At 37.5% G+C, this 52426-nt stretch carries 59 protein-coding genes, 2 tRNA genes and 1 other RNA gene; 44 read left to right on the forward strand and 18 right to left on the reverse strand.

Annotation, left to right across the window (positions count from 1 at the left end):
- Window positions 1-122 precede the first annotated feature (122 nt).
- Complete coding sequence (gene clpP / locus FFM51_RS06205; protein ID WP_137597776.1) at window positions 123-719, reverse strand: ATP-dependent Clp endopeptidase proteolytic subunit ClpP; 597 nt, start codon at window positions 717-719, stop codon at window positions 123-125.
- Window positions 720-929: 210 nt separating this feature from the next.
- The gene (locus FFM51_RS08810; protein ID WP_170999582.1) at window positions 930-1076 is read right to left on the reverse strand and encodes a hypothetical protein; all 147 of its coding nucleotides are present in this window, start codon (window positions 1074-1076) and stop codon (window positions 930-932) included.
- A gap of 297 nt (window positions 1077-1373) precedes the next feature.
- Here FFM51_RS08810 and FFM51_RS08920 point away from each other — a divergent pair, with 297 nt between their 5' ends.
- The gene (locus FFM51_RS08920; RefSeq protein ID WP_263386062.1) at window positions 1374-1499 is read left to right on the forward strand and encodes a hypothetical protein; all 126 of its coding nucleotides are present in this window, start codon (window positions 1374-1376) and stop codon (window positions 1497-1499) included.
- A 132-nt stretch (window positions 1500-1631) separates the two neighbouring features.
- Entirely contained in the window at window positions 1632-2558 is a 927-nt protein-coding gene (locus FFM51_RS06210) for an L-lactate dehydrogenase (RefSeq protein ID WP_137597777.1), read from the forward strand.
- A 127-nt stretch (window positions 2559-2685) separates the two neighbouring features.
- Here the strand turns inward: FFM51_RS06210 and FFM51_RS06215 are convergent.
- Window positions 2686-2757 (reverse strand) — tRNA-Arg (locus FFM51_RS06215).
- Window positions 2758-3148: 391 nt separating this feature from the next.
- Between FFM51_RS06215 and gap the strand changes: the two genes are divergently transcribed.
- Both gap and FFM51_RS06225 read left to right on the forward strand, forming a co-directional pair.
- A complete protein-coding gene (gene gap / locus FFM51_RS06220; protein ID WP_137597778.1) occupies window positions 3149-4165 on the forward strand; it encodes a type I glyceraldehyde-3-phosphate dehydrogenase in 1017 nt (338 codons plus the stop codon).
- 87 nt (window positions 4166-4252) lie between these two features.
- Window positions 4253-5455, forward strand: coding sequence for a phosphoglycerate kinase (locus FFM51_RS06225; protein WP_137597779.1), 1203 nt, complete (start codon window positions 4253-4255; stop codon window positions 5453-5455).
- Between the two features lie 187 nt (window positions 5456-5642).
- Here FFM51_RS06225 and FFM51_RS06230 read toward each other — a convergent pair whose 3' ends face one another.
- Window positions 5643-5912: a helix-turn-helix domain-containing protein gene (locus FFM51_RS06230; RefSeq protein ID WP_137597780.1), complete on the reverse strand. Its 270-nt coding sequence runs from the start codon at window positions 5910-5912 to the stop codon at window positions 5643-5645.
- A gap of 143 nt (window positions 5913-6055) precedes the next feature.
- Here FFM51_RS06230 and FFM51_RS06235 point away from each other — a divergent pair, with 143 nt between their 5' ends.
- The 14 genes from FFM51_RS06235 to smpB all read left to right on the forward strand — a co-directional run bounded on the left by FFM51_RS06235 (window position 6056) and on the right by smpB (window position 19135).
- On the forward strand, window positions 6056-6265 hold the full coding sequence (locus FFM51_RS06235; RefSeq protein WP_137597781.1) for a helix-turn-helix transcriptional regulator: 210 nt from the start codon (window positions 6056-6058) through the stop codon (window positions 6263-6265).
- 54 nt (window positions 6266-6319) lie between these two features.
- Window positions 6320-6679, forward strand: coding sequence for a KxYKxGKxW signal peptide domain-containing protein (locus tag FFM51_RS06240; RefSeq protein WP_137597782.1), 360 nt, complete (start codon window positions 6320-6322; stop codon window positions 6677-6679).
- A 36-nt stretch (window positions 6680-6715) separates the two neighbouring features.
- Window positions 6716-8455 (forward strand): SEC10/PgrA surface exclusion domain-containing protein, encoded by a 1740-nt coding sequence (locus FFM51_RS06245; protein WP_137597783.1) that lies wholly within the window; start codon window positions 6716-6718, stop codon window positions 8453-8455.
- 82 nt (window positions 8456-8537) lie between these two features.
- Entirely contained in the window at window positions 8538-8918 is a 381-nt protein-coding gene (locus FFM51_RS06250; protein ID WP_137597784.1) for a DUF6232 family protein, read from the forward strand.
- A gap of 34 nt (window positions 8919-8952) precedes the next feature.
- Complete coding sequence (locus FFM51_RS06255) at window positions 8953-9465, forward strand: zinc ribbon domain-containing protein (RefSeq protein WP_137597785.1); 513 nt, start codon at window positions 8953-8955, stop codon at window positions 9463-9465.
- A 45-nt stretch (window positions 9466-9510) separates the two neighbouring features.
- Window positions 9511-10350: a zinc ribbon domain-containing protein gene (locus FFM51_RS06260; protein ID WP_137597786.1), complete on the forward strand. Its 840-nt coding sequence runs from the start codon at window positions 9511-9513 to the stop codon at window positions 10348-10350.
- 114 nt (window positions 10351-10464) lie between these two features.
- Window positions 10465-10980 (forward strand): hypothetical protein, encoded by a 516-nt coding sequence (locus FFM51_RS06265; protein WP_137597787.1) that lies wholly within the window; start codon window positions 10465-10467, stop codon window positions 10978-10980.
- A 135-nt stretch (window positions 10981-11115) separates the two neighbouring features.
- Window positions 11116-11874 carry a triose-phosphate isomerase gene (tpiA, locus tag FFM51_RS06270; protein WP_137597788.1) on the forward strand — a complete coding sequence of 253 codons (759 nt, stop codon included), beginning with the start codon at window positions 11116-11118 and terminating at the stop codon, window positions 11872-11874.
- Between the two features lie 99 nt (window positions 11875-11973).
- Window positions 11974-13299 carry a phosphopyruvate hydratase gene (gene eno / locus FFM51_RS06275; RefSeq protein ID WP_137597789.1) on the forward strand — a complete coding sequence of 442 codons (1326 nt, stop codon included), beginning with the start codon at window positions 11974-11976 and terminating at the stop codon, window positions 13297-13299.
- Between the two features lie 238 nt (window positions 13300-13537).
- The gene (locus tag FFM51_RS06280) at window positions 13538-15046 is read left to right on the forward strand and encodes a ClC family H(+)/Cl(-) exchange transporter (protein ID WP_137597829.1); all 1509 of its coding nucleotides are present in this window, start codon (window positions 13538-13540) and stop codon (window positions 15044-15046) included.
- 72 nt (window positions 15047-15118) lie between these two features.
- Window positions 15119-15358 carry a preprotein translocase subunit SecG gene (gene secG / locus FFM51_RS06285; protein WP_137597790.1) on the forward strand — a complete coding sequence of 80 codons (240 nt, stop codon included), beginning with the start codon at window positions 15119-15121 and terminating at the stop codon, window positions 15356-15358.
- Window positions 15359-15559: 201 nt separating this feature from the next.
- Window positions 15560-16306 (forward strand): alpha/beta hydrolase, encoded by a 747-nt coding sequence (locus FFM51_RS06290; protein WP_137597791.1) that lies wholly within the window; start codon window positions 15560-15562, stop codon window positions 16304-16306.
- An 8-nt stretch (window positions 16307-16314) separates the two neighbouring features.
- A complete protein-coding gene (gene rnr / locus FFM51_RS06295) occupies window positions 16315-18657 on the forward strand; it encodes a ribonuclease R (protein WP_137597792.1) in 2343 nt (780 codons plus the stop codon).
- A gap of 10 nt (window positions 18658-18667) precedes the next feature.
- Complete coding sequence (gene smpB / locus FFM51_RS06300; protein WP_414691955.1) at window positions 18668-19135, forward strand: SsrA-binding protein SmpB; 468 nt, start codon at window positions 18668-18670, stop codon at window positions 19133-19135.
- A gap of 430 nt (window positions 19136-19565) precedes the next feature.
- Here the strand turns inward: smpB and FFM51_RS06305 are convergent, their stop codons facing one another.
- Window positions 19566-20132, reverse strand: coding sequence for an LURP-one-related/scramblase family protein (locus FFM51_RS06305; RefSeq protein ID WP_179950448.1), 567 nt, complete (start codon window positions 20130-20132; stop codon window positions 19566-19568).
- Window positions 20133-20376: 244 nt separating this feature from the next.
- Between FFM51_RS06305 and FFM51_RS06310 the strand changes: the two genes are divergently transcribed.
- The 4 genes from FFM51_RS06310 to FFM51_RS06325 are packed head-to-tail and all read left to right on the forward strand — an operon-like array spanning window position 20377 to window position 23109.
- The gene (locus FFM51_RS06310) at window positions 20377-21084 is read left to right on the forward strand and encodes a uracil-DNA glycosylase (protein WP_137597793.1); all 708 of its coding nucleotides are present in this window, start codon (window positions 20377-20379) and stop codon (window positions 21082-21084) included.
- A 19-nt stretch (window positions 21085-21103) separates the two neighbouring features.
- Window positions 21104-22081 carry a phosphate acetyltransferase gene (pta, locus tag FFM51_RS06315; protein WP_137597794.1) on the forward strand — a complete coding sequence of 326 codons (978 nt, stop codon included), beginning with the start codon at window positions 21104-21106 and terminating at the stop codon, window positions 22079-22081.
- Between the two features lie 58 nt (window positions 22082-22139).
- Entirely contained in the window at window positions 22140-22616 is a 477-nt protein-coding gene (gene tsaE, locus FFM51_RS06320; RefSeq protein WP_414691956.1) for a tRNA (adenosine(37)-N6)-threonylcarbamoyltransferase complex ATPase subunit type 1 TsaE, read from the forward strand.
- On the forward strand, window positions 22606-23109 hold the full coding sequence (locus tag FFM51_RS06325; RefSeq protein ID WP_137597796.1) for a GNAT family N-acetyltransferase: 504 nt from the start codon (window positions 22606-22608) through the stop codon (window positions 23107-23109). The genes tsaE and FFM51_RS06325 overlap by 11 nt, the downstream gene beginning before the upstream one ends.
- Window positions 23110-23184: 75 nt before the next feature.
- Here the strand turns inward: FFM51_RS06325 and FFM51_RS06330 are convergent, their stop codons facing one another.
- On the reverse strand, window positions 23185-23721 hold the full coding sequence (locus FFM51_RS06330) for a 3'-5' exonuclease (RefSeq protein WP_137597797.1): 537 nt from the start codon (window positions 23719-23721) through the stop codon (window positions 23185-23187).
- A 77-nt stretch (window positions 23722-23798) separates the two neighbouring features.
- Window positions 23799-24554, reverse strand: coding sequence for an exodeoxyribonuclease III (locus tag FFM51_RS06335; RefSeq protein WP_137597798.1), 756 nt, complete (start codon window positions 24552-24554; stop codon window positions 23799-23801).
- Window positions 24555-24700: 146 nt separating this feature from the next.
- On the opposite strand from FFM51_RS06335, the gene murB reads away from it, so the two are divergent.
- Both murB and FFM51_RS06345 read left to right on the forward strand, forming a co-directional pair.
- Entirely contained in the window at window positions 24701-25615 is a 915-nt protein-coding gene (gene murB, locus FFM51_RS06340) for a UDP-N-acetylmuramate dehydrogenase (protein ID WP_137597799.1), read from the forward strand.
- Between the two features lie 96 nt (window positions 25616-25711).
- Window positions 25712-27814 (forward strand): Na+/H+ antiporter, encoded by a 2103-nt coding sequence (locus tag FFM51_RS06345; protein ID WP_137597800.1) that lies wholly within the window; start codon window positions 25712-25714, stop codon window positions 27812-27814.
- 1 nt (window position 27815) lies between these two features.
- On the opposite strand, the gene FFM51_RS06350 is transcribed toward FFM51_RS06345, so the two are convergent.
- Window positions 27816-28475, reverse strand: coding sequence for a DUF1361 domain-containing protein (locus FFM51_RS06350; RefSeq protein WP_137597801.1), 660 nt, complete (start codon window positions 28473-28475; stop codon window positions 27816-27818).
- A 184-nt stretch (window positions 28476-28659) separates the two neighbouring features.
- Between FFM51_RS06350 and cdaA the strand changes: the two genes are divergently transcribed.
- From cdaA to FFM51_RS06400, 10 genes are all read left to right on the forward strand, one after another.
- A complete protein-coding gene (gene cdaA, locus FFM51_RS06355) occupies window positions 28660-29508 on the forward strand; it encodes a diadenylate cyclase CdaA (protein WP_137597802.1) in 849 nt (282 codons plus the stop codon).
- Entirely contained in the window at window positions 29498-30259 is a 762-nt protein-coding gene (locus tag FFM51_RS06360; RefSeq protein ID WP_170999584.1) for a CdaR family protein, read from the forward strand. The genes cdaA and FFM51_RS06360 overlap by 11 nt, the downstream gene beginning before the upstream one ends.
- Before the next feature lie 52 nt (window positions 30260-30311).
- Window positions 30312-31658 (forward strand): phosphoglucosamine mutase, encoded by a 1347-nt coding sequence (glmM, locus tag FFM51_RS06365; protein WP_137597804.1) that lies wholly within the window; start codon window positions 30312-30314, stop codon window positions 31656-31658.
- A 189-nt stretch (window positions 31659-31847) separates the two neighbouring features.
- The gene (glmS, locus tag FFM51_RS06370) at window positions 31848-33668 is read left to right on the forward strand and encodes a glutamine--fructose-6-phosphate transaminase (isomerizing) (RefSeq protein ID WP_137597805.1); all 1821 of its coding nucleotides are present in this window, start codon (window positions 31848-31850) and stop codon (window positions 33666-33668) included.
- 27 nt (window positions 33669-33695) lie between these two features.
- Window positions 33696-34541: an alpha/beta hydrolase gene (locus tag FFM51_RS06375; protein ID WP_137597806.1), complete on the forward strand. Its 846-nt coding sequence runs from the start codon at window positions 33696-33698 to the stop codon at window positions 34539-34541.
- Between the two features lie 169 nt (window positions 34542-34710).
- A complete protein-coding gene (locus FFM51_RS06380; RefSeq protein ID WP_137597807.1) occupies window positions 34711-36066 on the forward strand; it encodes a gluconate:H+ symporter in 1356 nt (451 codons plus the stop codon).
- Window positions 36067-36198: 132 nt separating this feature from the next.
- Window positions 36199-36912: a glucosamine-6-phosphate deaminase gene (gene nagB / locus FFM51_RS06385; RefSeq protein WP_137597808.1), complete on the forward strand. Its 714-nt coding sequence runs from the start codon at window positions 36199-36201 to the stop codon at window positions 36910-36912.
- 284 nt (window positions 36913-37196) lie between these two features.
- Entirely contained in the window at window positions 37197-37553 is a 357-nt protein-coding gene (locus tag FFM51_RS06390; RefSeq protein ID WP_137597809.1) for a hypothetical protein, read from the forward strand.
- 64 nt (window positions 37554-37617) lie between these two features.
- Window positions 37618-37926, forward strand: coding sequence for a hypothetical protein (locus FFM51_RS06395; RefSeq protein WP_137597810.1), 309 nt, complete (start codon window positions 37618-37620; stop codon window positions 37924-37926).
- A 466-nt stretch (window positions 37927-38392) separates the two neighbouring features.
- Window positions 38393-38464, forward strand: a tRNA-Asn gene (locus FFM51_RS06400).
- 36 nt (window positions 38465-38500) lie between these two features.
- On the opposite strand, the gene FFM51_RS06405 is transcribed toward FFM51_RS06400, so the two are convergent.
- Window positions 38501-39100 carry a TMEM175 family protein gene (locus FFM51_RS06405; RefSeq protein WP_137597811.1) on the reverse strand — a complete coding sequence of 200 codons (600 nt, stop codon included), beginning with the start codon at window positions 39098-39100 and terminating at the stop codon, window positions 38501-38503.
- 175 nt (window positions 39101-39275) lie between these two features.
- Between FFM51_RS06405 and FFM51_RS06410 the strand changes: the two genes are divergently transcribed.
- A complete protein-coding gene (locus tag FFM51_RS06410) occupies window positions 39276-41156 on the forward strand; it encodes an acyltransferase family protein (RefSeq protein ID WP_137597812.1) in 1881 nt (626 codons plus the stop codon).
- 79 nt (window positions 41157-41235) lie between these two features.
- A complete protein-coding gene (locus FFM51_RS06415) occupies window positions 41236-41703 on the forward strand; it encodes a universal stress protein (RefSeq protein WP_137597813.1) in 468 nt (155 codons plus the stop codon).
- A 69-nt stretch (window positions 41704-41772) separates the two neighbouring features.
- Here the strand turns inward: FFM51_RS06415 and FFM51_RS06420 are convergent, their stop codons facing one another.
- The gene (locus tag FFM51_RS06420) at window positions 41773-42582 is read right to left on the reverse strand and encodes a LicD family protein (protein WP_137597814.1); all 810 of its coding nucleotides are present in this window, start codon (window positions 42580-42582) and stop codon (window positions 41773-41775) included.
- A 132-nt stretch (window positions 42583-42714) separates the two neighbouring features.
- Here FFM51_RS06420 and FFM51_RS06425 point away from each other — a divergent pair, with 132 nt between their 5' ends.
- The 3 genes from FFM51_RS06425 (at window position 42715) to FFM51_RS06435 (ending at window position 44829) form a co-directional block, all read left to right on the forward strand.
- Window positions 42715-43158, forward strand: coding sequence for a MarR family winged helix-turn-helix transcriptional regulator (locus tag FFM51_RS06425; protein WP_137597815.1), 444 nt, complete (start codon window positions 42715-42717; stop codon window positions 43156-43158).
- 99 nt (window positions 43159-43257) lie between these two features.
- Window positions 43258-44058, forward strand: a complete 801-nt coding sequence (locus tag FFM51_RS06430; RefSeq protein ID WP_137597816.1) for a Cof-type HAD-IIB family hydrolase — start codon at window positions 43258-43260, stop codon at window positions 44056-44058.
- A 30-nt stretch (window positions 44059-44088) separates the two neighbouring features.
- The gene (locus FFM51_RS06435) at window positions 44089-44829 is read left to right on the forward strand and encodes an SDR family oxidoreductase (protein WP_137597817.1); all 741 of its coding nucleotides are present in this window, start codon (window positions 44089-44091) and stop codon (window positions 44827-44829) included.
- Window positions 44830-45004: 175 nt separating this feature from the next.
- On the opposite strand, the gene FFM51_RS06440 is transcribed toward FFM51_RS06435, so the two are convergent.
- A complete protein-coding gene (locus FFM51_RS06440) occupies window positions 45005-45433 on the reverse strand; it encodes a hypothetical protein (RefSeq protein ID WP_137597818.1) in 429 nt (142 codons plus the stop codon).
- A gap of 223 nt (window positions 45434-45656) precedes the next feature.
- On the opposite strand from FFM51_RS06440, the gene apf reads away from it, so the two are divergent.
- Window positions 45657-46247, forward strand: a complete 591-nt coding sequence (gene apf / locus FFM51_RS06445; protein WP_137597819.1) for an aggregation-promoting factor — start codon at window positions 45657-45659, stop codon at window positions 46245-46247.
- A 123-nt stretch (window positions 46248-46370) separates the two neighbouring features.
- Window positions 46371-46741, forward strand: a transfer-messenger RNA (tmRNA) gene (gene ssrA / locus FFM51_RS06450).
- Window positions 46742-46910: 169 nt separating this feature from the next.
- Here the strand turns inward: ssrA and FFM51_RS06455 are convergent.
- The 6 genes from FFM51_RS06455 to FFM51_RS06480 form a co-directional block, all read right to left on the reverse strand.
- Window positions 46911-48062, reverse strand: a complete 1152-nt coding sequence (locus tag FFM51_RS06455) for a tyrosine-type recombinase/integrase (protein ID WP_137597820.1) — start codon at window positions 48060-48062, stop codon at window positions 46911-46913.
- Window positions 48063-48201: 139 nt separating this feature from the next.
- Window positions 48202-48567 (reverse strand): hypothetical protein, encoded by a 366-nt coding sequence (locus FFM51_RS06460; RefSeq protein WP_137597821.1) that lies wholly within the window; start codon window positions 48565-48567, stop codon window positions 48202-48204.
- Complete coding sequence (locus tag FFM51_RS06465; protein WP_137597822.1) at window positions 48560-48982, reverse strand: hypothetical protein; 423 nt, start codon at window positions 48980-48982, stop codon at window positions 48560-48562. Before FFM51_RS06465 ends, FFM51_RS06460 begins: the two co-directional genes overlap by 8 nt.
- Window positions 48983-49048: 66 nt before the next feature.
- Window positions 49049-49816, reverse strand: a complete 768-nt coding sequence (locus FFM51_RS06470) for a PH domain-containing protein (protein ID WP_223875905.1) — start codon at window positions 49814-49816, stop codon at window positions 49049-49051.
- A 59-nt stretch (window positions 49817-49875) separates the two neighbouring features.
- On the reverse strand, window positions 49876-50376 hold the full coding sequence (locus FFM51_RS06475) for a toxin (protein ID WP_137597823.1): 501 nt from the start codon (window positions 50374-50376) through the stop codon (window positions 49876-49878).
- Window positions 50377-50379: 3 nt separating this feature from the next.
- Window positions 50380-50724, reverse strand: a complete 345-nt coding sequence (locus tag FFM51_RS06480) for a helix-turn-helix domain-containing protein (protein ID WP_137597824.1) — start codon at window positions 50722-50724, stop codon at window positions 50380-50382.
- Window positions 50725-51010: 286 nt separating this feature from the next.
- On the opposite strand from FFM51_RS06480, the gene FFM51_RS06485 reads away from it, so the two are divergent.
- A complete protein-coding gene (locus tag FFM51_RS06485) occupies window positions 51011-51205 on the forward strand; it encodes an XRE family transcriptional regulator (RefSeq protein WP_137597825.1) in 195 nt (64 codons plus the stop codon).
- Between the two features lie 14 nt (window positions 51206-51219).
- Window positions 51220-51459 carry a hypothetical protein gene (locus FFM51_RS06490; RefSeq protein ID WP_137597826.1) on the forward strand — a complete coding sequence of 80 codons (240 nt, stop codon included), beginning with the start codon at window positions 51220-51222 and terminating at the stop codon, window positions 51457-51459.
- Between the two features lie 221 nt (window positions 51460-51680).
- Here the strand turns inward: FFM51_RS06490 and FFM51_RS06495 are convergent, their stop codons facing one another.
- The gene (locus FFM51_RS06495) at window positions 51681-51878 is read right to left on the reverse strand and encodes a hypothetical protein (protein ID WP_137597827.1); all 198 of its coding nucleotides are present in this window, start codon (window positions 51876-51878) and stop codon (window positions 51681-51683) included.
- A gap of 51 nt (window positions 51879-51929) precedes the next feature.
- Here FFM51_RS06495 and FFM51_RS06500 point away from each other — a divergent pair.
- Window positions 51930-52426, forward strand: a 497-nt coding sequence (locus FFM51_RS06500; protein WP_137597828.1) for a Rha family transcriptional regulator, incomplete at its 3' end; no start/stop codon positions are given.

Below are 52426 nucleotides of genomic sequence, written 5' to 3' on the forward strand. Positions count from 1 at the left end.
AATACTGGAATGAAGCCGCTTAGAAACAGATTCAATTTTTTATTATTTCATCTGTCAACTTGACAGGGCCTAGTGCATCTCGACGATTTTTTATTTAGAACTCAAATAATGAGCTTTTTAAATTACTTCTTTAAATCTTTACTGTTTTCCATAATACCGTCTAACAGACCGTAATCAACAGCTTCTTGGGCTGATAGGTAATGGTCACGCTCTGTATCAGTGTTAATTCGTTCGATTGGTTGACCAGAATTGTCAGCTAAAATCTCGTTGATCATCTTACGAGTCTTCAAAATTTCTGTAGCCGCAATTTCGATTTCAGTCTGTTGTCCCTGAGCACCACCAGATGGTTGGTGAATTAAGACTTGAGAATGTGGTAGACCAAATCGTTTACCTTTGGTTCCTGATGAAACCAAAACACTGGCCATTGATGCAGCCATTCCAGTAACGATCGTTTGGACATCTGATTTGATAAAATTCATCGTGTCGTAAATTGACATTCCAGATGTGACCACGCCACCAGGAGAGTTGATGTAAAGGTAAATGTCCTTAGTGGAATCTTGCGCATCTAAGAATAGCAATTGAGCGACGATTGAATTAGCCATGTCGTCTTCAATTGGGCCAGAAAGCATGATGATCCGGTCTTTTAAAAGTCGTGAGTAAATATCATAAGCACGTTCACCACGAGATGATTGTTCAATGACTGTTGGAACTAAATTCATAGTTAGTTGCCTCCTTAATTAGCACTTAGCGTTTGTGTTTGCTAAACGTGTAAATGTAGTGTACCGCGTTGGTCAATAAAGGTCAAATATTTTATCCGCCAATAATGATCAACCATATTATAGCGGTTTTTTAACGCGGGCGCACGGTAAATAAATAAGGAACCACAACAATGCTATACGCTGTTGTGGTTCCTTATTTTGGGTATTCTTTTATTTGTCTAAAGATTCGCTTAACCATGCTAACTCTTTTTGGGCACATTCTTGATCCAGTTGAAAACGATCATCATTTCGTCCGCTATTCTTGAGTTCATCTAATTGAGCGAATACTTTGGCTTCACTAGCTGTGTTATCAAGCATAGTTACACCTCCTAAGTGATTAGTTAATCGTTTAATAATAAGTTTAAGTCGTCAGTTAATTTGACGATATGATTATCATAAATATTATTGGTCTATTTGTCAACTATTTTATAAAGCTTTATTTAAGAGATAAACTGAGGCTAATTAATGTTAATTGCTATAATTGGTATAGCTAATATATCTTGGCTTAGCTATCAAAAAAGATAATTTAACAAAGGTATTGCTTTATTGGAGTTTAACCGATATAATGAAAAGCGTTGTTTATTAACGAAGAAATAAAATAAGGAGGCAATTTTTATGCGTAAGGCACATCCACATGGCGTTCAAGGCCGCCGTCCAGTTGCTCCGAAATACAAGCGAGCATTAAAAGAAAAGAAAATTGAAGATCTACGTAAATGGGCTAAAGAAAAACCGGCCAAATAAGTAACTGAAATCCACCATTAACTTGGCGGATTTTTTATTTGCAGTTAACTCGAAATAAGCTTTATTAATTATTAGAAAAAGGTTAGAATATTAATTGAATTCAAATTTTTAGTAAACTTAGGGGATGGAAAAATGGCAAGAAAAATTGCTGTAATCGGAATGGGAAACGTCGGCTCAACTGTGGCACATTATATTGTTGCAAATGGCTTTGCTGATGATTTAGTACTAATTGATACAAACAAAGATAAGGTAGTCGCTGATGCAACTGATTTTCAGGATGCCATGCCTAATTTACCTTTCCATACAAATATTTTTGTTAATGATTATGCTGAATTAAAAGATGCTGATGTGATTATCTCAGCACTGGGAAACATTAAATTGCAGGATAATGCAAATGATGATCGCTTTGCTGAACTACCATTTACCCGTGTTGAGGTGCGTAAAGTGGCACAACAAATCAAAGATTCCGGCTTTAGTGGTAAGATTGTTGCGATCACTAATCCGGTTGATGTGATTACGTCAATCTACCAAGAGGTAACTGGCCTGCCTAAAAATCATGTATTGGGGACAGGAACACTACTTGATTCTGCCAGAATGAAGCGTGCTGTTTCAGAGCAATTAAATATTGACCCACGTTCGGTGGTTGGATATAACCTTGGTGAACACGGAAACTCTCAATTTACTGCCTGGTCAACTGTCCGCGTACTTGGAAAACCAATTACAGAAATTGCTAAGAAAGAGAATCTTGATTTAGATGCACTTGATAACGAAGCCAAAGTTGGTGGTCATCGAGTTTTCCATGGCAAAAAATATACAAATTACGGTGTTGCAACTGCAGCGGTTTTACTTGCTAATACGATTATCAATAATGCTTTAACTGAGTTACCTGTTTCGAACTATCGTGAAGAGTATGGCACTTATCTTTCTTATCCAGCGATTGTTGGTCGCGATGGAGTAGTGGAGCAATTACAATTAGAACTAACAAAAGAAGAGTTAAAGAAATTACAGATTTCAGCAGACTATATTAAAACTAAGTATGCTGAAAGTCGTGAGAACTAATCTAGGTGATAAAAAAGACAGATTCTAGAAAATACTCAGAATCTGTTTTTTAATGTTCTATAGATGACAGTAATCTAAAAAACTCCTAAGTCCTTGAATGTACAGGTGTTTAGGACGATAAAACAAATGCGCCCCCCGGGAGTCGAACCCGGATCTCAAGAACCGGAATCTCACGTGCGATCCATTACACTAAGGGCGCAATACAATAATTTATGATAGCGGATTTAGGGATAAATTACAAGAAAAATAGAGTAGGGGAACAAAAGTATTAGCAGTACGAATTTTCCACTTTATTTTGATTAGATTAATGTAATAAAAATAATATTGATAAAATAGCATTGATAACGTTTTCACAAAAAGTTCATAATTATTCTCTAATAAATTTAGGCAATTCATTAGACTAATGCATCATTTTTCGTTATCATATGTAGCGTAGTGAGATGTATTTGTTTTCTGAATGTTGACTAAATGGTGTCACTTTTAACTTAGAATTTTTTGGGTAGAATCTGTCATATTTTTCGTTAGCGTGATATACTTAACAAGTACGTTTTAAAAACTAAACTTATTTTCCTAAAGGAGGAAATTGCAGTATGACTGTAAAAATTGGTATTAATGGTTTCGGCCGTATCGGTCGTTTAGCTTTCCGTCGAATTCACGAACTTGGCGCAAGCTCAAATGATATTGAAGTGGTCGCTATCAATGACTTAACAACACCTTCAATGTTGGCTTACTTATTGAAGTATGATTCAACTCACGGTGCATTCCCTGGTGAAGTTAGCGCCACTGAAAGTGGAATCGTTGTTGACGGAAAAGAATACCCAGTTTATGCAGAACGTGACGCACGTGATATTCCTTGGGTTAAGAATGACGGCGTTGACTTTGTTCTTGAATGTACAGGATTCTATACATCAAAAGAAAAGTCACAAGCACATATTGATGCCGGTGCAAAACGTGTCTTGATCTCAGCTCCAGCTGGTGATATTAAGACAGTTGTTCCAGGTGTTAACTTGGACATCCTTAACGGCGACGACACGATCGTTTCTGCTGGTTCATGTACAACAAACTGTTTAGCACCAATGGCTTACTTCTTAAATGAAGACTTTGGTGTTAAGGCAGGAACAATGACAACTGTTCACGCATTTACTTCAACACAAATGATTCTTGATGGACCTCGTGGAAGCAAGATGCGTAGTAACCGTACTGCTAGTGTTAACACAATTCCTCATTCAACTGGTGCTGCTAAGGCTATTGGTTTAGTTGTCCCAGAATTGAAGGGTAAGATGCAAGGACACGCACAACGGGTTGCTGTTGTTGATGGTTCATTGACTGAATTAGTTACTGTTCTTGACAAGAAGGTTACAGTTGACGAAATCAATGCATCAATGAAGAAACATACTGAAGGTAACGAAGCATATGGTTACACTGAAGATGAAATCGTATCAAGCGATATCATTGGTAACACACATGGTTCAGTATTTGATCCTTCACAAACAGAAGTTACAACTGCTGGTGATACTCAGCTAGTTAAGACTGTTGCTTGGTATGATAACGAATATGGTTTCACAAGTAACATGATCCGTACACTATTGAAGTTTGCCACACTTTAATTTTGTAATTTTATGACAGGCTTCATGAAAGGTGGGAGGAGGATAACTCCTCTCACTTTTTGTTTGAATCAATAGGAGGAAAATCAAATGGCTAAATTAACTGTTGAAGATTTACAGCTTGAAGGCAAAAAAGTTTTGATGCGGGTTGATTTTAATGTTCCCATCAAAGATGGTATGATTGGTAATGATAACCGAATTGTGGCTGCTTTACCAACTATCAAATACGTCCTTGAACATGGTGGCCGTGCTATTTTACTATCACATCTTGGTCGTGTGAAGAAGGAAGAAGACAAGCCAGGACTATCGATGCGTCCCGTTGCTGAACGACTTTCTAATTTATTAAACAAACCAGTTACTTTTGTCCCAATAACAGAAGGAAAACAACTTGAAGATGCCATTGCTAAGTTACAAAATGGTGAAGTTCTTGTTATGGAAAATACTCGTTATGAAGATGTTAAAGATGGTGAATATGTTAAACGCGAATCCGGTAATGATCCTGAATTAGGCAAGTACTGGGCTTCATTAGGTGATGTATTCGTAAATGATGCGTTTGGTACTGCTCACCGTGCACATGCATCTAACGTTGGTATTTCTGCTAACATGAATCAAGCAGCTGCTGGGTTCTTGATGGAAAAGGAAATCAAATTTATCGGTGGTGCTGTTGATAATCCTGCTCACCCATTTGTTGCCATTTTAGGTGGTGCCAAGGTTTCAGATAAAATTGGTGTTATCGACAATTTGTTGAGCAAAGCTGACAAAGTTATCATCGGTGGCGGAATGACATATACATTTTATGCTGCTAAAGGAATCAAAATTGGTAATTCATTAGTTGAAGAAGACAAGATTGAGTTGGCTAAGGAAATTATCGAAAAAGCTGGCGACAAGCTTGTATTACCAATCGATTCAGTCGTAGCTGAAAAGTTCAGTAACGATGTTGAAAGCAAAGTAGTCGAAAATGATATTCCTGATGGCTACATGGCCCTTGATATTGGACCTAAGTCAGTGGAACTATTTGAAAGTGTCCTCAAGGATGCCAAGACAGTTGTTTGGAACGGACCAATGGGTGTCTTCGAAATGAGTAATTATGCGCAAGGAACACTTGAAATTGGTAAATTCTTGGGAACATTATCAGATGCAACTACAATTGTTGGTGGTGGTGATTCAACTGCTGCTGTGCAACAATTAGGTGTTGCTGATCGTTTGACTCATATTTCAACCGGTGGTGGTGCTTCCCTTGAATATCTTGAAGGAAAGACGTTACCTGGAATTGCAGCAATTTCTAACAAGTAAACTGTTAGATTAATGAATTTTGAAAAATCCTTAACTCGGCCTAAGGGGTGGGTTAAGGATTTTTTATAATAATTAATTATTTTCAATGCAGCTATTAAAAATGATGGTGTTGTAGATTTGATTTAAACATAATATTTTTAAAAGAGCAGTTCACAATGTTTTGTGAACTGCTCTTTTTTTATTTAATCTATTCTGTCTCTTCATCGGGAGCTGGTAGATAGTTAATAAAATCGTTCAAATTTATATCCAAAAATCGTGCTAAAGCAAATAATTTATCAGATGAAACTACACTTCCTCGTTCTACGCGAGAAATTGTCATTGCACTTACGGAAATATTGTACGTGTTTTGCAGTCTAGTAGATAATTCGTGTGTTGACAGATGATGTAGTTTTCGTTTGTTATGTAATTCCTGCCCAAATAATTGGTTGAGTTGTATTGCATCAAAGATTAGTTTCATCCCCAGTCAATAAAATATGTTGTGATACGACAATTTTATAACGATTAGCGACAAAAAAGGGCTATTTATTAGAAAAATATATTGCAGATAAAATTGTTGAGGATTAATATAACGTATATGATACAAAAATGAGGAATGAAATTATGAATGGAAATAAAATAAAAAATGCAAAGTATCCAGTTGCTGGATTTTTAAAAGAAAATGGAATCAAACAGCAAACAGTTGCTAATATAATAGGAAAAACACTATCTACAACTAATCGAAAAATTAGAGGTAAGACTGATTTTTCAGTAGCGGAAATAAAATTATTACATAATAAATTAGCAATACCGATTGAAATATTTTTTAAGTGATATATCATATAAGTTATAAAACTATTTTTTTTATTATTTGGAGGAGTTATAAAAATGAAAGCGAAAAGCGAATTAATTGAGCGAAAAAAATTATATAAGGATGGAAAAGTTTGGGTAAGTGCCTTAATTGCATCTGCTACTCTAGCTGGAGGAATGGTATTAACAAGTTCAGTTCCTGATGTGCATGCTTCAGTGGTAGCTCAAGCAGGTGTGCAATCATCTTCTGCAACTGATTATCAGCAACAATTGTCTGATTGGAATAACTCAGAGGCTGCATATGAGGCGGCGCAAAGTTCTGCAGCTCAAGAAGTTGCAAGTCAAAGTGCAGCAAATAGTGAAAGCGTAGCAAATTATCAAAATGAATTAGCTAATGAAGTAGCTGCACAAAAGGCAGCAAATAGTGCAGCATATTAAGCAGCACAACAAAGTGCAGCTGCAAGTAATGCGGCATTGAAAGCACAACAAAGTGCGGCATATGAAGCTGCGAGTCAATCAGCTGCTAATTCACTAGCTGCAATCCCACAACAAAGTGCAACTGCTGGTGAAGCTGGTGATGGTGGTACTCTAAGTTATGTGGAACAGACTGGAACTTACTCAAATATTGTTACTCATACAGATGCTAATACTAAAGCATGGAATGGTAATTATTTAATTCCTAGTTTACCAACATTAAATGATAATCAATTATATGATACAAATATTGATATTTCGATGAGAACTATTAAAGATGATGGAACTGTTAAGAATAGTCAAATTCCAGAATATGCTGCTAGTGATATTATTGTTAATGGTAAATTGACTAGTGCACAACAAACTGAATTGAACACATATTTAATGAAATTGTTGAATCAATATCGTGAAGCACTTGGAATTAAGGATTTAAATTCAACATCTGCAATGTTAGCAGCTGCGATTGAACGTGGTACGACACTCACAACTGGTCAAATGAATCATGATCAAACAGCAATGAATCAAGCTGCTAATGATAATAACGTTGGACCATTAGCAGAATGTTTAGGTGGAATCAATGTAGCTCAGATGCAAGGAACAAAGGGTTACTTATCAATGTTAGATTTGATGAATTCAGCAGCTGTATCTCTTGAAAACATGTTAAATGCTGATGGTGGATCTGATTGGGGTCATCGAAATATTTTCTTAAGTAATGGTAGTAAGTCTGGATTTGAAAGTGGTAATGGTGCTTTCTCAGTTGAATATAATAGTACATTAGATACTTGGATTTTGAATTTCAATGCTGATTCAGGTAGTACTGGAAAGAGTGTAGTAAATGATACACCGGCTGCTAAGCAATTACCTTCAAGTGGAGATAATAGTGCTTATGAAACAGCTAAAGCGAAAGCAGATAAAGCATTAAGTGATTTAAAGAACAGTCAAACCACAGCTTATAATAAAGCAGTAAGTGATTCACAAGCTAAGTTAAATCAATTGAAGAGTGATCAAGAATCTGCAATTGATAATCAAGTATTGTCAAATGGTAGTAAAGTATTGACACTCGCGAACAAATTATCTACACAGTTAACAGCTTTGCAAAACAAGTTACAAACTGAAGTAGATGCATTGAATCCTGGAGCAGAGCCAGTTGATACTGGTAGCGATAGCAATAATGGAAGTTCGGCTTCAAGTTCTGCAGGCAGTTCATCATCTAGTGCCTCAAGTTCAGCATCATCTTCCGCAAGTGGTAATGAAAGCTCAGCATCATCTGCCGGAAGTTCAGCTTCATCTAATAATAGTTCAGCAGCTTCAAGTGCTTCATCTTCTGCAAGCTCAGCTAATAGTTCAGCAACATCTGCTGGAAGTTCGGCAGCTTCAAATGCAAGTGAAACTAGTTCGTCCAGTGAGGTCTCAAGTAGTACTGTTGCTTCAGCTACAAGCGTGTCCTCAGAAGAAAGCTCAAGTACAGAAATAACTGTAGCACGTAATAATGCACAACAGGATAGCGCAGAGTATGCTGGTCAGACGTTAGCTATTGTTAGCGGGGAAAATAAGGGTGTATTAGAACCTGTTAGCGAAACGAACACACTAATGACCCGTGCTGAATATCGGGCAAAAAAGAATACTAAACTACCACAAACTGGTGACTCAGGTAACGAATTTGAAAAGATAGGGTTCATGGGAATGTTTGCTTCGATGCTTGGATTTGGGATAATGAGTATTAGGCGTCGACGCAATTAATTAATTTTATTGTGAGATCAGGGATAAAGATAACCGACGATTATGTTGATTATCTTTTACTTTATAAAAGTGGGGAATTGATATGAATTTTATACAGGTATTGCATAAAGTTGGTGGCGGCGAATATGACATTGAGGTTACAGAAAATTATATTTCGATTAATGGTACGGTGATTGCGTTAAACAAAATAAACGCAATCAATGCACAGACAGTGTCTCAAAAATTTCCGATGTGGTCGTTAGCACTGATTGTTGTTTCTTTTTTTCTATTTTCAACATCATCTTTCTTTGGATTGCTAGCTCTTGTCATTGGTGGGTTTTGGATTTACTACTGGTATCAGCATCGTTTAATTGTTCATATTGGTTTTGATACTTCAGCTATGAGAAATTATGATTTGTTTGTTGCAAATGTTGATCTTGATAAAGCAATTGAACTACGGCAAAAATTAATGCAGCAATTTTAGTTATAGTTGACACAACGGAATGCGGGGAATAAAAATGGCTGAACAAACTAAATTCTGCCCTAATTGTGGAGATGAAATTATTGGTAAACCGAGATTTTGTCCTCAGTGTGGTTTTGAATTAAATTTGACCAATGTGGGCAATAATCAAAGTATTGCTGGGGTAAAAGAAACTAAGGTGTTGCCTACAATCAGGGTGATGCAAATATTAGTCGTTTTTTTCTTAGTGGGTGTTTCCTTTTTAGTGGGGTACTACTCAAATGGTAACAGTTATCCTGCTAAGCTAACCAAATCAGATAAAGCAAAATCAATTAATAATTCAAAAACAAGTCGTCCCAAAACGAAAAATAGCGTTAGTAATAACAATGCGCAGTTTACTGAGAAGAAGGCTGCTGAACAACTAAAGCGTGCAGGAATGAATCCATACGCACAGGAAATCACAACATATCATGGCTTAGATGGTGCATGGGAATTTATGGATGAAGGTACGGTATGGGTAGCCTATCCAGATGGCCTGAATGATTTTCCAGGAGACGCTCACTATTATTAAATATAAAAAACTATTAAATATAAAAAACGAAAGCAGGATTTATGAATGGATCACAAAGCAAAGTTTTGCCCGAACTGTTGCAAACAACTCTCTAACGAACCTGAATTTTGTCCCTTTTGTGGGTACAATTTAAAGGAATATTGGCAGGCGTATGACCAAAATAAACAGGTAAGAAATGAAAGCCGAACAACCGGCAAGGACAGTAATAATGATTTAGAGCAAACTAACTTTCCAAGTCAGCAGCGTCCACCAAAAAAGAGCAAACGGAAAAGATCAATTATTATAGCAATTATTATTGTTTTGTTGTTAGTATTAGTCTTTTTCGTTTGGCATAGCGTTAGTGGTGGGACCGTGGATACAGCAACCAATAAAGAAAATTCTGTTTCTACCAACAAAACTAAACATAAAAGAAAATCGACAAAAAAAGATGATTCCAGTTCAGCTAATTCTTCTGTTGCGACATCAAGCTCGTCTCCAAAGAATCAACTAAATGCGTCATCATTAACACCTAATCAGACAGCTGCGGCAATTGCTTACTATGCAGATGCACATGGTTATTGGAGCTTCAACTTTACAACGGAGAATTATTTACAGGCTTTTGAAGAGATTACGAATGATGATTGGAATTTGACGGCGCCTGGAGATGACAATGTTCAATATGATATTCAAATGGCAGATACGGGTAGTGGTGGTGTATATTTTTACACGTTAAATGGTGGCACTAATGTTAATATATATGAATTTGATGACTTCGATGATGAAAATCATATTGTGCCACAAAAGACAGCTTCGCTTAGTGAAATTGTTGCTTATATAAACGATGTGAATGCAGTTGATGAAGTAAACAGTATTGCTAATAATGCAACAATTGAAGATGACCGTTAGAAAGTTGGATCAAAGTTGATAAAGCAAAAGTATAAAAGAGTGTTGATCACATTTAGCTTAATTATTGCAGTGATATTGGCTTTTCTTGTTGGTCGAAGCTTAAATGAAGGAAACGTGAATACAAACGAGAGCACTGGGCCTACGCAAATAAAAAAATCGGCTATTAAAAAGACAATAAAAAAAGGCGACCACAGTAAAGCTGTTTCAAACTCGGTCAAATTAACAGCCAACTCACTTTCAACAACTCAATCTGTAGGAGGCGCGATCACATACTACGCAATGGCTAAAGGGTACTGGTCATTTGATGGGGTGCAGAAAAGTGGCGTTTCAATTAATACCATTGAACGCGCAAATGATTTAAATTTATTAGATTCAGATTTAGATCAAACTACTTTTATTGTAACGAATCAAAGTACACCAAGTGGAGATACACCACTATTTACCATTACCAAAAAAGGAAAAGTTGCAATTTATATGATTGATAAACAGACTGATTTTAGTAGTATTTCTGCTAAAGAAGTTACTTCTCTTGATGAGATTGTAAAGTATTTGAATAATCATGGGGACGGAAGTAAGACTGTAAACTTAATTCATAAGTCCGACGTTACTTTTAATAAAACAACTAGGTAGTGCATTTAACCTCTAAAACTTTTGACTAGAAATTATAAGTGATGAGAATTCCGTATTTATTAATGGACATCATTGGCCTTTCAAACACTAATTGAGTAGAATGTGATGTGTAATTGAAATTGAGGAGGTCCAGTGATGAGAATTCCGTTTATTGCGGGTAATTGGAAAATGAATAAAACGGCGAAAGAATCAATTGAATTTGTACGCGCCGTGTATGACAACCTTCCTGATCCGACCCAAGTTGAAACTGCAGTTGCTGCTCCAGCGATAGTACTCCAGTCGATGGTGGCTGCAGCAAAAGGGAGCCCACTAAGAATTGTGGGTGAAAACTGTTTCTATGAAAATGAGGGAGCTTATACTGGTGAAATTAGCCCAGCTGTATTGAAAGAGATTGGCGTTAATTATGTCATTTTGGGTCATTCCGAGCGACGACTTTACTTTCATGAATCTGATGAGGTAATTAATAAAAAAGTACTGGCAGCAATTGATAATGACTTAAAACCCATTGTTTGTTGTGATGAAACAATGGGACGTCAAGCAGCTGGCGATAAAATTCACTGGGTAGTTAGTCAAATCATGGCCGATTTACGTGGTCTAACTGAAGAACAAATGAAGACAGTTACGGTGGCATACGAGCCAAGCTGGGCGATTGGAACCGGGCAGAGCGCGAGCTCTGACCAAGCTGAAGAGGGATGCTACCTCATTCGGCAAACAATTGCAGATGTTTACAATGATGAATTAGCTAATCATATTCGAGTCCTTTATGGTGGGAGTGTGAAGCCAGATAACATTGCTGAGATTATGGCAAAACCAAATATTGACGGTGTCTTGGTTGGCAATGCTAGTTTAGCAGCTGAATCATTTTTACAGTTAGCAAATTATCAAAAGGTGTAACATTATCTAAGTGGAAATGACTTGTATTTGAATACACAAAATAATACAATAAAACAGGAACTGATCTAAACTTTTAAAAACAGAGGAGAGAATCATCAAATGTCATTAATTACAGATATTTATGCACGCGAAGTCTTAGACTCACGTGGTAACCCAACCGTTGAAGTTGAATTATATACTGAAGCAGGAGCCGCTGGTCGCGGAATTGTTCCTTCAGGTGCCTCAACTGGTGAACATGAAGCTGTTGAATTACGCGATGGCGACAAAAACCGTTATATGGGTAAGGGTGTTCAAAAAGCCGTTGCCAATGTTAACGATGTAATCGCTAAAGAAATTGTTGGTTATGAAGTAACTGACCAAGTTGCAATTGACAAAGCGATGATCAAACTTGACGGTACACCAAACAAAGGTAAATTAGGCGCTAACGCTATTTTAGGTGTTTCTATTGCCGCTGCTCGTGCCGCTGCTGACGAATTAGAACAACCATTATACAACTACCTTGGCGGATTTAATGCTCACGTATTGCCAACACCAATGATGAACGTTATTAATGGTGGTGCACATTCAGATAACAAAGTAGATTTCCAAGAATTTATGATCATGCCTGTTGGTGCTGATTCTATCAAGGAAGCTATTCGAATGGGTTCAGAAACTTTCCATACATTGAAGAAGCTACTTGCTGCTGATGGCAAAGCAACTTCAGTTGGTGATGAAGGTGGATTTGCGCCTGACTTCGCTAACAATGAAGAACCACTTCAATACTTGGTTAAAGCCATTGAAACAGCCGGCTACAAGCCTGGTAAGGACGTTGCAATTGCAATTGACGTTGCTGCTTCAGAACTTTGGGACAACGATACTAAGCAGTACAAGTTACGTTGGTCAACTGGCGAAGAAATGGCTACTCCTGACTTCGTTAAGTACCTTGAAGGTTTGGCTGCTAAATACCCAATTATTTCAATTGAAGATCCAATTGACGAAAACAATTGGGAAGACTGGGCTGACATCACTAAGGAACTTGGTAAGAAAGTTCAACTTGTTGGTGATGACTTCTTTGTTACAAACACTGACTACCTTGCAAAAGGTATCAAGATGGGTGCTGCTAACTCAATCCTAATCAAGGTTAACCAAATTGGAACTTTGACAGAAACAGTTGAAGCAATTGAAATGGCTAAGGAAGCTGGCTACACAGCCATTGTTTCTCACCGCTCAGGTGAAACAGAAGATACAACTATTGCTGACTTAGTTGTTGCTACTAATGCAGGCCAGATTAAGACTGGTTCAATGAGCCGAACAGATCGTATTGCTAAGTATAACCAATTGATGAGAATTGAAGATCAATTAACAGAATCAGTTGCTGAATATAAAGGTATCAACTCATTCTACAACTTAAGCGAACAAGCACGTAAAGACGCTTTAAATAAATAGAGCGCAAACGACCACGGGGTAACTGTCGTGGTATAACATATAAAAACGCTAACCTATTCGAACTATGAATAGGTTAGCGTTTTTATATGTTATACGGTAGACAGTTGTGGTTGTTTGCACGTTTGATCAAGAATAAGCAGAACAAACTAAATCTAAGAAGGCTTGTTGTGCTAAACTAATAGTTAATTTAAAACGGTAGGCGAAAACATTGAAATTGAAATTTGATTCAACTAGATTTATGCAGATTATTCGAGGACTGTTCATTGGACTAGCTGCTGGACTAGTGGTGAGTTTGTTTCGTTTGACAATTGAATATGGATTGCGGTTTGTTAAATTTGCCTACGAAACCATGCATCAAAACTATTGGTTGTTGATCCCGTGGGTGATCGCTTCAGTTTTGTTGGCACTATTACTTGGAAAAATGGTGCAACGGTATCCTGCTGTTCAAGGATCCGGAATTCCACAGATTGAGGGCCAACTAGCAGGTAGCTATGAGGAATCGTGGTGGCCAGTATTGTGGCGGAAATTTTTTGGTGGTATCTTGTCAATTGGATCAGGTCTATTTTTAGGTCGAGAAGGTCCATCGATTCAATTAGGAGCGACGATCGGTCAAGGATTTGCAGAAATAAAACATGATGATCAAGTCAATCGGCGGGTTTCAATTGCAAGTGGTGCTGCAGCAGGACTTTCAGCAGCTTTTAACGCACCAATTGCCAGTACACTGTTCATATTAGAGGAAGTTTATCATAATTTTTCTCCTTTAGTTTGGATTTCTGCGTTAGTGAGTGCATTAACTGCTAACTTTGTTTCGCTAAATTTTTTTGGTTTAACACCTGTACTGCATATTACTTATTCCCAATCGTTACCATTAAATCAATATGGTCATTTAATTATCTTAGGAATTGTATTAGGCTTATTGGGGCGGGTTTATCAAATGACGTTATTACATTTGCCGGTATGGTTTGGTAAGTTAAAAGGTATTAAACCGGCATGGTATCCTGTGATCCCGTTTGTTTTAGTAGTCATAGTTGGCTGGTTTTGGCCCAACACTTTGGGTGGTGGTAATGGATTAATTGTCCAAATCGCGCAGCATAATCCGTCTATTGCAGTTTTTGGCAGCTTGCTAATATTGCGTTTTGTTTTTTCAATGGTGAGCTATGGATCGATGTTACCTGGTGGTATTTTTTTACCGATTCTAACAATTGGTGCCGTAATCGGAGGATTGTATAGTCAAATGATGGTCAGCATGGGTTGGTTAAATGCGAATTTGGTATCTAACTTTATTATTTATGCAATGGCCGGTTATTTTGCAGGAATAGGAAAAGCACCATTTACCGCAATTCTATTGATTACCGAAATGGTCGGGTCACTGGGACATTTGATGCCATTAGCGGTAGTCTCGATTGTGGCGTTCACTGTTGTTGATTTGTTAGGTGGTGCTCCGATCTACGAATCGTTGTTAAATAAATTAATTAAGCGAACAGAATTGATTAACAGTGACCAGGTGACCACTTTACAAACTACTGTTTTTATGGGATCAAGATTAGACGGTCAACAGGTTCGTGACTTTGATTGGCCTAAAGGATGTCTAGTGACCTCAATTCATCGTGGAGAACGTGATATTGTTCCACACGGGGATACAGTAATTCGTGGTGGCGATACACTAGTAGTTTCTGTTGCGCCAAATCAGCGCCAAGTTGCCTTTACAAGGGTAGTCTCTGCTGCTCAAACAGCGTCGGATAATTAAGACTAGAATAGGTTGCTTAAATATGTTAGAATATTCAGGATATGTAACGGGCAAAATTAGGAGGATTTTTCCTTGTATAATTTATTATTAACGGTATTTTTAATTGTAAGTGTGATTTTGATTGTATGTGTGATGATGCAACCAGCTAAAAATAATTCAGACGCTATGTCAGCATTGACTGGTGGTGCTGGTGACTTATTCTCACGAAGAAAAGCACGTGGATTTGAAGCAGTGATGCAAATTGCGACAACTGTTTTTGGTGCAATTTTCTTCCTGCTAGCACTAGCGTTAGTGTATCTATCTTCACATTAGATTAAATCAACCTCCTGGATTTTATATCACAGGAGGGTTTTTTTGATGTAAGGATAGAATGAATTTTTGAACCGGGGTCGTGGGCTAGATCATTAATGAGAATTAGTAAATATGGTACTAGTATTTGTTGGTTGTCATTAATGCCTTAGTCCACGATACATAAACGCCCGTATTCACACTTTTATTTTAGGGAGTGACTTTATGTTACAAAAACCGACACCTTTTTTCTTTCGCCATGGTCCTAAAGCTGTTGTTTTGTTGCATGCCTATGCTAGTAATAGTAATGATATGCGACTTCTAGCTCGTTATTTGGAGAAAGATGATTATTCTGTGTATGCTCCAATTTTAACGGGACATGCAACTGATGATCCACAAGATATATTGCGGCTTGGATCACCCCAACAATGGTGGCAAGATACGAAAGAGGCCATAGGGTATGTTCGTTCTCAAGGCTACAATCAGATTGCAATTTTTGGTCTTTCACTAGGTGGTATCTTTGCCACTAAGGCACTAGAAGAAGAACTAGGACTTGTCGGTGGGGGCACATTTAGTTCGCCGGTTATTAAAGCGGGAAAAACTAATGTTGCCAAGATGTTTCCTAAAATGGCACGAGCACAGTATCAACAACAGTCTAACTTGGAACCTGAGCAGGCAAAGATTGACTGGATTAAAATCCATGTTCATGATCAGTTAAAGGCCATTGAAATATACACTGAAACAGTTGCTGAAAATTTAGACAAGATTAAAACACCGTTCTTTATTGGGCAGGGTGGCCATGATGAAATGATTAGTGATCAATCAAGTGTGTTGCTTCAACAAAGGTTGGAACAGCTTGGTAAAGTGGTAGATTTTAATTTCTATCCTGACGCTAGTCATGTGCTCACGGTAAACAGTGCTCATCACGAATTGGAACAAGATGTAAAAAACTATTTAACAAGAATATTTTGAGGTAGAAAATGACAGAAATTATAAAATTAAAACAAACAATTAGAGAACATTTGCGCAATAATGCTGAAGTTAGTTTTTCAGCTGAAAAACTGGCCACAGCAATTAATATGAATGATGCAGACCAATTTACACAAATCGTTCAGGCGTTGGCACAGTTAGAACGCGAGCATGAAGTTGAAGTAACCGATCGTGGCGAGTTTCAAGCTATTCCAGAAAAGCCAATTTTAACCGGTGTATTTCATGGTAATGACAAGGGATTTGGATTTGTTGCATATGATCCAGATGAACCAGATATTTATATTAACCCAGACCATACTAAGCACGCATTAAATGGTGACGAAGTATCTGTTGATATTGTCCGTCCTGCTCGCCCGGGAGATAGTCGAGGGCCAGAGGGCCAGGTCACTAAGATTATTACACATCGTTACGAGCAAGTAGTTGGTGAATTTAAAGCAGACAGCACTGATGGCTATATTGGTGAAGTCGTACTTAAAGACAAAAAAATCGCTAGTTATAAGTTTATGGTAACTGATGGGGGCTTGCATCCATCAGAAGGTGAAATCGTGACCGCTGATGTGGTTACATATCCAACTGACACAAAACCAAAGACAATGGTTGGGATTGCTAAAGAGGTAATTGGTGATAAGGACCAGCCTGGTATTGATATTTTATCAGTGGTTTATGCGCACGATGTTCCTCATGAGTTTCCACAAGAAGTGATTGAACAAGCGGACAAAATTGAAGAATCTATCAGTGATGCTGAGAAAAAAGGTAGAGTTGATATCACTGATCAACCGTTGGTCACCATTGATAGTATTGAATCTAAGGATTTAGATGATGCTGTTGTTGCTTGGAAATTAGATAATGGTAATTATCATTTGGGTGTTCATATTGCTGATGTTAGTCACTATGTTCCTGAGAATACACCACTTGATCAGGAGGCGTATAAGCGTGGGACTTCAGTTTATCTAACTGATCGTGTTATCCCAATGCTGCCAAGACGTTTGTCTAATGGGATTTGTTCGTTAAATCCAGGTGTTGAACGACTATCAATGAGTTGTGAAATGGAAATTACTCCTGAAGGAAAAGTGGTAAAAGAACGCATTTTCCCTAGTGTCATGAAATCACATGCACGAATGACTTATAAAGCGGTCAATGCTATTTTAGAGGCCCACGATGAAAAAACACGAGAACAATATAAAGAATTAGTCCCAATGTTTGAAGACATGGCTGAACTACATCGAGCATTACTAAAAAATCGTAAGCGCCGTGGTGCAATCGATTTTGATGCACCAGAAGCAAAAATTATTGTTGATGATCAAGGTCATCCCACTGATATTGAGCTGCGTGATCGTGGTTTATCAGAACGAATGATTGAATCATTTATGTTAGCTGCAAATGAAACGGTGGCTGAACATTTCAAGCATTTACACGTACCATTTTTATATCGAATCCATGAAACCCCAGATGGTGAACGTGTTAAGACATTTTTTGAATTTTTAAGTGTCTTTGGTCATACGGTTCATGGGGATGTAAATAATCTAAAGCCAAAAATGTTGCAGAATGTGTTGAAAGAAGTAGCTGGTGAGCCAGAAGAACAAATGGTCCAGACAATGATGCTTCGTAGTATGAAGCAAGCTAAGTATTCCGACCAATCATTGGGTCACTTTGGTTTAGGGGCAGAGTTCTATACTCACTTCACTTCACCTATTCGACGTTATCCAGATACTACTGTGCACCGGTTAATTAAGTGGTACGCTAAGCATGGAACAGGTGCTGAAGCTAAGGCTAAGTACGAAGAGAAGTTACCTGAGATTGCTGAGCATACTTCAGTTGCTGAGCGTCGTGGAATTGACACAGAACGTGATGTTGACAGCATGAAAAAAGCTGAATATATGGAAGACCATGTTGGTGAAACGTTCGAAGCAGTGGTCAGCTCAGTAATGAAATTTGGCTTGTTTGTTGCACTACCTAACACTGTTGAAGGGCTCGTGCATATTAGTGCAATGCAGGATGACTATTACGAATATGTTGAAAAGCATATGGCATTAGTTGGTCGCAAATATCACCGAATTTTCCAAATTGGTCAACCAATTCAAGTTAAATTACTTAGGGTTGATAAAGATCAACGTGAAGTTGATTTTGAGTTAGTGGATCCTAAGGCAGCTCCAACAACTAAGCTACGAGTACCACGTTCAGACGACCACCGTGGTGGTAATCGAAATCATAATGGTCATAATCAACGTAGCTCAAACCATGAAGCAGGGCATACTAACCATCGTCAGATTAATCGTGGTCAAGCACGGCGCCGCGACAATCAGCGACCAACTAAAAATTCAAATCACAGATGAGGTGATTAAGTTGGCGAAACAAAAGCAAGCTAACGATAATTTAATGGCGCAAAATAAAAAAGCGCGTCATGATTATTCAATTGAATCAACTTATGAAGCTGGGATTGTACTGACTGGAACTGAAATTAAAGCAATTCGTGATAAACGAGTTAATTTGCGTGATGGGTTTGCACAAGTTCGTAACGGTGAAGTTTGGTTAATGAATGTGCACATTAGTCCATACGATCAAGGAAATCAGTTTAATCATGATCCATTACGGAATCGTAAGTTGTTACTACACAAAAAAGAGATAAAGCGTTTATCAGGCGAACTAAGCACCAAAGGAATTACGCTAGTCCCACTAAAGCTATATATTAAGAACGGCTATGCAAAGGTGTTACTAGGAGTTGCTAAAGGTAAGCACGAATATGATAAGCGTGAAACTTTAAAACGAAGAGAACAGGATCGACAAATAGCACGGGTGATGAAAAAGTATTAAAAATAAGAGTGTGAGCACCTGCGTATAGAAGTCGGAGTGTAACCCAAAAATCCCCTTTATCTAATTTGGTTTATGAATTAGATGAAGGGGATTTTTGGGTTACACGTAGACTTTTGCAGGTGCGAACACGTTTCATCAACAAAACAGTGCGAAATTTGGTTTATGAATTAGATGAAGGGGATTTTTAGGTTACACGTAGACTTCTGCAGGTGCGAACACGTTTCATCAACAAAACAGTGCGAAATTTGGTTTATGAATTAGATGAGGGGGATTTTTGGGTTACACGTAGACTTTTGCAGGTGCGAACACGTTTCATCAACAAAACAGTGCAAAATTTGGTTTATGAATTAGATGAAGGGGATTTTTTGGTTACACGTAGACTTCTGCAGGTACGAACACGTTTCATCAATAAAAATGAATCAATTATAATTTATTTTGGGTCACTAATATCTATTTTTTGCGAAAAATTTTGCGTTGGATTAGTCAGCATGCCACGTTGACGTTGTCGAACTTTTTTGGTTTGCCGATCTTGTTTCCGTGCCCAATGATCTAAAACACTAGCAACAACAATTGCGACCGGCTCTAAATCTTGCTCAACGACAGCGATTTCGTGATAGTAGCCACTCGTAAATTTAACTGGTTTGAACGAAAAGACTAATTGAGTACCATGATAAACACGATAACTATCTTTGAGAGTGTTACCAACAACAATCCAGTTTAAGCCGCGGATATAAATGACTTCTCGTAAAAAGCCTAATGATTTTCCAACGGTTCCAATTTGTTTGTGATTTTGATAAATCGAAAATTTAGGTAAAATTCCCAGAGTTAGTTGTCTAATTTCTGCCAATAAATCACCATCAATAGCGTACAGTGATAAAACATCTTGCCGTAGCCCCCATTTACCAACGAGTAAATAGGTTGAGACCCCATTTTCATCTTTAATCACGGTAGCACCACGTAAATCATTCAAATGTTGGTGAATGTACAGTTTTCTCACTGGGCTCACTCCTAAAAGTAGAGTGTTAATTCATCCGGTTAGCTTTTATAGGCTAAGACAATTATGGGGTGTTCGCGAACTTAGCGAACGACCCATAATTGTCTTAGCCCCACAGAACGTTGGATGGAATTAACACGTTTCAGATCGATGTCAACTTACGATCATTCTACCATGTTTTATTATTATTAGCAGGAAATATCATTTTACAAATTAATATGCTAAAATAATGACTGAGGTGCTTTAAATGAAACCATTTATCCACAATGATTGGTGGGACGTGTTACAGCCGGAATTTAATCAAGCCTATTACGCTTCACTACATAACTTTTTAGTTGGTGAGTATAAACATCAAACCATCTATCCAGAAATGCATCATATTTTTGAAGCATTTGAATGGACTCCATTTCATGAGGTTAAGGTTGTTATTTTGGGCCAGGATCCGTATCATGGTCCGAATCAAGCACATGGATTAAGCTTTTCAGTTCTGCCAGGTGTTAAAATACCACCTTCGCTGCAAAACATTTATAAAGAACTTCAGAATGATTTGGGTTTTGAACCAGTCAATCATGGATATCTTGAAAAATGGGCGAAACAAGGGGTGCTATTACTTAATTCCGTTTTAACTGTACGGGATGGGCAGGCATTTTCACATCGTGGTAAAGGTTGGGAAAGATTAACCGATGCAGCAATTGCTGCGTTATCAAAGCGTGCTGAGCCTGTGGTGTTTATTTTATGGGGGAAAGCTGCACAAGCTAAAATAGAGTTGATTAACACGGAAACAAATATTGTGTTGCAATCACCGCATCCGAGTCCGTTTTCAGCTAACCGTGGATTTTTTGGTTCCAAACCGTTTTCAAAAACAAATGAAGCACTCAAGGCAATGGGAGAGACACCAATTGATTGGCAACTGCCTCAACACGTGACAGTTGATGATACCGATATCGCAAATTAATTAATTGGAGGCAGCAAAAATGGATTTATTTTCAGGTTTAGCAGCAAAGATTAAAGGTCAAAATAAGACAATTGTCTTCCCAGAAGGTGAAGATGAACGAATTTTAGGCGCAGCAATTCGGTTACAAAATGATGGCTTATTGACACCTGTTTTGTTAGGTGAAAAAAATCAAATCAAGGCTACAGCTGATAAAAATGGTTTTGATTTGACGAATGTTCAAATCATTGACCCAAAGGAATATCCTGATGCAGACAAACAGGCAATGTTGGATGCGTTGGTTGAACGACGAAAAGGGAAGAACACTCCTGAACAAGCTGCAGAAATGCTAAAGGATGTTAGCTACTTTGGTACCATGCTGGTTTACATGCACAAGGTAGATGGGATGGTTTCTGGTGCGGTTCATCCAACAGGCGATACTGTTCGGCCAGCATTACAAATTATTAAAACTAAGCCGGGAAGCAAACGTATCAGCGGTGCTTTTATCATGCAAAAGGGTGACCAACGATTTGTATTTGCGGACTGTGCAATCAACATTGAGTTAGATGCACCTGCAATGGCTGAAGTAGCAGTTCAAAGTGCAACGACAGCTAAGTTATTCGATATTGATCCTAAAGTGGCACTTTTAAGCTTTTCGACCAAAGGATCTGCCAAAGGTGAAATGGTAACTAAAGTCGCTGATGCAGCTAAAATGGCACATGAATTAGCACCAGACCTGCCCCTTGATGGAGAACTTCAGTTTGATGCGGCGTTTGTTGAGAGTGTTGGTGCTCAAAAAGCACCCGGCTCAGCTGTAGCAGGTCATGCCAATGTCTTTGTCTTTCCTGATTTACAATCGGGTAATATTGGGTACAAAATTGCACAACGTTTGGGTGGCTTTGAAGCAGTTGGTCCAATTTTACAAGGACTTAATGCGCCTGTATCCGATCTTTCACGAGGATGCAATGAAGAAGATGTCTATAAAGTTTCATTAATTACAGCAGCACAATCAGTAGAATAAAAGAAAATAAGGCTATGGCAATGGAATGTTTGTCACAGCTTTTTATTTAATAAACTTGGTGAATAAAATGAAAATAACATTAACGAGTAGCGACGCAACAATCAATTTTGGTAAATCAGTGGCAGATTTAGTTAGCGCTGGGGATGTTCTGGTATTGGACGGTGATTTAGGAGCAGGCAAAACCACTTTCACAAAAGGGTTAGCGGCTGGCTTAGGAATCAAGACGGTTATTAAAAGTCCTACCTTTACGATTATTCGTGAGTATCAAGATGGTCGACTGCCACTTTATCATATGGATGTTTATCGTCTTGAGAATGGTGGCGGAGCTGATTTGGGGTTAGAAGAATATTTTGATAGCGATGGAGTTAGTGTCGTTGAGTGGGCCCAGTTTGTGGCAGATGAACTACCAGCAAAATATTTGGCAATCAAGTTTGAGCGAACTGACAATGATGACACACGGATTCTTTCATTAGAACCGCATGGTGCTCATTTTGAACAAATTGTGACACAGCTGGAGCAACAATATGGACAATGAAATTAGTCTTGCAGTTGCAGAACCAGCTGATGCTGCAAAAGTACTCGCACTATTACGGTTGTTACAAGTTGAGTCTAAAATGTTTTCTGTGACAGATGGGTTTGAACAACTAACAGTTGATGAAGAGAAAAATAATTTAGCAAAAATTAATAATACAACTGATAACCTTGTTTTATTAGCTTGGAACCAAGATGATCCAATTGGTATTGTAACTGTAGCTAGGACTAATTCAAAACAACGTTCAGGCGAAGTTGGAATTGCAGTCCAAAAAAATTATTGGCATCAGGGGTTAGGCACGGTAATGATGGAAGAAGTTATCAATTGGGGACAAAACTTTAGTTCATTAGATAAACTGGCGTTAACGGTGGTCGCTGATAACCAAAACGCAGTTAAGTTATATCAAAAGGTCGGGTTTGCAACTACTGCAAAAACTAGCGTTGCTGGTGAACATGGGACAACTTTACCAGCATTACTGATGGAGTATATTTTATAAAGTGGTAGTTAAATTTATGAATTATCAAAAAACGTGATCAACAAGCCAGGCATGGCAATTGTTGATCACGTTTTTTTATTTCAACACTTTCACAAATGGTTTCAATGGTTCAATACCGAAATGTTGTTCTTGATATAATAGGATATTGGCACAAGCTTGACTGTCATCTAAAGCGTTGTGATGATGATCGAGTTCGATTTCTAGTTGATCGCAAACGGTGTTCAACTTGTGGTTCGGAAATTCGGGAAAAAACTTGCGACTGGTTCGAACTGTATCTAAAGTCTGATAGATTGGTTGATTTAACCCATAGTGATCTAAACAACTTTTCAATACACCATTATCAAATGGGGCATTGTGCGCAACAACTAATTTATTACGGTCAAAGAAATTTCCCACATGTTCCCAGACAGTCGGAAAAGTGGGTGCATCTGCAACATCAGCTTGGGTTAATCCGTGAACCTGAGTATTACGCCAACTAAATTCAGTTTGGGGGTTAATCAATGAATAAAATTCATCAACAATTTGGTCGTTTCTGACAATGGTTAACGCAAGCGAACACGCACTAAAACGTTTAGCGCTAGCTGTTTCAAAGTCCATAGCTACAAAATTCATTTAATCACCTGTTATTCAAATTAATATATCTAGTTTAAGCGAACGTGTGTTTTATTGCAATTATTTTTAATTAGCTACTATAAATCAACATCAAGTTCTACCGGACAATGATCTGATCCAAAAATTTCGGAGTGAATTTTAGCATCATCTAATTGGTCCTGCAGATTGCTGGAAGTTAGAAAATAATCAATCCGCCAACCAGCATTCCGATCACGGGCGTTAAAACGGTAAGACCACCAGGAATATTTTTCGGCTAAATCAGGGTAAAAATGGCGAAAAGTATCTGTAAAACCACTGGCTAATAGTTTGGTGAATTGATGCCTTTCCTGATCTGTAAAACCAGCAGAATGGTGATTACTCTGTGGGTTTTTGAGGTCGATTGTCTCATGAGCAACATTTAAATCACCACAAATTAAGACGCTTTTTCGTTGGGCCAATGAATTGAGATAATCTTTAAAGGCTTTGTCCCAGCCAGCACGAAATTCCAGTCGTTTGAGTTGCTGACCTGAGTTAGGGGTGTAGCAATTAACTAAATAAAATTGATCGTATTCAAGTGTAATAACACGTCCTTCAGTATCATAGTCTTCAATGTTCATTCCGTAGGTAACATTTAGTGGTGCTTGTTTTGCAAAAATGGCAGTTCCAGAATATCCTTTTTTTTGAGCATAATTCCAGAATTGATGATAACCGGGAAGGTCTAGTTCAATTTGACCAGCCTGCAATTTAGTTTCCTGAATACAGAAAAAATCTGCATTGAGCTGATTAAAAGTTGCCATAAAATCATGTGTAACTGCTGCACGAATACCATTAACATTCCATGAAATAAATTTCAAAATAGGAGCCTCCTGAACTTGATGATTAATCGCTGTACCCATTGTAATGGTCACCGCTCTAATTAGTAAAGGTAAATTAATTTTTACAGTTAAGGTTTCATGGTACAATATTGTATATTAATGAATAATTTTAAAGGACTGCTAGTATGCAAAGTGAATTGGAAACAACATTTACTAATATTAAGATTTTAAAAAATGCAGCATTGGCCGATTATACCAATACTGACACCGGTGGGCCCGCTGACTGGCTGGCATTTCCTGAAAATGTAACAGAAGTCAAACAACTGGTTAAGTTTGGTAACCACCATAATCTACCAATTACAGTGATTGGTAATGCAAGTAATTTAATTGTTCGTGATGGTGGGATTGCAGGCTTGGTCATTATTTTAACTGCGATGAAAGCTATTACGGTTAACGATAACCAAGTAACTGCGCAGGCTGGCGCAGCACTAATTAGTGCTACTAAGGTGGCTTGTGAGGCCAGACTGAGCGGACTTGAATTTGCAGCAGGTATCCCTGGTAGTGTCGGTGGCGCCGTATTTATGAATGCTGGTGCATATGGTGGCGAAATCAAAGATGTACTAGCATATGCAACAGTTTTGACGGCTACTGGTGAAGTGATTGATGTTACTAACGATGAACTTGAATTTGGTTATCGGCATAGTAATATTCAGGATCATCAAGGAGAGATTGTTTTAGCAGCAACCTTTAAGCTACAACCAGCTCCATTTGAACAAATTAAACAGCAAATGGATGATTTAAACGCTCGGCGAGCAAGTAAACAACCGTTGGAATGGCCATCTTGTGGGAGTGTATTCAAGCGACCAACTGGCTATTTTGCTGGGAAATTAATTCATGATGCTGGATTACAGGGCTACACCAGTGGTGGTGCCCAGGTATCAACGAAACATGCCGGTTTTATCATTAATATCGGTGGTGGTACTGCTACTGATTACTTAAAGGTTATCGCTCACGTACAAGCCACCGTTTTGGCCAAGTTTGGGGTTCACTTGGAAACCGAAGTACGAATTATTGGTCGTGGCAAGGATGAACAAATTTAATTAAACACTATTCTGATGAGTGAGACTGACGAAAAAATATAATTTTAGCCAAGTCTCACTTTTTGTACATTTTTATTTGTGGAGGGGGAATTTCATTTGCCAATTATCGAAGCAGTTATTTTTTTAGTTGTTTTAGTGCTAGTATCAAATATTTTTGGACATTACATCAAAAAAGTTCCAGTTAGCCTAATTCAAATTGGACTAGGCTTGTTGGTAGCATTATTGTTTGACGTTGAGATTCCACTAGAAACAAATTGGTTCTTACTGCTGTTTATTGCACCATTGTTGTTTAATGATGGGCGTAATTTTCCCAAAAGAGAACTCTGGCAATTACGCGGGCCAATTTTTGCGAATGCCATTATTTTAGTGTTTGTAACGACCATTGTCGGTGGCTATTTGATTTATCTATTTGTGCCACGAATTCCACTATTAGTTTCATTTGCACTGGCAGCAATTTTATCGCCAACGGATCCGGTAGCCGTGCAATCGATTGCTAAACGAGCGAAACTGGATGAATCAATTCTTCATTTAGTTAGTGGTGAGAGTTTAATTAACGATGCATCCGGACTAATTGGATTTAAATATGCGATTGCAGCAGTTACTACTGGCTATTTTTCTGCTACTAAAGCGGTCGGAGATTTCACATATACGGCAGTTGTCGGTTTAATTGCTGGTCTAGTAGTAGTTGTGCTCATTCAATTATTGCGCGATTTATTACATAATCAAGGAATTAATGATGTGGTTTTTAATGTGGTCTTTAAAATTATGACCCCATTTGTGGTTTATTTATGTGCTGAAGAATTATTTCATGCCTCTGGTGTGATTGCGGTGGTGGCTGCCGGTGTCTTTTCTAATACACGAGAAGGTAGTGTGGTGGAAGAATTGCCAGAACTTCGGTTAGTCACTGAACGGACGTGGGACTTACTAGTATACTTGCTTAATGGCATCGTGTTTGTCATTTTAGGAATTGAGTTGCCGATCGCGATGCGAGTGGCTTTACGTAGTGGGGATATTAACAACTGGACAGCTATTATGTACGTTTTTATTGTTTGGTTAGTTATTTTGTTACTGCGAGTTGGTTGGATTTATACTTACGAGTTGTATCAACGGTTTGTGCGCAAAACAAAACGGCCTGTTAGCCTCAAGTCAGCCTTTTTAGCAGGGTTATCTGGTGTTCGTGGAGCAATCACGATGGCTGGTGTATTATCTGTTCCAATTACGATTAAGAGTGGGGCACCATTTCCGGAACGGTCACTAATGTTATTCATTGCGGCCGGCGTTATTATTTTAAGTATGGTTGTAGCTGCGATAATGTTGCCATTAATTTCTAAAACTGATTTTTCTTTTTTGACACGAGGCAGTGAACCAGATCAGGTGGATGAATTAATGGATGAAGATGAGGAACCAGATCATTTGCAGTACATGAGTGAAAGTGATGCTCGATACTTTTTAATGCAGCTGGCAATCCAAACAACTGAAGAAAGCCGACGTGAAGAAAATCAACAGGCCGCATATGATCTTATCTTGAACTATCAATTACTAATGCGACGGTTACAACTGAATTCACAATCAGATGAAGTTCTAAAAGTAATGTTGCAACAAGAAATTAAACTCCGGCAAATTGCTTTTGCTGGGGAACGAAATGCTTTGATCAAAATGCTCAATAAAAAAGTAATCACCAATAGTGATTACTACTCTGCTTTGCGGCGAATTGATCATTTAGAGCAACGACTTGCTCACGACTTTAATTCACCAACCAGTTGGTGGACGATTAAACGGTTGCGATTACTGTTACGAGGTACGTGGCATTCATTTTACTGGTGGTTGAGTAACAAGGATGAAGACGTTAAAAAACGTAAAATGATTGATCGTGAAACTGCTAAGGCAGCGATCAAGGAGTTATCTAAGTATGCTGAAGATGCAAAAAGCGAAGGAGTTGAACTAAATCGCCAAGCTATCTATCACTTAATTGTCAGTTACCGAAATCGCATTGAGCGGATTAAACATCCGCGCTCTAAATCAGGGCAGTCATATCAACAACAGTCTGAAACTTTGAGAATACAGGCCTTGAGCGCTCAGCGTAACGGAATCTTACAGTTATTAGATGGTCAACGAATTTCTCGAAAAACGGCTCAGAAATTACAATCGTATGTTAATTATTCTGAAAATGTGGTGATGCTAACCACGACTGAGGAATAGTTTAATCGCTTAAATCAGTTCGGTGAATCTCAACAATCAGCCAATATAAAATTAACTGAACAACAGTTAAAATTAATGTAAATAGCCACATGTTAGTGCTCCACATACTGCTAATTTGTTTAATGAACCAAGTTGGTGTTAGTAGGATATATAGTGAGTGAATTCTTAAAAAGCGACCGATATAGATGCCAACACTCGATAAGAAAGTAAAAATTAAAGGATAAAGTAATGACGCGCCATGCAAATGGGGTGTCATTTTTGTGGCTAAAAGATGACAAAGCTTATACAGTTGAAGGGTTCCAAGCAAGGCACAACTGAGTGCACTAATGACTAAGAACGCAAAGTTAAGCCAGATCTTAGGATCTGATTTTAATAGACCGGTTATAAGATTGTGAGGATGCAGTAGTGAAAGGTGAAAAAGATCAGTTAGGACATAAGGTGCGTTAGGATAGAATAAGAGCCAAACTAATAATAAAATTACGAATAATAATGAGTGCACTTTTTGGATACGATGTAACTGAAAAGATAGTTCAATTGGAATATACCCTAAAAAGGTGTTTAGCGCCAAGAATCCAAATGGAGCTTTAACAAAGAATATTAAAATTGCTATGTAACAAACAAAAAAGATTCTAATACGCCAATTGAAGTTTATTTTCGACATTGATTTCACCTCCCATCAATCTTAAGAGTACCAACTTAAGAGTACCAAAAATTGCCTAAGTTAGTTTTAAAAATGAAAACTATTTAGTAATTTATTAATATTTTTGAGTATATTTGTTGTTTCAATAATTATTAATCGGTCTCCATGATATAATAGAGACTGTATTTTACTTGGAGGTAATGCTATGGCATTTAGTTGGGGCGAAATCCTCACATGGCAAAATGTTATTCGTCTGATTGACATCGGTGTTGTGTGGTTTTTAATCTATGAATTAATGATGTTGCTACGCGGAACAAGAGCAGTTCAGTTGTTTCGGGGTATCATAGTTATTATTGTGGTTAAATTAGTCAGCTGGTACGTCGGGTTGAGTACCGTTTCGTGGATTATGGATCAAATCATTAACTGGGGCGTTATTGCAATGGTAGTGATTTTTCAACCAGAAATCAGACGAGGACTTGAACATATCGGCCGTGGAACAGTCTTTACTCGTAATCGGCGAGAAAACGAGAAAGAAGAGGCACTCATAAATCAGCTTGATCAAGCATTACAATACATGTCTAAAAGAAGAATCGGTGCACTAATTACCATGCAGATGGAAACTGGTTTGGAGGAGTACATTGAAACTGGAATTCCGATGGACGCCGATGTTTCTGGGGCACTATTGATTAATACTTTTATTCCGAATACTCCACTCCATGATGGGGCAGTAATTATTAAAGATAATCGGATTGCAGTAGCAGCAGCGTATTTACCGCTGTCCGAAAGTAATTTGATTCCTAAAGAACTGGGGACAAGGCACCGTGCAGCTGTTGGTATTAGCGAAGTTACAGATGCATTGACAATTGTTATTTCTGAAGAAACCGGTGAAATTTCAATTACTAAAGATAATGAGTTATTACGTGGTATGACTCGCGATGATTATCTGAAATTTCTTCGTGACCAGTTATATTCTCATGAAGTCGAGAATCGAAATCCCATTGCTGAATTTATTGAAGGTATCTTTAATAAAGGAGGTCGAGACAATGAAAAATAACGACAAACATGTAGGCTTATTCAATAATCGCTGGTTTTTTAGAATAATTACATTAATTTTTGCGGTCTTATTATTTGTTTACGTCAACGGCAGTAAGTTGGATAATGTCCGCCATGGTTCTGATAACGGCAAAAATTCAATTCTAACCTCTAATAAGAAAAAAACAATCTCCATGCCACTTGAGCTCAGCGTTAATAGTGATCGGTATGTCGTTTCAGGCTATCCACAAAACGTCAAAGTTGAAATTCAAGGACCCGCAGCATTAGTTACTACCACAACGAACACTCAAAATTTTAAAATTTCAGCTGATTTAACATCCCTAGGTGCGGGTAAACATAAGGTTAAGTTGACGCAGTCTGGTCTTAATAATGACCTTAGTTATCAAATTAAACCCAGAACAATCACAGTTGATATTCAAGCTCGCAAAACTGTTACAGTACCGGTTAATGTATTGCTCAGTCAAAAGGAAATTGCGGATGGTTACAAGCTCGGAAAAGCAACTTCTTCGGCTCAAACAGCAACGATTACTGGTTCGGTCGATGAAGTTAATAAAGTCGATCGAGTGGTGGCTTCAATTAATGTGGCTAAAGACACAAAAAAAGACATTAATAAACGAGTAACGCTGCAAGCAATTGATCAAAACGGGAACACAGTTAGTGTGGTAATTACACCACAAACAACGAATGTGGTTGTACCAGTAACTAGTGATGAGAGTAGTTCATCAAGTAGTAGTGAGAACTCCTCATCATAGCAAAACACGTTAAGCAAATAAAAAAGTGAACTAAACGAAATGAGGAAAAATAATGAATCTAAAATATTTTGGTACCGACGGAGTCCGAGGGGTTGCCAACCAAGAGCTTAGCCCAGAATTGGCATTTAAACTAGGACGAACTGGTGGGTATGTACTGACACAGCATTCTCAGCGCAAACAACCACAAGTGCTGGTATCACATGATACAAGGATTTCTGGTGAAATGTTAGAAGAAGCACTAATTGCTGGATTACTATCAGTCGGTATTGAAGTGTTACGTTTAGGGATTGTTACGACCCCAGGGGTGGCTTATTTAGTTCGCGCTCAAGAAGCAGACGCTGGTGTCATGATCACCGCTTCCCATAATCCAATTCAATATAACGGAATTAAATTTTTCGGTGGTGATGGGTTTAAACTATCTGATGAACTAGAAGCTGAAATTGAAAAGTTATTGGATGCACCGACAGATGATTTGCCTCGACCGGCCGCTGAAGGGCTGGGGAAGGTATCTGATTATCATGAGGGAGCATTAAAGTATACCCAATTCTTAGAACAAACAGTTTCTGGTGACTTAAATGGTTTAACTATTGCTGTTGATGCTGCTAATGGCGCTACTAGTAACTTTGTTTCATCTATTTTCGCGGATATGGATGTTGAGTTTAGCACAATTGGAACTTCACCAGATGGGTTAAATACGAACTTAGATGTTGGTTCAACGCATCCAGAAGCGTTGCAAAAGTTTGTAGTGGAACAGCATGCACAACTGGGAGTCGCTTTTGATGGTGACGGAGATCGATGCATTGCGGTTGATGAAAATGGGGCCATTGTTAATGGTGACAAAATTATGTTTATTTGTGGTAAATACATGAATGAACGTGGCCGGTTAAAAAAAGATACTGTTGTAACAACGGTAATGAGCAATTTGGGTATGTATAAAGCATTGGAAGCAGCCGGGATGACCAGCGTTAAAACTAAGGTTGGCGATCGCTATGTCGTTGAAGAAATGCTTAAAAATGGTTATAACTTGGGTGGCGAACAATCTGGTCATATTATCTTTTTGGATTTTAATACAACCGGAGATGGGATGCTAACAGCGCTACAGTTATTATCAGTGATTAAACAAACTGGTAAACCACTGTCTGAGTTGGCACAAGAAGTAACGGAATATCCACAGGAACTGGTCAATATTAAAGTTGCTGACAAGCAGGCTGCACTAAAAAATGAAGCACTGTTGGGTATCATCGCTCAAGTTGAACATGAAATGAACGGTGATGGGCGTGTATTAGTACGACCAAGTGGCACTGAACCACTTTTACGAATCATGGCAGAAGCACCAACTAAAGAAGAAGTTCATGAATATGTTGCTCGAATTGCCGCAGTGGCAGAAAAAGAACTTTAATCTAAAAACTGACTTCTTAATTTAATGAGAAGTCAGTTTTTAAAGTTTATTTAAAGATAGACCAATTTGCATCTAAATTGACATTCTTTTAGTAAGTTATTATCATGTTTAGATGTATACTGAGATATGTAATAAAAACGTGTACTATACCAATTGAAAAACATTTATTGATAAAGGACGGGAATTGACATGTGTGGAATTGTAGGCATCACAGGAACAAAGGCGGCTGTTTCTGTATTAATTAATGGGTTAGAGCGATTGGAATATCGTGGATACGATTCTGCGGGAATCTATGTCAACGATCAAACTGGCACAGATTATTTAGTCAAACGAGTTGGTCGCATTAAGAATTTAAAATCAGCACTGACTCCTGAAATTCAAGGGTCAACTGGGATAGGACACACACGGTGGGCAACTCATGGAGTTCCTAGTGAAACTAATGCGCATCCTCAATATTCAGCAGACGAACGTTTTTACCTCGTTCATAACGGTGTCATTGAAAATTTTGAACAGCTTAAGCAAGAATACTTGGCCGATGTTACCTTTCAAAGTCAAACTGATACAGAAGTAATTGTGCAGTTAATCGATTTGTTTGTGGTGGAGTATCAGATGGACACTAAATCAGCATTCTTAAAAGTGTTGCATTTAATTAGTGATGATTCGTCATACGCGTTTGTATTGATGGATCGACAAACCCCTGATACTTTGTATGTGGCTAAAAATAAGAGTCCCTTACTGGTTGGTGTTGGGGATGGATTCAACATGGTGGCTTCAGATGCGGTTGCCATGTTGAAGGAAACCCATACTTTTATGGAAATTCAGGATCGTGAAGTTGTGATTGTCCAGCCAGGTGGCGTCGTTATTCGCGATTTTGATGGTAATGAAATGAAACGCGATACTTTTCGGGTTGATATGGATGCTAGTGCCGCAGATAAGGGCACATATCCATTTTATATGTTGAAAGAAGTGGATGAGCAACCTGCTGTAATGCGTAAATTGGTACAAGAGTATCTCGATGAAAATGGTAACCCAGTACTTGAACCAGAGTTACTTTCTCAAATGAAACAGGCTGATCGACTTTATATTATTGGCGCTGGAACAAGTTACCACGCTGGTTTAATTGGTGCGCGGTTGTTTGAACGTTTAACTGATGTTCCAACGCAAGTGTTTATTTCGTCTGAGTTTGCCTATGAGCAACCAATTATGTCGGAAAAGCCATTCTTCATCTTCCTAACGCAAAGTGGCGAGACAGCTGATAGTCGTGAAGTTTTGGTTAATATCAAAAAGCAGGGTTGGCCAAGTTTAACAATTACTAACGTCCCCAAATCAACACTTTCTCGTGAAGCATCATTTACTTTACTACTACATGCGGGCCCAGAAATCGCAGTTGCTTCAACAAAGGCCTATACGGCTCAAGTAGCATTACAAGCTATTTTGGCAAAGGGTCTTGGCATTGCAATGGCTAAGAAATCGGCTGATGATTTTGATGTTAAACAGCAATTAGGTTTAGTAGCTGTTGGTATGCAGGCAATTGTAGACAGTAAGGATATGTTGGAATCTGTTGCCACCCGTTATTTATCTGAACCACGCAATGCGTTTTATATTGGACGTGGGCTTGATTGGTCAGTTGCTTTGGAATCTGCACTGAAGCTAAAAGAAATTTCGTATGTTCAAGCAGAAGGATTTGCTTCTGGAGAATTAAAGCATGGAACAATCGCTCTAATTGAAGATAAAACGCCGGTGATTGGGATCATTACTCAAGATCGGACTGCTGGTTTAACTCGGAGTAATTTACAAGAAGTAGTTTCACGAGGTGCGAGTGTTTTAACCATTGCTTCTAAGCATTTAGCACAGCCAGATGATACGATTGTATTACCGGATGTTGATTCACTTTTGACACCACTGTTGAGTGTTGTACCAGCTCAACTATTGGCATATTATACGAGCCTTGGTAAGGGACTAGATGTTGATAAACCAAGGAACTTGGCTAAATCAGTAACTGTACAGTAATTAATTATTGGATGAAGGTTTGACATAATGCATAAAAAAGGTTGGTTGTTGATAATCAGTTGTTTGTCGATATTATTATTGGTAGGTTGTAGTAAAAATGCTACCCAACATTCCAATAAAAAAGTAACGCAGCCGGTGCCAACTATTTTTGTTCATGGACTCATGGGGTCACATAAGTCGACCGACAAAATGATTACGGCAATGCAAAAAAACGGTCAAGCTAAGAAAATTATGACAATTAATGTTCAAGCTGACGGGAAACTAAAGAGAATTGGCAAGTATGATCATCAGGTCAAAAGGCCAATTATTCAAGTTAATTTTGAGAATAATGAAGCTAGCATTCAAACACAGACAAAGTGGTTAACTGAGACACTGCATTATTTGAGAGTTAAACAGCACGTAAAACGATACAATGCTGTTGCTCATTCGGCCGGAAATATTACGTTAGTTGAGACTGAGATGAAAGCAACAAAGACAATTCCGCAATTAAAACGATTAGTAATCATCGCTGGTCCGTTCAATGGTGTAATTGGGATGAACGATGCAGCGAATACCAATCAACTACAAAAAAATTATCGACCAAAGATTATTTATCCTGCTAATGATTGGTATCCTAGTTATGAACAACTGCTATCCTGGCGGCACCATTTCCCAGCCAATGTTAGAATATTGAATATTTATGGCGACTTAGGGGATGGATCCCATTCTGACGGAATGGTGACTGAACAATCTGAATTGTCCGTGAACTATTTATTGCGTGGGTTACACGATTCGATTAAAAACGTAAAAATTACCGGTCAAAATGCAGCACACAGTTCGTTACATGATAATCAGACAGTAAATCGTCAATTAATTAAATTTTTATGGAATTAAAATTAAGCTTGCAACCGCAGTTGGTTGCGAGTTTTTTTAGATGTTATTTAAAGAAAAAAGAAATTTATTTGCAGCGCTTCCATTGAATTATGAAAAAGTTTTACATATAATGGTACGTATCGTTGTCAAAATGATGAATTAATATTTTAAATAAGAGAGAAGAGTAGTCATGCAATTTCTAGTTTTATTGGTCAGCATTATCTTGTTGTTGATCCTGATTATTAAGGTCAAACTTAATACCTTTGTTTCATTAATTGTTACCTCAATTGTTGCTGCACTATTGTTGGGAATGAATCCGGCGGATATTGCAACTTCAGTTAAAGATGGGATTGGGAGCTCATTAGGGGAATTAGCAATTGTTTTTGGTTTTGGTGCTATGATCGGTCGGCTGGTTTCAGATGCTGGTGGGTCATATCGGATTGCAAAAACTTTAATTGATAAGTTTGGAAAGAAACATTTGCAAATTGCGATTGTGGTTGCGTCCTTTATTATTGGGATGTCGCTATTCTTCGAAGTTGGCCTTGTTTTACTTATTCCAATTGTCTTTGCAGTCGCACTTGAAGCGGAGGTTCCATTACTTTATTTGGGGCTATCGATGGCTGCCGCATTGTCAGCAACACAAGGATTTTTACCTCCACAACCAGCTCCAACAGCTGTAGCAACGGCCCTTGGGGCAAATATTGGCCAGGTGTTACTGATTGGAATCGTTGTTGCAATTCCATGTGTTATCGTAGCCGGACCGCTATTTACTAGACTGGCTCAATGGTATGCTCCAGATGCATTTGTGATTAAAAAATCTTTGCCAGCATTTGGTGAGGTTAAAGAATATGATTTAAAAGATACTCCAAGTTTTGGCCTATCAGCTTTGACATCGTTATTTCCAGTGATCTTTATGGCACTGACTACAATCTACTCGATGGTGTTTGAAGGCGGTAAAACGCCGACACATCCACATGGCTTTTCTGCTTTTATGACCATGATTGGAAATCCAATGATTGCAATGGTAATTGCTTTACTGTTTGCAATGTGGTCAATGGGAATTCATCGTGGTAAAACGATGGGTGATATCGGCAGAACGCTTGAAAATGCTATGAAATCAATTGCCATGCTATTAATGGTTATTGGTGGTGGTTCTGCCTTTAAACAAGTTTTAATTGATGGAGGAGTTGGTAAAGCAGTTCAGGATGCTATGACACATGCTAACCTGTCGCCAATTCTTTTAGGCTGGTTAATTGCTGTTTTGCTACGAGTATCACTGGGGTCTGCTACTGTAGCTGGAATGACAGCTGCAGGGCTTGTAACGCCTCTAATGCATACACTTGGAGCCGATCCTGTTATGATGGCTTTAGCGATTGGAGCGGGTTCTTTAGCTGCATCTCATGTTAATGATGCTGGTTTTTGGATGTTCCAAGAATACTTTGACCTAAGTGTTAAACAAACGCTACAAATTTGGACAGTGCTAGAGACTGTTATTTCAGTTGTGGGACTACTAATGGTACTGTTGTTAAATATGATTTTACATTAAAATAAATTGATCAAAAATTTGGAACGAGCTTGCTTGTTTCAAATTTTTTGTTTGTTTTATAATAATTAAGTTGCAAAATAAAAGGTGATACGTTATTATTGGACTATACCAATAATATATGGAGGACGTCTAATGAAAGTTAAAATTGTGGCAGATCCAGCGACTGGTGGACAATCGGGATACGATATGTTTGCTGAAGCGTTAGAAAATGGCAGCAGTGTCTTTGGATTGGCAACTGGGAGCACACCAGTTTCAACATATGATCAAATTACAGCTAGTGACCTTGATTTTAGTCAGTGCATCTCAATTAATTTAGATGAGTATGTTGGTCTAGCACCCACTCATCCACAAAGTTATCACGCATTTATGCAGCAGCATTTTTTTGATAAAAAACCATTTAAAAAATCATATGTTCCTAATGGTTTAAATCCGGATGAACATGATGAAGCGCAGCAATACGAAAAATTAATCGCGGCAAACCCAATTGATTTTCAAATTTTAGGTCTTGGTCGTAATGGACATATCGGGTTCAATGAGCCCGGGACTTCATTTGACTCGATTACACATCGAGTTGCGTTAACCCAATCGACAATTGATGCCAATGCTCGATTCTTTGATAATGAACACGAAGTCCCTCGTTATGCTTATTCGATGGGAATTGGAACAATTATGAAGTCTAAGCAGATCTTGATTGAAGCATATGGCGAAAATAAGGCACAGGCAGTACATCAGATGATTGAAGGGCCTGTTACTGAAGATGTTCCTGCAAGTGTGCTACAGCGCCATCCTAATGTGACTGTGTTGATTGATCAAGCTGCTGCCATTCAATTAACTGGTGAGTACTAATAGGAATAAGTTTTGGTTTAAATGATTAAGTTTAAATATTTGCTCTAGCTATGATCATAGTGCGCGAGGTTATCAATATTAAAAGTCTTGTGCACTTTTTTATAAATAGTTCTTGACAGCGCTTTCATAAAAGCATATTATAATGAGCGTAAGGTATTAAGTATTTACCTTCTAATCAATTCTCTTTCTCTCTTATGCCAATCACCGTTTTCCCAAACGGTGATTTTTTTTACGTAATCAAAAAAATATTTTTAGATGTTAATGTTTGAATGAAGGTGCATTTAATGATAACAAAAATTAATGTAATTGGAGTAGTTCAATATGCTTTTGGTCAATCAACGCTATTTATGGGGGGTGTTGTTGACTCGGCTCTGGAAGAAAGATATGCGCGTCATTTAGCGAAAAAATTAAATGAATATGGGGTAACAATCGAGGTTGTTGCTAACCATGAATTTGGTGAACTTCCAAGTGGGGCAACACCGGATACTTTGTGGGTTATCAATCGAAACGTCGTGAGTTCTTTAAAAACAGAATTATTAAATAAACAATTTATAGTTGCTGAACATGGGGATGTATTTCGTGCAAATCCAAATGCTGTAGCCCTCAAAGTAGTCCAATTAATTCAAGCGCAGGATCACTGATTACTTTTGACTTTGGTGGTTTGTTTAGCTAAAATTATATGTTGTATATAAAGGGGAGATCAGGTTGGCACAGGACGAGACATTAGATTTAATTGAGGAAATTACTCGCACAGACGGAACAAAGTATAGAGAAATCGGCAACATGGTTCAAAATGGCCGGGCTGAGTTAGCCGTAGAACGAGGCTTTTTAAAGGAAGTTCGTATTTTACAATTAAATATTCCCCATTCTCAGAATGTTGCTAAGTATGAACAATATGTTAATGATAATTTTGTGATGCAAGATGAATCAATGGATCATTGGGATGAATGGAAAAAAACACCAGCGGCAGAACAAATGGTAAGTGATATTTTGACGGAAAATCATATTGGATAAATAGAGTGTGAGCTGGGCCGTTAAGATGTCGTAGACTAAACCAGAGCTGGTAATTAATAAATTGGTTTGGGATTTATTGATTACCAGCTCTGGTTTAGTCCTAGACATTTGGCCCAGCTCACACGTTTCAAAATAGGAAATGTAATAAATTGGTTTGGGATTTATTGATTACCAGCTCTGGTTTAGTCCTAGATATTTGGCCCAGCTCACACGTTTCAAAATAGGAAATGTAATAAATTGGTTTGGGATTTATTGATTACCAGCTCTGGCTTAGTCCTAGACATTTGGCCTAGCTCACACGTTTCAAAATAGGACACATCAGTGCGGATTTTGAAAAGTAGAAATGCCTAAATAAAAGTAACAAATAGGGAACCGTATTTTTGAGATTATTGAATAAAAATTCAAAATAGGGGTTTACATGTTAGTCGTTTATATGGTATAAATATTATTGTTGATTTTTACTAATTGCCCCGTAGTTCAGTGGTAGAATAGTTGACTGTTAATCAAAGGGTCGTAGGTTCGAATCCTACCGGGGCAGTACTAAGCACTCCTAGTCGATAGGAGTGCTTTTCTTTTACAGTTTATTACTTGAACGTAAGTAAGCAAATGTATGAAAAATAATACCGACACATAGTAGGCAAGCACCCGTTACAAGTGAAAATGGAGTTATGATAATTGCGAGTCCATAAATGATAACACTACGGACGGGGTCCAGTTCGATGGAGCGGTAAATGTTTTTTTGATTGGATTTTAAGTCCGGATGCTTTTTGACGTACCAATAAAGTAGTTCGAATGATGCTGAAATCAATAGAGCTACGATATCATAGATAATAAAGGCTGTTTTCATATCATCAGTGTTTCCAGAAGCAACTGCTGTGGCTACTAGGTTGGTGGGATAATCTACTAGGGTGATAGTGAATAAAACAAACAAGTTGATTAGATTCAAGTTACGATCAATTCTTGTTAAATTAGAAAAGTAGTCATGGTGAAAAAGCCACAAGGTTCCAACATATAAAAAAGAAACAATATAGGCCATTAAAATTGGCCACTGTAAGAGTACGGCACTCGTTAAATGGCCTTTTGAAAAATCCGGGACGTGAAATTCTAATACCAAAATTGTGATTAGAATAGCTAGAACACCATCACTAAAGGCTTGTAAACGATCTGGTTTCATATTATTACTCCTTTTAAATTATTCTAGCTTGATTGTGCATTACTTATTAATACATGTAAATAATAAGTCGAAAAGAATTTTAACTTTTAAGCTTTTAGCTGTTTAAAAGATTAGTAAATGACGTATAATAGTTGGTGTTGGATTTGAGCTATAGGAAACAATAGGAGGAGCTGGCATGCAGCCAGAATTTGAACAAAATCAGTTAGGTCTCCGGTCAGAGAGACGACGCTATATCACAGGATTTGATGGTTTAAGAACTTTGGCGGTTGTGGGAGTAATTGTTTATCATTTATTACCCGCTACCCTACAAGGTGGATATTTGGGTGTACCGATCTTCTTGCTGATTACCGGTTATTTGATAACTAATCAGTTAGTTAATGAGTGGAATAGAACAGGGAACCTGCGACTAGGTCATTTTTATTGGAAAAGAATAACGCGGCTATACCCAGTATTAATTACAATGTTGATTACGACAACTGCCTATATTACGTTATTTGAACGCAACTTATTGCGTGATATTAGAGGGACTATTTGGACTAATCTTTTGTATGTATACAACTGGTGGGAAATTGGACACGGTCAATCTTATTTCGATCGTTTTGCTGGTGAATCACCATTTACGCATTTATGGACATTGGGAATTGAGGGACAGTTTTATTTAATTTGGCCATTGGTGTTAATCGGTTGCTTCTTGGTATTTCGACGACGGGCGCTGATTGGATGGTTTACATTGGGATTGGCAATCGTTTCCGCTATTTTAATGGCGGTATTATACAATCCAGGTAATATCAACCGAGTTTATTATGGTAGTGATACGCGTGGCTTCGCCATTCTACTAGGTGCTTGGTTAGCATTTATCTGGCCAATGAATAGTTTGAGTAAACGGATCAGTCGATCGGCTAGTTTATTTTTAGATGCGATTGGAACAGTCAGTGCACTTATATTAATTTATGGTTATTTTCAGTTATCTGGGCAAGCTGATTTCACATATCATGGCGGAATGTTCCTAATTACGTTTGCTGGGATGTTATTAATGGGTACAATCGCACATCCAGGCAGCCATATGAATCGTATTTTTAGTAATCCAGTATTCAAATGGATTGGCGATCGTTCATATGGAATTTATGTTTATCAATATCCGGTCTTAGTTTTTTATGAGCTTCGGGTTAAGAATATGGCAGACCACCCAGTTTGGCATGCGTTAATTGAGTTAGCAATTATTTTAATTATTAGTGAGCTATCGTATCGGTTTATTGAATCACCATTACGATTTTACGATTGGACCAATCTTGGAACAACAATTAAAGGATGGTTTAGTACTAAGAGTGTTTGGAGACATTGGTTAGTAATTATTCCAAGTTTGATTGTGACTGTGATTGCTGCAGTGGGGATGGTACAACAACCAACAAAGGCCGAACCAAACAAACTACAAACACAGCTTGAAAAGAAAAATAAAGCAACCAAAGCGCACAATGAAGCCATCAAAAAAGGGACTGCCACAAAAAGTACAGATACAAGCGAAGCAAGCACATCGGTTGAAAGTACTTATTCATTAACAAAAGCTCAAGTTGAGCAAGCAAAACAAATTAAAGTAACTGCAGTCGGAGATTCTGTCCTTGCAGATAGTTCTTCTGATATTCAGACGGTATTACCCAATGCATATGTTTCTGCTCAAGTTGGCCGGCAGGTATGGCAGACGCCTGGAATCATTCGAGACCTAGCATCCAAAGGACAGTTAGCAGACAATGTGGTTTTGAACCTTGGAACTAATGGGGCATTGAATTCACAATCGGTCAAGAATGTTTTAGATGCAATCGGACCCGGACACCAAATCTACTGTATTACGGCACATGTGCCAACAAAAAATTGGCAAGGAACAGTTAATAATATGATCAAAAAAACTGCTCGCCAGCATAAAAATGTTCACGTAATTGACTGGTATCAATATAGTGAAGGCCATGCGGATTGGTTTTCTGCAGATAATGTTCATCCTAGTGTTAAGGGGAACGTTCAATTTGCTCGTTTAGTAGTCACTGAACTGTTAAAAAATAACTAATTAATAAGACTACGAAAGTAATTTAAATTGTGTTATTGTAACTACGTAGTGTAGAACCACGTATTCAGGAGGTTTGATGATGGGAAAGCGAGAAATTGATTTTGATGTCCAACCGATGACATTTAAAAAAATATTAGTTGCGGTGGATGAGGATGATTCTAGTTCTTCACGGAAGGCCTTTAGTTATGCTGTTACATTGGCTAACTCATATCACGTTCCCCTTGGTATCGTGACAGTGCTAGAAACTCGGGACTTGAGTATCTACGATAGTTTGCAACCTGATGTGCTGGAACAGCGACGGGAAGCAATGGCAAGCTCAATTGATGTATATGTTAAAAAAGCGCAAGATTTTGGTGTGAATCATGTAAATGGTTTTATTGGGGAGGGTAAACCTGGTAAGGTAATTGTCCAAAATACGATTCCGGACTTCGAGCCAGATTTACTGGTTTGTGGTTCAGAAACCAAGGATAAAAATAGTATTTTTATTGGTTCTCAAGCTAGTTACATGGCTCAGAATGCACCTTGTTCTGTAATCGTAGTTCGCTAATAGTATCAAAAAGTCAATCCACGATTTCTAGAGAATGCTCTAAAAATCGTGGATTGACTTTTTTTACTGCTATTCGATAGATTCACCATTGATGGTGATTTCTTTAAAGTGTTTTTGAACTCGTTCGTTTTTGGGTGGTAATTGCATATAGTCGCCGTACATTCTGGTTAAAATTTGATCATAGTATTGCGGGATGCAAACGTTTAGGTGTTCAAATGGGTGCGTGGTAATAGTTGTAAGTTCGGTCGCCGTCATTATTTCTCGATCATACTTATATTGAGAAGCCAAATTTTTGAATTCGGTAGTGTGTGTGTCAGAAAATTGTTGCATAATATCATCGCGCTTATGTTTCAGTTGGCGAACTTCGTTATATTGTTTTGTAGACAGAGGGCGGATCATTTTTCGCAATGGGTTATCAATTAAATGGTACCCTAACCGTAATATAATGGAGCTATCATAGAACTTAAACTTAGTCATTTGAGCAGTTCGCTCACTACTGGTGGGTGAAATCGCATCAAAAGGGAAAATATCAATAAAAATCCCCTTTTTGGCATTGTTGATGTTGTTAATTTCTTGAATATTAGTATCTAAATCCAATAATTTGGCATAACTAAGCCCATAGTTACGGTCGGTATATGGTGTTTGTAAAAAGTAACTGGTATGAGATAATGTGGTTGGAGCCACTTTTAAGAGCTGATTGTAGTCTTTTCGTGGCATTCCGATATCTAAATCATCATCCCAAGGGATGAATCCTTGATGTCTAATGGATCCTAATAAAGAGCCACCAATTAAAAAATATGATAGCGAATATTGATGACATAACATAATGAAAGTTTCTAGTAGGTTTAATTCTACATCATGAATTGGTTTAAGTTTCAAAGTTAAGGCCCCTAAAAATTAATGTGTTGACAGAATCAATTTAGTGTATCATATTCTAAGCTAGAATAAAATTAAGCGTTATATTTTTGGCTTGGTATTATTATTTTAAATAAAACGTAGTGAGGTGAGTTTATGGCTTCGGAAGATTTACTAAATAAAGCAATTAGTTTATATATGTCGACCCTAAAATCGTTGGATAGCTTCATTTCAGAGCCAGCGGCCAAATATCATTTGTCATTTGAACAGTACCTGATTTTGCATGATGTTGCAACCCAAAAAAAGGTTATGTTAATGGACATTGCTGAAACACGGCAGGTTACGCGCAGTGCAATTTCACGACAAATTAAAGTATTATTACGTCATAAGTATATCTATCAGAGAGCAGACCCCCACGATCGAAGACGCTTATTCTTACATTTAACCAAAACGGGTAAGCAAGTTGAGGCAGAAATTAGCCAAAATGTAACGAAACGGTTTAGCAGTTGGGTTGATGTATTTGGGGAAGATAAGGCTCAGGAAATTTTGGACTTTATTGAAGATTTTGATCGTAAAATCGTAAAGACAGATGAATCTTAGTATTTTAACGATGCTGGCACAAATAATCAATTTGAGCCAGTTTTTATTTTTGACTTTTAATGCTAAGATAGTTGCTAGAGGTAAGGGGGGATCACCTAGATGATCAAAATGATTGCACTGGATTTAGATGGGACGTTATTGACCAGTGACAAAAAAATAAGTGAGCGCAATGAGCATGAGCTTAAAATCTTAGCAAAACAGGGTATCAAAATTGTTTTATGTACTGGTCGTCCAATTAATGCAATTTGGAAGTACATTGAGCAACTTGGCCTGACAGGATTTGATGATTTTACTATTACATTTAATGGCGCGTTGGTTATTCAAAATCCACAGCGAAAAGTATTAACACAGCAAGGAATGTCTAAACAACAGTTAGAGTTACTCCATGATTTTGGTTTAAACCATCATTTGCCGCTTGATGTGTTGGATTTTGACGCAGTTTATCCGTTGACTGATTTGACACCATCAATTTATCAGCAAATGTTAAATGCTAAAATAGATTTTATTCCAACTGACTTTCAACAATTACAAAATCATCCTTATAGTAAGGCAGTGATGGCTGATCAACCAGATGTGTTGAATCAGGCGTTTGCAGAGTTAACACCTGAAATGTTTACTCATTATCATATTGTGCGATCACAACCTAAAATATTGGAGTTCTTGGATCACGATATGGATAAGGCGGTAGGGCTAAAGTCGTTGTTAGCCCATTATAATTGGACGTTTGATAATTTAATGACTTTTGGGGATGCCGAGAATGACTTGGGAATGTTGAAAGCAGCCAAAGTTGGTGTTGTTATGGATAATGGCTTACCAGCCATTAAGGAACAAGGGACGGATGTTACATTAAATAATGATCAAGATGGTGTGGCCGTCTTTTTAGAAAAATATTTTGGTTAAGCATGATTTTAATGAAAGAAGGATTTTTAAATGAGTTTAAAAGATAAGGTAGTTGTTATTACAGGTGCTTCTAGTGGAATTGGCGAGGCAACAGCTAAAAAATTGGCCGATGCAGGGGCTAAAGTGGTTTTAGGAGCTCGGCGAATGGATCGACTTGATCAATTAGTTGCTCAAATCAAACAGTCTGGTGGTCAGGCAGTTGCACAGGCCACTGATGTAACAGACCAAGAACAGGTAAAAAGTTTGGTTGATCTAGCCGTGAATGAATTTGGTCGGTTGGACGTGTTGTACAATAATGCAGGGCTAATGCCAATTTCTGAATTACATTTATTAAAAGTATCTGAATGGGAAAAGATGGTTGATGTTAATATCAAAGGTGTATTGTACGGGATTGCAGCCGCATTGCCAGTGATGCGCAAACAAGGCGGTGGTCAAATTATTGCGACTGACTCCGTTGCTGGCCATGTGGTACATCCTAATACTGCTGTATATGCAGGAACAAAGTTTGCTGTTCGAACAATCATGGAGGGCTTGCGTCAAGAGGAAAGTCAAAACAATATTCGTTCAATGATTGTGTCACCGGGAGCAGTTGAAACCGAGTTATATTCAACTATTACTGACGAGCAGACTAAGCAAAATACTTATGATAGTGAACGTTCAATTGGCTTAAAGTCTGAAGATATTGCTAACGCTGTGGCATATGCAATTGATCAGCCAGATAATGTCAGCATCAATGAAATTTTATTGAGACCTACACAACAAAAGTTATAGAGTGTGAGCTCCTGCTTATAGGAGTCGGAGTGTAACTTAAAAATATCCTGCATCTAATTCGTTTTGTGAATTAGATGCAGGATATTTTTGGGTTACACGCAGACTTCTGCAGGTGGCGAACACGTTTCACCAACAAAGCAGTGCGAAAAAAGCTAAAACACAATTAAATATTTTCCTATTGGCGCTCATTAACTGATCGAATTAAATCATCTACAATAATTTGTTTATTCATTTCAGTAGTATCCATTAATGATTTATTAGTTAAAAAATGTTGCATTGCAGAAGTTTCCGTTAGGGTGACATAATAATTGTCTGTAGTTGTAACGAAACGACTAAACTTAGCAGCTTCGTTTTGCAATTGTGACTTAGATAAACCAAAATGTTCGATTAAATCGTTAACTTTATCTTTACGCTGGTGAATTAAATTAAGCAATGTAATTAAAAAGATAATTTCATTACTGGCAATTCGGGCCATTTGAATTGATAATCTGATGTTATCGATACCTCGATTGAGGTTTTGCTGCCGGTTATAATGATCAAAATCAGTTTTAATTTCTGCTAGCAATGTATCAATTTTTTGTAGAATCAGTTCGTTACTATTCAAGAATTGATAACCTCCTTGTTAACAATATCATACCTTAAAAGTAGAGAAATGACGAGTCATATAAATTGTAGGTTATGGAACAGGTATATTTCAATTTATTACAAACAACACAAAACTAATCAAAAAAGAAAACTCTCTGTTACATATTAGTAATATCTATCAGGTATGATACTATTTGCTGATGTAAATAAACTCAAACTTAAAAAGGATGGTTTTTTAATTTATGAATTTACGAAAGAATGCTCTTAAGTTTTCTGCTACAACAATCGGTGCAGTTGCCTTTGGTACAATTGCTGTTGCAACAAACGCCAGTGCTGATGAAATCTACACAGTTAAATCTGGTGACACACTTTCAGAAATTTCTTACCAATACGCTAAGGATACCAGCATGGTTAACGACTTAGCTAAGAAAAACAACATTGCTGACATTAACTTAATCTATGTTGGCCAAAAATTAATGATTACAACTGACGGTGAAATTCGTCAAGCAACACAACAGGAAGTCCAAACTACTCCTGCAGCACCATCAAGTAACCAAACAACTACTAGTTCTTCAAGTGCTAGTTCAAGTTACACAAGCCAGACAAGTGGTTCAGATGCATCTGCTAAGGCATGGATTGCAAACCGCGAATCAGGTGGTTCATATACCGCAAGAAATGGTCAATATATTGGTAAGTACCAATTAAGTTCAAGTTATCTTAATGGTGATTACTCAGCTGCAAACCAAGAAAAAGTTGCTGATTCATACGTATCAAGTCGATATGGTTCATGGTCAGCTGCTCAGTCACACTGGTTGGCTAACGGCTGGTACTAAACTTAAATTTTAGCTTAAATGGAGCCTCTTTGCTAAGAGGCTCTTTTTTGTTTCACTGGAATGATTCCAGGCAGTTTGATTGGACCAAATGTATATTTATGGTAAGATACTTGTTGTAAATACGGGGATGTTTATGGATTCGACAGGTATAGGTTGAGTTTTGACTGCGCTTCGAAGGTTGCGGCTTCGTTAAAACGCTCAGTTTATTATAACTGCAAAAAATAATAACAATTCTTACGCCTTAGCTGCTTAATAACCAGCTGACGTAGATCCGTCCGAGTTCGTTCACGGTTCGATCGCGGGTCCTAAATTTAGTGAACTTACGCTAGTAGCTTCCGTCTGGAGTAGCTAGAAGAGATTAATCAGGCTAGTCAATTAATAAAGCCCTGATCAGCGGCGTTTTAGTTGGCGAATTTTAAATAGTTGAGATATGAGCGTAGAGGTTGGAATGGCGATATGCTTGGACAGGGGTTCGACTCCCCTCATCTCCATGATAGGGTTTCATAGGTTTCATTACTTTTCAAGAATGCCGATACGTCGGCATTCTATTTTTTTGCCATTGAATAGATTTCAATAGAAGTTAATCAAAAGTTAATCAAAAATCGACCAAAAACATTAATATCTAATATTCCCATAAACAAAAAATAGCCTATCAAAGGCTATTTAAAAATTGACATATTTAGCAAATTTTTGACCAGTTTCCATTTTCATTTTCTTGGTAACGTGAGTGTAAATATTAGCCGTTGTTTGGTAATCTGCATGACCCAATCTGACTTGGGCTTCTTTGATGGTTACACCAGATTCAAATAACAGACTGGCATGAGTGTGCCTAAATCCATGTACTGTAATTGGATCTAATTTAGCCTTCTCTGCATTAGTTATAATCCATTTACGTGGTTTAGCAGGTGACAGAAATTTATTGTTTTCGTTACTGAACATTAATTGTCTGTTGTCAATCTTGTTAATTCCTAATGCTAATAATTCACGTTTCTGGACGGTGCGCCAATGTTTCATTTCTTGTAAGGTAATGGGGTCAATATCTAGCGTTCTAACGCTTGCTTTTGTCTTTGGAGGCTCAATAGATAGTGTTGAACCTGTACCGCGTGAGAGAGCCTTATTTATTCTTAGAGTACTATCGTGAAAATCAATGTCTGACCAATTTAATGCAATAGCTTCGCCTTTACGAATACCGGTGAAAGCTAGTAATCGTAAGAATGCATAAGCTTTTTCATTTTTACTTTGTTTGACGGTTTCTAGAAATACTTTTAATTCATCCGCTTCATAGAAATTAACATCTTCATCCTCTGTAATTGTATTTTTCGGGCGAGGCACAATAATGTTCAGAACGGGGTTATTATCTACAATATGTCTGTTAACAGCAAACACAAATACCCGGGAGACATTATTCTTATATTCACGGTATTTCGTGTAACCATCTTCATACCAATCATTTACTAGTTCCTGACAATCCTTGATCGATATTTTACCAATTTTCTTGTTGCCAAATTCAGGCAGAATGTGAAGTCTAAATTGTGTTTGGACTTTAACAAACGTAGATGCTTGAACTGTATGCTTGTATTCATCCAACCAATCATTGGCTATTTCTTCAAATAGTCTGTTAGGGTCGGTTTCGTTCAATGTGTCCTGTTTAAAACTAGCACGCATTTGGATATAAGAATCGGTTGCTGCAGGTTTACTTGTAAATCCACGCCGTGTTTTTATTACTTTCTTTCCAGTCCGTGGATCGGTACCAACATATCCATTCCAATACCATAACTTAGTACCTTTAGATTTGTAGCTGGTATACTTTACCATTATGGATCATTCCTTTCATAGACTTGAAAGACGGTACCCAAACACGTAAAATGAGTATATAAAAGGTATCGCATTTCAATGCGGTTTTTATTAGTAGTCATATCCCTGGACCGGCCAAAGTTTAGGGGATATGGCTTTTTTATTTAAAAAATGTAATTAATCCAACAGTTGCAGAAATAATTGTAATTGCAGTAAAAATGTACCAAACCTTCTGAATTGCAAATTTTGTGTTTATACTTTCAAACTTTGTATCGATATGTGCTTCCATTAAATCTATTTTGCTACTAATTTTATCAATTGCATAGTCAAGTTCCTTGTGTGTTACATAGTCGTTTTTCATCCCATTACCTCCATCATTGTTATTTCCACTAATTATATCATGATTGCTAGTTTGAGATGAGTGCTCCAAGACTAAATTTGACTGATTATCATCATGAATTGTGTTTGCTGTGATGGTCAAGTGATCTTCCAAAGGAATAATCTTAGAACTTTCGCTACTACTCATGTTCAGTACCGCTCTTTACGACAAAATATGAATTCACTTCTTCCAATTTTTTTTCATTATCAAAAACGGTTAAAGTGGCTTTAAATATATCATGTTCAATAACAGAAATAGCAGGAGTTTTGACTTGAATTAAACTGCTAGCTTGTGTTTTTTCATCATTAGTGTATTTCTCATCAGTCAATTCATTACTGTTTATTGAAAATGTATTTTGAGAATTAAGTAAAAGTATTTCTTTAGAATTTGAAATCTGAGTAATTACCTGGTAAGGGTAATCAACATTGAAATTAAAAAATAAGGTTTTAAACGTAAAAGAATAATTCGCGGGAAATTGTTCAAATTCAACGGCTCCAACGGGATTATCATTATTATCAACGCATGCAAAAAAACCTATCTTTTCTTTGTATTTTTCAGTCATATTATTCCTTTCATATAGCACATTCCTTACCTTAAGCGGGAGGGGGATGTGGACTTTTTTATTTGATTAAATATTTAGTAACTGTTTCTTTTTCGCATCGAATTCATCTTGAGTTAAGATCCCTTCATCGACTAATGATTTCAATTCATGAAGTTGATCGGTAATTGATTTTGCTAGTTTATCGCTAGAAGACTGAGAATTATTTTGTGATGGGTGCATAAACTCTTTTCTTGCTGATTTGATCGCATCAATCATTTTAGGTGCAGTTTCTTTCATAACGTTCTTGACTTCTGTTTTAACTGCTCCATTTACAATAGAAATAGATCCCATAAGCATACCTTTTTCATAGTTTACAGAATTGACCATATCAAGAGGTATTTCAGTTGATTTAATACCGTATACCATTCCTTTATCAATGAATATAATACGTTCATCGGTACATACCATTAAGACGGTATTGCCGTCCACTAAACCGCTTGTAGCATATTTTACTGTTTCATCATCATTCAAAAGTTCAGGCAAAGCACTGACCTCTTTTTTTGTTCCCCAAAGATCAGAAACTCCAGCCTGTTCAAAATCATTTTTTATCTTATCAGTACGTTTCTTAATGCTTGAATTTTCTTCAGCTAGAAGTATTTCTTTTAAGTTTTCTCCATTTTGTAGTGCTTCAATCACTCGAGAAGCTTCCAATTTTTCAGCATATTTAACAGGGTCACTCACTGAATTAAAACCAGCTTGTTTCCAATGTGGCTTGCACATATATCCACCTACTAATTTTATTTGTCCGGTCATAACACCAATTTTTTCGTTATCAACTACGCATAGCTTTGCCATTACATATCACTCCCAATAGTTTCACCGAGTTTAGAGTCATCTGTGTTAGGGACTATAGGTTATTTGGCTTTTCTGTGGTCATCAGTCTTATAAAACTGAATAGTATCATTAATGATCGCTGTATACCCATTATCTAATTTGATTGGACCATCAGTAGTTTCCTTAAAATATTCGATTACGTTGTGCAGGAACTCTTGTGGGACGTCTAGTTCTTCAGCGATTTCATATTCTGATTCAGTACCTGAAATATAACACTCGAATAGTTGATCCATAGTCACTAACTGTTTATAGGTGAGACCACGAGCTTTATTTTCCTGCTTGATTTGATCCGTTGAATTTTGTTTTAATATGACACCATAACTGGTCATCATATGTTTGAATTCTTCAACCAACATCATTTTTTTATCAATTTCAGGTTGATTGCGTTCAATGAAAATGAAGGGTAGATCATGACGCATTGCAAACATTCCATAATCACCAGTATTTTCATACAGGTCACATTCTATAACAGTGACCACATTATTAAACTGTTCAATTAGCTCATCAAAAGTAACTGCCATATGCTAGTTTCCTTTATTTTTCTCGTCATAAGAATCGATTAATCCATCAAGGTATGCTTCTATTTTATTTAGTTCTTCATCAGTAACTTTATGATCTCGATTGGCAGCATGAGCCGCTAAAGTTGTGAATCGACTATTTACTGGTTCATTGGGCACATCAGTTCTACCTAGTAAATAATCTGTAGAAACATTGAAATAATCAGCAACTTTTTCTAATTTATCAACTGATGGTTTGCTTTTCTTCCATGCATAAAGTGAATTTCTACTAAAACCAAGTTTTTCTTCTAGTTCTACAATTGATACGCCTTGTTTTTCAGATAGCGTTTTTACAATTTCAAATGTTGTCATCATTAAACCATCCTTGAATACAGACAAGTTAAATAATTTTATAGAAAAACAGTTGACATCTACAAAACTTTATAATATACTCATCTTGTAAGCTAATTTGATAGCAAAAAGGCCAATATAAAAGAGCTAACTAAAACCGTTCCCCAACGATCAATAGCTTTTAATGGCTTATTTAACTATGGGTACAGTCTACAAGACTATGTAGAAGTAGTCAATATATTTCAAAAATTAATTAATTTAAATTATCAAATTAGCTTACCTAAATTAAACGAAGGGAGGAGCAAATATGCCGGAAACATTATCTGGGCGAGAACTTATTCGTAAATATTTGGACGAAAATGAAATTTCAATTACAAGCCTTGCTACCACGTTTGGAGTTGGAAAAATGTACATGGTTCAGGTATTAAACGGAGAACGTCACTCTGCAGCAGCAAATCAATTGGTTTTGAAAATAATTGACGCATTCAAGATCCGACCATAAAAGGAGGTTATCACATGGACGACAACAGACTTTACCAAACCGTTTTAGAGGCCGTCAATGAAGCATTGGGTGCCAAGCATGAATGGTTACGTAAGCATGAAGCTATTAAACATGCTCATGTGGCTAACAACACATTTGATAAATGGATCAAAAATGGTGGGATTTATGCACGATACATTGAAGGTGTGCAGTTGTATGACAAGCATGAGATTGATGAGTTTATCAATAGTCATCAGGTTAAGGAAGTGGTTTAGATGTATGAATGGATTGCGCAAAATGGTGGTCAAATCATTGGAATTATCAGTGTTGCATTGCTTAGCGGTGGCATTGGCTACCACTGGCAGAAACATGATTTGTTTGATTAAGGAGGGAATAAATATGAAGTTAACAATCGAGGGCAATTCAGATGATATTAAAAAAGTGCTCCAAGCTATTAGTGGTAGCGAGGAACACGATAATAAAACCAAAAAAAACTTTATTTCTTAGGTTCTGATAGAACGTTAATGTCACCTTTTACTGCTGCAAGGATATAAGCAAACTGATTTGCTACAAAATCTGCTTTTAAAATAGGCATTTTGTTTGCACCGTTACCAAGTTTTAATCCTGCATTGTGATTAATCATTGCAATGGTTAATTCTGCAGCGATTTCTTTATCGGATTTTTCAGTCATCATAATTCACCTCACTTTCAAAAATAATTATCTCAAATAGAAAGGAGCACCACAATGAACGATTTAGTAATTATGAAAGAGCAACAAGCAGTAACTAGTAGCTTGCAAGTTTCAGAAACGTTTAGTAAAGAACACAGAAATGTACTAAGAGATGTAAAGAATCTCACTGCTCAAAATTCAGCAGTGAAAAAATATTTTTTTGAAGATACGTATATCAATAGCCGCGGACAAGAATATCCAATCATCTATATGAATCGTGACGGTTTCACGTTATTGGCTATGGGCTTTACTGGCAAACAAGCATTGGCTTTCAAACTCAAGTACATCAACGCATTCAATCAAATGGAACAACAGATTGAACAAACAGGTGGTTACCAAGTACCAACTAATATGGCCGAAGCATTGAGACTAGCAGCTGATCAGGCTGAACAAATTGAAGTATTAAAGCCTAAAGCACTATTCGCTGACGCAGTAGCTACCAGTCACACATCAATTTTGGTCGGTGATCTAGCTAAGATTTTAAAACAGAACGGTGTTGAAACTGGTGCACG

The sequence above is a fragment of the Paucilactobacillus kaifaensis genome (assembly GCF_005405145.1).
GTDB lineage: Bacteria > Bacillota > Bacilli > Lactobacillales > Lactobacillaceae > Paucilactobacillus > Paucilactobacillus kaifaensis.

Excerpts from the sequence above, each read along its gene's own strand:
- FFM51_RS06250 (WP_137597784.1), top strand. The coding sequence starts at position 8,538 with ATGAATTTTATACAGGTATTGCATAAAGTTGGTGGCGGCGAATATGAC.
- murB (WP_137597799.1), top strand. The coding sequence starts at position 24,701 with ATGCAAAGTGAATTGGAAACAACATTTACTAATATTAAGATTTTAAAA.
- gap (WP_137597778.1), top strand. The coding sequence starts at position 3,149 with ATGACTGTAAAAATTGGTATTAATGGTTTCGGCCGTATCGGTCGTTTA.
- eno (WP_137597789.1), top strand. The coding sequence starts at position 11,974 with ATGTCATTAATTACAGATATTTATGCACGCGAAGTCTTAGACTCACGT.
- FFM51_RS06415 (WP_137597813.1), top strand. The coding sequence starts at position 41,236 with ATGGGAAAGCGAGAAATTGATTTTGATGTCCAACCGATGACATTTAAA.
- FFM51_RS06240 (WP_137597782.1), top strand. The coding sequence starts at position 6,320 with ATGAAAGCGAAAAGCGAATTAATTGAGCGAAAAAAATTATATAAGGAT.
- FFM51_RS06210 (WP_137597777.1), top strand. The coding sequence starts at position 1,632 with ATGGCAAGAAAAATTGCTGTAATCGGAATGGGAAACGTCGGCTCAACT.
- rnr (WP_137597792.1), top strand. The coding sequence starts at position 16,315 with ATGACAGAAATTATAAAATTAAAACAAACAATTAGAGAACATTTGCGC.
- nagB (WP_137597808.1), top strand. The coding sequence starts at position 36,199 with ATGAAAGTTAAAATTGTGGCAGATCCAGCGACTGGTGGACAATCGGGA.
- FFM51_RS06390 (WP_137597809.1), top strand. The coding sequence starts at position 37,197 with ATGATAACAAAAATTAATGTAATTGGAGTAGTTCAATATGCTTTTGGT.
- FFM51_RS06350 (WP_137597801.1), bottom strand. The coding sequence starts at position 28,475 with ATGTCGAAAATAAACTTCAATTGGCGTATTAGAATCTTTTTTGTTTGT.
- FFM51_RS06325 (WP_137597796.1), top strand. The coding sequence starts at position 22,606 with ATGGACAATGAAATTAGTCTTGCAGTTGCAGAACCAGCTGATGCTGCA.
- FFM51_RS06260 (WP_137597786.1), top strand. The coding sequence starts at position 9,511 with ATGGATCACAAAGCAAAGTTTTGCCCGAACTGTTGCAAACAACTCTCT.
- FFM51_RS06380 (WP_137597807.1), top strand. The coding sequence starts at position 34,711 with ATGCAATTTCTAGTTTTATTGGTCAGCATTATCTTGTTGTTGATCCTG.
- pta (WP_137597794.1), top strand. The coding sequence starts at position 21,104 with ATGGATTTATTTTCAGGTTTAGCAGCAAAGATTAAAGGTCAAAATAAG.
- FFM51_RS06410 (WP_137597812.1), top strand. The coding sequence starts at position 39,276 with ATGCAGCCAGAATTTGAACAAAATCAGTTAGGTCTCCGGTCAGAGAGA.
- FFM51_RS06375 (WP_137597806.1), top strand. The coding sequence starts at position 33,696 with ATGCATAAAAAAGGTTGGTTGTTGATAATCAGTTGTTTGTCGATATTA.
- FFM51_RS06360 (WP_170999584.1), top strand. The coding sequence starts at position 29,498 with ATGAAAAATAACGACAAACATGTAGGCTTATTCAATAATCGCTGGTTT.
- FFM51_RS06480 (WP_137597824.1), bottom strand. The coding sequence starts at position 50,724 with ATGACAACATTTGAAATTGTAAAAACGCTATCTGAAAAACAAGGCGTA.
- glmS (WP_137597805.1), top strand. The coding sequence starts at position 31,848 with ATGTGTGGAATTGTAGGCATCACAGGAACAAAGGCGGCTGTTTCTGTA.
- FFM51_RS06280 (WP_137597829.1), top strand. The coding sequence starts at position 13,538 with ATGCAGATTATTCGAGGACTGTTCATTGGACTAGCTGCTGGACTAGTG.
- FFM51_RS06490 (WP_137597826.1), top strand. The coding sequence starts at position 51,220 with ATGGACGACAACAGACTTTACCAAACCGTTTTAGAGGCCGTCAATGAA.
- FFM51_RS06225 (WP_137597779.1), top strand. The coding sequence starts at position 4,253 with ATGGCTAAATTAACTGTTGAAGATTTACAGCTTGAAGGCAAAAAAGTT.
- FFM51_RS06330 (WP_137597797.1), bottom strand. The coding sequence starts at position 23,721 with ATGAATTTTGTAGCTATGGACTTTGAAACAGCTAGCGCTAAACGTTTT.
- FFM51_RS06475 (WP_137597823.1), bottom strand. The coding sequence starts at position 50,376 with ATGGCAGTTACTTTTGATGAGCTAATTGAACAGTTTAATAATGTGGTC.
- FFM51_RS06470 (WP_223875905.1), bottom strand. The coding sequence starts at position 49,816 with ATGGCAAAGCTATGCGTAGTTGATAACGAAAAAATTGGTGTTATGACC.
- FFM51_RS06230 (WP_137597780.1), bottom strand. The coding sequence starts at position 5,912 with ATGAAACTAATCTTTGATGCAATACAACTCAACCAATTATTTGGGCAG.
- FFM51_RS06405 (WP_137597811.1), bottom strand. The coding sequence starts at position 39,100 with ATGAAACCAGATCGTTTACAAGCCTTTAGTGATGGTGTTCTAGCTATT.
- clpP (WP_137597776.1), bottom strand. The coding sequence starts at position 719 with ATGAATTTAGTTCCAACAGTCATTGAACAATCATCTCGTGGTGAACGT.
- FFM51_RS06460 (WP_137597821.1), bottom strand. The coding sequence starts at position 48,567 with ATGAGTAGTAGCGAAAGTTCTAAGATTATTCCTTTGGAAGATCACTTG.
- FFM51_RS08810 (WP_170999582.1), bottom strand. The coding sequence starts at position 1,076 with ATGCTTGATAACACAGCTAGTGAAGCCAAAGTATTCGCTCAATTAGAT.
- FFM51_RS06310 (WP_137597793.1), top strand. The coding sequence starts at position 20,377 with ATGAAACCATTTATCCACAATGATTGGTGGGACGTGTTACAGCCGGAA.
- FFM51_RS08920 (WP_263386062.1), top strand. The coding sequence starts at position 1,374 with ATGCGTAAGGCACATCCACATGGCGTTCAAGGCCGCCGTCCAGTTGCT.
- FFM51_RS06435 (WP_137597817.1), top strand. The coding sequence starts at position 44,089 with ATGAGTTTAAAAGATAAGGTAGTTGTTATTACAGGTGCTTCTAGTGGA.
- FFM51_RS06255 (WP_137597785.1), top strand. The coding sequence starts at position 8,953 with ATGGCTGAACAAACTAAATTCTGCCCTAATTGTGGAGATGAAATTATT.
- FFM51_RS06455 (WP_137597820.1), bottom strand. The coding sequence starts at position 48,062 with ATGGTAAAGTATACCAGCTACAAATCTAAAGGTACTAAGTTATGGTAT.
- glmM (WP_137597804.1), top strand. The coding sequence starts at position 30,312 with ATGAATCTAAAATATTTTGGTACCGACGGAGTCCGAGGGGTTGCCAAC.
- FFM51_RS06290 (WP_137597791.1), top strand. The coding sequence starts at position 15,560 with ATGTTACAAAAACCGACACCTTTTTTCTTTCGCCATGGTCCTAAAGCT.
- FFM51_RS06235 (WP_137597781.1), top strand. The coding sequence starts at position 6,056 with ATGAATGGAAATAAAATAAAAAATGCAAAGTATCCAGTTGCTGGATTT.
- FFM51_RS06485 (WP_137597825.1), top strand. The coding sequence starts at position 51,011 with ATGCCGGAAACATTATCTGGGCGAGAACTTATTCGTAAATATTTGGAC.
- tpiA (WP_137597788.1), top strand. The coding sequence starts at position 11,116 with ATGAGAATTCCGTTTATTGCGGGTAATTGGAAAATGAATAAAACGGCG.
- apf (WP_137597819.1), top strand. The coding sequence starts at position 45,657 with ATGAATTTACGAAAGAATGCTCTTAAGTTTTCTGCTACAACAATCGGT.
- FFM51_RS06430 (WP_137597816.1), top strand. The coding sequence starts at position 43,258 with ATGATCAAAATGATTGCACTGGATTTAGATGGGACGTTATTGACCAGT.
- FFM51_RS06495 (WP_137597827.1), bottom strand. The coding sequence starts at position 51,878 with ATGATGACTGAAAAATCCGATAAAGAAATCGCTGCAGAATTAACCATT.
- FFM51_RS06465 (WP_137597822.1), bottom strand. The coding sequence starts at position 48,982 with ATGACTGAAAAATACAAAGAAAAGATAGGTTTTTTTGCATGCGTTGAT.
- FFM51_RS06425 (WP_137597815.1), top strand. The coding sequence starts at position 42,715 with ATGGCTTCGGAAGATTTACTAAATAAAGCAATTAGTTTATATATGTCG.
- cdaA (WP_137597802.1), top strand. The coding sequence starts at position 28,660 with ATGGCATTTAGTTGGGGCGAAATCCTCACATGGCAAAATGTTATTCGT.